Source organism: Nostoc linckia z4 (assembly GCF_002608075.1).
GTDB lineage: Bacteria > Cyanobacteriota > Cyanobacteriia > Cyanobacteriales > Nostocaceae > Nostoc > Nostoc linckia.
The window spans coordinates 1-50,287 of record NZ_LAHA01000060.1 but is presented as its reverse complement, the minus strand read 5'-3'; the positions used below and the strand labels follow the sequence as shown (position 1 = coordinate 50,287).

Here is a 50,287-nt window from a genome sequence, read left to right as displayed (position 1 = left end):
ATGGGGAGATGGGGAGATGGGGGGATGGGGGGAATAACTTCTAACTCCTAACTGTTCACTCCTAACTCCTAACTCCTAACTCCTCAATCAACACTTTTCTTATCACCGATTCATGATTTGGATGTCGTGACTGGAACGCAGATTTGTATCAGCCCAAGAACATATCAAGCCTTCTGGGCCTGGGTCAATTAATTGTTCTGGTGATGATTGTCGTCTCCAAGTGTCTCCTTGTTTGCGGATGGGAAATAGTAGGACGGGGCCTAGATGACGGACGCCTGGGGTTTGTTGCAGTAAGGCGACAATATCTGATGTATAAACTGGTCGCCCAAATGGCCATCCTTGACCGTCGAGTCCTCCGGTTAAGGGATTTAAATATTTATACAGCAATACTCTTAAGTTGCGGCGAATTTCTTCTCTGGCGTAAGGGTTGTCGTAACTAGGTTCTAGGGCAATTTCTGTTTGTATAGAAACACCTACGTAATTGGGTTCTTGGAGTTCTATTTGTACTCCTAATAACCGTCTTTCATCTAAGTAATTCAAAATTTGGTCTTGCAGGGCGCGACTGAGACCAAATTCTTCTGGTGTCATGCCATCTCCTTGAGCGATCGCATCTGTATTGGCAAATGGCACGACTACTAAACTAACTATACCTGCTTGCCTACGTGAATTTGCTGGTAAACACCGGACGCGAGCGATCGCTCCTCTACCGGCTTGTTGGGTTAAAACTTCAAAATCTTCGGCGGTAACGGCGCGATCGCGGGTACGAAGAATTCGCGGTGCTTTCATCACGGCTTGTTCCAGTGACTCGGCATCAGCACCATTCATTGCTGGTATTAAGTTGATTACGCTGTCAATGTATGGATATGCAGACTTTAAAAACTGAATTGCCCCGGCTTGTACGTTGCCTTCTCTACCGCCGCCTGTGCGATATGCTACTATTCTAATTTCAGCGCCACGGGGAGGAATGGCTCCATATTGATGTTGAGATTGTCTGTTTTCTAGAGTACTGAGTTGGACGTATGTATCATCTAGTGATGGTTGCTGAATCTTGCTTCGTACTTTTGTTTGCTGTTTGAGTTGGTTGGGTTCCCGAATCAAGGGGCCAAATTGCACTTCACCGGTGAGGGAATCAATGGTGTAATGAAAGTGATGTGGTGCAGAATCAGCAAAATCTCTCACTTCAGTCCATTTCTGAGGTAAACCATTGGCTGGTGTTACTAAAATATACTCGTTTTCTTTGCGGTCTAAAATTGGTGAGCTTTGTAACTGAAAAGTCTGACCGGGTGTACCATCGCTAATTCCCAAGCGTTCATCAAGAATCAGCGTACTGTGACTAGCCCTGACTGTACCGCCAATTGACCGCACGGCTAAACCAGTAATTCGTGGCGGACGATTGTAACCAGATTGATTGGTTTGTGTGATGCTAAAAGAACAACGCAGCCAGCGACCACGGTAAGAGGTAAAGTTAGTTACAGGCCAAACTTGCGGTAGATGCAAACGCACCTCTCCTCCTTGAGCCGGGTTTTCCCCTTGTTGAGCCATTTCATAAAAACTGAAGCCGCGAGTTTTATCATCTGATTCTTGTAATAAAACTGGTTCCCAATTTTCTCCATCCCAAGCTTCCCATTTGCGGGGTGGCTGATTAGGATTAATCCCAGCAGGGGTAGCCGCAGCTCCTTGGAAAATAATTTCTAAAACATTAGCATCTAAAGGATCGTCAGAATTAATCACTAAATAAAAACAGTTACCAGGCTGGGGTTCCTCTTCAAAAATTGATTGTTCGTTACCCGTCCAGTAACCATCAGGTTGACGAGTCCAGGAAGTTGTGACTCTCTCTCGCAGAGATTGGGGAATATCTTCTGTGGTTTGGGCAGTTAAAAAGTGCTGTATTCTGGGTTTACCAATGACTAGCGGTTTATCTGTGCTAAAAGTAATAGATTCTGTAGTTTCAGTTTGAATAGTTGCAGCTTCTAAGCCGGCGGGAATAGTATAAGCTTCAGGTAATTCAGCGCTTAAATAAAAAGTTAATTCTGTGTGTGCTGGGGCTGGAGGCTGGAGACGAATACCGAGTAATTCCAGAAAAGCCACATAATTTTTTCGGGGTACTTGGTTAAATCTCAGCAACATTTGGTCAGTTAACCAAGCAAATAATTCAATCAGCGTAATTCCTGGGTCGCTAAGATTGTGGTCTGTCCATTCCGGACAATACCGGGGAATACGCATTATACATTCATCAACTAAGTCATCGAAAGCGCGATCGTCTAAGTTGGAAGAAGGTAATTTTGGTAAAAAATCAAAGTTCATACCAATTTAAAAAAAGAATGTGACAAATAAACCATTTTCTAGAGACGCGATTCATCGCGTTTTTTTTCTAAAATTTTGAATTTTGAATTTTAAATTTTGAATTGATATCACAATTCCTCCCCAGCTGAAATTAAATAAAAAGGATAAACAAAGCTGTAAATATCGTGACCCTCTTTGAGTCGATAATTGATGGTAATATCTACTCTGCCGCGTATAGGATCGGGTTCCGTGAGAACTTCATCAACAATAATGCGTGGTTCCCAAACTTCCAAAGCTTCCAAAACATAAATCCGAATTCGCAGCAGAGTATCAGTATTTAAAGGTGCAAAGGCCAATTCTGACAAGCGCGAACCAAAAGTAGGCCGATAAACCCGCTCGCCGACTCCAGTACGGAGGATAATCCAAATAGATTCTTTAACTTTTTGTTCTTCACGGCTCAGCTGTATCCCACCTTGCACATTCAAGCGCAACGGATAAGCCCAACCCGTTCCTAAATAGTCTCGCTCGCGACCATAAACCATATCTGGCACTTAGACAGCGATGATAATGTATATCTTCAAAGATATCGGCACAAAAGGGTAAAGCCTATTCGCCAAAGGTCGAGGATGAGGGATGAGTGTTGAGTGTTGACGGTTGACTGTTGACCAATGACTAATGGCATTTGTTTTGGGTTACGCTGTAGCTTAACTCAATTTCCGAAATCCGCGCATTAACAATCTCCATGAAAAATTTAGCTCTATTATCTGTCACAGCTATTGCTGCTACATCTGGATTTGTTTTTGGAACAATGCAAGCCGCCTCTGCTTTAAATTGGAACTGGAATTATTCTGGTATTGGTATAACCGCTAGCGGTACTTTCACTACTAATGACACTCCCGACGATTTGGGATTTTACCAGATTTTGGGAATTACTGGTACGCGAAATGGTGAAACAATTACCGGTCTGCAACCTACTGGAACTCCCATACCAGGAAACGAACCTTTTGAGGTTGACAATTTAATTAGTCTGAATGCTCAGCAATTAACGGGTGACGGTTTTGGATATTCTACTTCTGGAGGAAATTATTCTAGTCCCTTTTTCGCTAGTTTTTTACCGATACCAAGTTATTTAGAGGTTTTTTCCGCGCCGCCATTTGTACCAGGTTTTGAAAATTTTGGGCCCGAAGACAGTGAATTAGCCATTAGTTTTTCTGCAACTATAGTTACCGTCCCTGAAACCACCTCTATTATTAGCTTGTTAGCCTTCGGTACTTTGGGGATTGTTTCAGTATTAAAAGGTAATAAGTCATCGAAATTTACTAACAAAATAGAATAAGCGATACAAATCTGTAAACTGTTGACTGTTAACTGTTAACTGTTAACCGTCAACACTCTTCTATGGAATATTTCATTACCAATAGGACTTACGCACAGCCAATGGAAAACGTAGACGCGGAGCGGCTTGTCGTAGGCTACCACAGAGGACACAGAGTTCACGGAGGAATGAGAGTTTAAGAGAGTTTTTGCGTAAGTCCTAACCAAAATAAAACCCCTCTCAGTGTGTTACTAGAGGGGCTTTTTATCAACATTACTTCAGCTATTACTGTCTAAATTGGGCTGCTGTAATTGTCTGTGGCTGTCCACTTTTAATTTGTCTAAATAAGAAATTTTGGTAATTTCCATCTTTTTCGGCATATTGATATACTTCATATCGTAAGCCGTCTAATTTTCCTTCTTTTACGAATTTGTTCCAGTCATTACCATTGACTCTGATAACAGCACTTGGCGTACAGACATCATATTTCACATCTGTGGTGATAGCTCCTTTATACCAACCAATCGTTGGAGCTTGTTGTGTAAACCAGCCTGATTCAACGGTAGCAGATCCCTGATTCAGAACGTTTTCGCAACTTTCTGCTGCTTGTGCTTGTCCCTGTCCTATGGAGAAAGTCAAGCAAAGTACGAGTAGTAAAACGGCAATGAGTTTTTTCATGAGTTTTAGACTTTTACTAATCTAGATAGCGAATAACATCACATCCGCAGCTTAACAAGAATCAGATATTATTCCAAGTAAGAAAAGTAAGAAAAGTAAGCAATTTTTGATTCAATAAAAATCTAAAACTCGAAAGTTAAATTGGATGAGTTTATCTAATTAGCTAGAGTAAAATCTTGACAAAAGAAGCAGAATAAGCTTTTAAATTGTTACCAAATAGTTCAATAAATTTACTAAATTTTACTAAATTTTATGACTATCGTGTAAATTCAGTCCAGAGGTAGTTATATCTTTTTCAAGAAGTTTTAATTCAGGCGAATTATCGCACCTTTAACTGTAATATTGCCATTAGCACTAATGTCTATATTGCCAACAGCATCTAATGACAGATTTCCTGTTGATTTTACAGAAACAGATTTACCGGCGTCGTTCATTTGGATTTGATGACCGCCTGTGGTTTCGATGGAAATAGATTTACTTCTATCGTCCATTTTGATTGTATGACCGCCTGCGGTTTTAATTTCGATGTGGCGATCGCTATCATTTAAATACATTTTGTGACCAGCTTTAGTTTCTACCCGAATACCTGTTTTACTGGTACTTTTATCTTCTTCGATGAACTGTAAAACATGTCCAACACGAGTTTTAATAGTACGTAATCTCACACCCTTGCTACCAACTGAGTCATCTACTTTTTCTGGTGGTGCGTCTTTACCATTCCATACCCCGCCAATTACGTAGGGACGGTGGATGTCGCCATGTTCAAAACCGACTAATACTTCATCGTTTATTTCTGGTAAACAATCAAAACCTCTGTTTTGTCCTGCTCCCAAAGCTACAACTCTCGCCCAGTCACTTGTATGTTCTTCTGTGAGAGTGGGAAACTTGACTTTGACTCTACCCCATTTCTGTGGATCTTTGTTATCAGTGACAATTCCCACTAATAAAGTCTCAGATGGCTGTAAATGTTTTTTCGTAGATAGAGTTGTAAATAAGTTACCAGCACGTAAGCCACGGACACTGAAATCAGTTTCATAAACTCGCCCATTGTAGAAATGACGTGTTTCTGTGACATAATATTGACCACTATAGCGATCGCCTAATTCTTGCAGACGAATCACCCGCCTCGGTCGAATTTCAGGATTTCCAAATGCTTTCCCATCTGCATAAATAAATTCTCCTCCCAATTCATCACACAAAGCCTGAGCCATGACATCTGCTTGTTTTTGAGTCACAACAGGTTTATCTACAACAATCATTTTGGGAGTTGCAAGATTGCGAAATGCACTACTGGTACTACTTCCTAACTGATTACCTGTTTTAGTAATTTGCTTTTCTTTATTAGCTTTTGAGCTAATCAATCGTTTTTGGCTATAGTCCCAACCGCGTACTTCCACAGAATTTACTTGTTCAGCACTAGTGACACGAGTACTAAATTTACTAATATCAACTAGCCATTTTAAATCTAAAGACGCCTGACTTTCTGGCTTGCAAAAATTTATCTTATCTTCTGTAATAAATAAATCAAAACCAATACGCGCAGCCCTTTCTTGTAAAAACTCCATATTAGTTTGATTTTCTTGAAATACATACTTATGGACTTCGCCACTGTCATCTATTTTTCCAGTATTTATGCCTACTTCTTGAGCAATTCTTTTGACGATATTGCTATCAGTCATATTTAAAAAAGAGCGATTATAACGGCCTCTATGAAGACGATGAGAAAAATCATAGCCACGAACAATTATATTAGCTTCCGATTTTTCATTGAAGTGAACTTCCAGACCTGTTACCTCACCTTCAACAAGGATTTTTGTTTTTTCATTTCTAAAATTCAAATCTTGAGTAGTACTAGATTTGAAACCTAAGGTTACTTTCTTGCCAATTTTAAAAATTTGTTCGTGTCGCCAAGGTTGATTTTGGGCACGGTCAGATGTAGGAATATAGCTATTATGAATTACCAAAGTAAACATTGCTGGCAAATGTAGACTTTCTTCCACAGTCATTTGCAGCAAATCTTTGAGTAATTCAGGAGAAGCGGGTTGTCCTTCTATCTTAATTAAAGGATCGCTTAAATAAAGATTAGCATTAGGCATAAGCTTCAATTTTTGAATATTAAATCTTTTACTGAAACGGGGGAAAAGTTTTATAGAGAATTCAGAATTCAGAATTCAGAATTCAGAATAAATTTAGGTGATTAGTATAATCATGTCTCAAACCATTATCGTGTTTTTTATTTCGACTCCAAACTCCAAACTCCTGAATTCTGACTCCTGAATTCTGAATTCTGACTCCTGAATTCTGACTCCTGAATTCTGACTCCTGAATTCTGAATTCTGACTCCTGAATTCTGACTCCTGAATTCTGACTCCTGAATTCTGAATTCTAACTACGTTTTTGCAACTTTCGGATCTGCTTTGCGGTCTTTACCTTTAGATTGAGATTCTTTTCCTCCAGGAAGGTTATTTTTATCTACTTCTTGTAATTCAATATCTACCATTGCTCTCACTGGTGTACCATCAGTTAAAAACATATTTAATGTGTAAGTTAGTTTTGTAATTACACAATAAAAATACTCATTTCCCCATGTTAATATGTAGACAGGTGGACGTTTGTCACGCGCGCCTTTAACTGTTTCTACGCCTTTCTTAATTTTATCCACATACTTTTTCATTACCGATTCTTTAGTTTCATAAGTATCAAACAACAACTGCTTGAGGCTAAAGGTGTAAGGTTTAACTCCAGAAAAATTTACCTTTGGCAAAAGTTCTGTACCTCTGTTACCATCATTGCTTTTCCACTCAACAGAACGACTAAAACTAATTTCGGTGGGATTAAACATCAATTCAATATCGTCAGATTCACCGTTATAAGCTACAAGTTTGGCTTTTTCAAGTTGTGGTTTCCGTTTTTGGGTAACAATAATTGCTGGGGTTGCCATTTGACGATTTCTCCTAATTTTTTTGAATAAAATTTACCAAGATAAACGACCTATAAAATCGCCATGACGTTCTCGTTCAATTTCTAAACGTTGGCGTAATCTACTATAAATTTCACGTGCTAAAGCTTCAAGATCGGCTGTATCATCTTTGTTCTCTTCTTCACCTTTTGCAGAAGTATTTTCTACTGTTTCGCTGACTGATTCTGTATTTGCAGATGCGGGTGCAGTGACTTCTCCACCTTCAGCGAAACCTCTAGGTGCAGCTTGGTGTTTTGCAAAAAATTGTGATGATTCTGATTCTGAATTTGGGTTATTAAATTCTCCACTGCTAAAGAAGTTTGTAAATTCATCTTCGTTATTATTACCATTAAATAATTCTTGCAAATTTGACCATTGAGAAGGTGTATCTGACCGTTGATAAGGGGTGTTGGTGGTGGAATTTGTTTTTCTAAAAATTAGGGGAGGTGATGAATATTGTGGTGAAATAATCGGTGCATCAGTGGTTTTGCTTTCAATAGTATTCATTTGTGGAGACTTAACTATTGAAAGTTGATGTTTTTCAGCATTTAATCCCAAGGAAGAAGGAATTAAAGAATTAGATTCCTGAGATTTGAGTTGTAATGAAGTGTCTGTAAAAGAATCGACTTTAGTCGAATGTGGAGAAGTTATTTTTTCCGATTCTTTAGCGTTGGGTATCTGTAAACTTGGAATAATATTGTCCGGTGTCCCGCCACTGTTGATGTGTTGTAGTAGAGGGAGATTTTTCTGTGCATCTCTGGTATTAATAACAAACTCTCCTGGTGTCAGCATTGCAGGTACGGTATCTGACGGTGCTATATGCTGATTATTTTCAAGGTGAGAATTTGTTACTTGACCACCAGTAGCATAACCTTTAGGTGCTGGTAAATTTTCGATGGTGGTATTTTGTGTAAATTGAGGTGGTGTGTTTAGCTGATTTTGTGAAGTCTCAATTTCAGAGTTTTCAGAATTAGCGATCGCACTTAACAATTCTGACTCTACTATTTGTTCATTATCAACTATTTTTCTAAAAATAGTCGATGTCTCCCCAAGATTTGATGACATATCCCTGACTTTTGCAACTTCATCAATCTCAGGCGATGTATTATTAATTTTAGGCGCTTCAACAATTTCAGGCGATATGTTGCTAACTACTGATGGTTCATCAATTTCAGGCGATATCTTACTAACCTTTTCTATGTCACGAATCTCAGGTAAGATATTGCTCACTACTGATGCTTCATCAATTTCATGTAGTGGTAAATGCAGCTGATTTTCTCTAGACTCGCTGTTAGTATTCTCAAGAGTGTTATCGCGTTGCAGTGAAATTTTATTTTTTGGAACATCTGAGACATTAACCACTAAAGGAGATTGTGATTCTGAATTTGTTAATTGTTCATTGCTATCAGAATCGCTGAAAAAACTAAATTTATTTTCAATGTAGGCGGAAGTAGGTGTTAATTGAACAGGTACAGAGGCTAAAGATTTACTCGTAACACTAGATTCAACTTCTCGTTCTAGCACAATAGGATTTTTTTGGACATCTAAGACAGGCGGTAGGATAACACTACTGTGGTTTTCTGCGGAATTTTCAACATTAGGTGAAGTAATTTCAGAATCATCAATGAAAAAATTACCTGTGTCAAAATTAGTAATAGAATTATCTGAAATTAAATCTGGCTCAATTGCTTTTATTTCATCAAAATTATTACTTTGATTTTTTGATGCTTGTTTAGTTGATGGAGGAGTTGGAATTGGTAATATTTCTTGTTTGTGGATGACATTTTCCAAAGAAGTAATACTTTGATTGTCAACTTCTAAAGAAAGTTCATCTGTTTGAATAACGTGTTGTCTTGGCGTGGGAATTACTGTGATATCTGGAATTTCAGTTTTTTGTGATGATTGAATAATTTCACTATCTTGTTGTCTTGGCGTGGGAATTACTGTGATATCTGGAATTTCAGCTTTTTGTGATGATTGAATAATTTCAACATCTTGTTGTCGTGGCGTGGGAATTACTGAAATATCTGGAATCTGAGTTTTTTGTGATGGTTGAATAATTTCACTATCTTGTTGTCGTGGCGTGGGAATTACTGAAATATCTGGAATTTCAGTTTTTTGTGATGGTTGAATAATTTCAACATCTTGTTGTCGTGGCGTGGGAATTACTGAAATATCTGGAATTTCAGTTTTTTGTGATGATTGAATAATTTCAACATCTTGTTGTCGTGGCGTTGGACTTGCTTCTGATGTTTCTGTGACTATTGGTTGATTATCGATAAAATTATTAGGCTGGGTAAATATGTTTTCAACATTGTTAGACAAAGGAAATTCTCTAGGGGAATTCTCTGGTAATTGATTTATGTTTTCACCTAATTTATTCTTTTGCTGTAAAGGTGGTGTAATTCTTTCGGAAGTAGGCGCTTCTACACTGGATAAGGTAGATGGTAACTCAGAAAACACTTGCGATTCTTCGTTAGCTATGTTCTTAAATAAAGTTGGTTGTTCTTGAACATTAGACAAAGTAGACGGCGTGATTTTATTAATAAAATTATTATGAGTTGTATTATCTAAAGTAATATCCTGTTGTGATGTAGGTGAATTATTTTCTTCTAAATGTGCAGGTGATAAAAGAGGATCGGGAATTAAAGATTTGATATGAAATTCATTCTGTGTTTGAGGAATACTCGAATTAACTTCATCAGAAAGATAATTGTTTGATGCAATAAAGATATCTTGATGAGGATGAATAGTAATATTACTGTCATCGGCAGTTTGTACAACATTTTTAGGTGTAGATGATTTAGTTGATTTTTTATTGGTGGATTTGTTTTTAGGCTTTTGTGTAGATTTTTTGGTTTGTTTTGATTGAGATTTACTTTGATTTTTATTTGTGTTTTTACTTTGTTTTTGAATATTTATTTCTGGCGAAGTATCATAAATTATACTATTCTCAATAAAACTAGATTGTATTTCTGGAATATTGTTTGTTACTATTTCAGGAGAATCGAAATTATTATTTTCTTGTGAATCGATTGGTTGAAAAGGGTCAAAATCAATAAATGGAAATTTCATATCGATATCTGGATTATCCCAGCTATCCCAGCCGATTACCGGTTGTATCGATGGTTCTGCTTCGCGAGATAATAAAAATTGCGAAGATGTGACTAATGGTGATTTTGTTTGTATGGGAGTGAGAAAATTACGGCGTGAATGTAGAAAATCAGACTCTTTTTTGAATATGAGTCTGTCAGTTTTAGATAAAGATGATATGACACCAAGTGGTTGAGTGTTGTTTGTTAACAGAGGTTTGATGATTTGCATAGTTATAATTTAAAAGTTGCGAATTAACTAGAAACGAAATATCCTGTTTTTTCATTTCGTTCTACAGAATTACCTCCTCCCGAAGTTCTCGCAACTTTTAAGCCTTCATAAGCTAAAGTTAATTCTTCAATAGCAACGGCTTTACCATCAGCTTGGAGTGTAGGTGTTTTCCAAGTTACTGGAATAGCACCAATCAAAGTCCAACTCATCATCGTTTCACCAGATTGATTAAAAATTAGAATATTGACATTCCGTCGGGATGTTCTCTTTTGTTCATCAAAAACTGCGTTTATCCAATTCCAAAAACCTGGATGGTCGGTAACTCCACGTTTAAGAGTGATATCTGCAAATTCTGTATGACCTAAATAAATTCTTTGCTGGTCGTTGACGCCGCCTTCTTGAAAAACGTTTTTCTTAATTTGAACGCTTAAACCAGTACATTCAGTAAAAGATGCAGCAATAGAACTATCTATTTCCACATAAAAACGATTACTAGTAACATAATTTAATTCGTGAGTAACTTTGCCGTTATTACCATTTCCAGCCATTAAAACCACCTTTGAGAACTATAATTACCAATTCTTTCGCGCTGCGATCGCAAATCCTCTTGCAAAAGTTTATACACTTGTTCTGTGAGTTCATGCAACAGCAGCGAATCGTTGAGGTATTTACTCGCAGTTTGAGCCACTTTACTAGCATCAGAAGTTACTGAGACTCCTGCGTATCCAGCAGCACCACCAACGTCTCCATTCAATGTGAAAAAAGTTTGTTTCTGATATGAATCCATAAATAAAAAAACTCTCCTAGAATCAAGGCTAAAGGTACTGCATCAGAATCAAAAGTAGCCAAAAGTCGAATTAGTCATTAGTCATTAGCGTTGTTACCAATGCCCTATGCCCTATGCCCAATAAATATATAGTTGGTCAGTTGTGTTACAAGTGCGATCGCTGTAGTCTAGATGTTGGTATCAAGCAAAATCTCATGTAGCTACTGGTTGGGCATTGAAAAATTATGAAAGAACGCATCATTCAGCCCAAAAAAACTATCGCAGATTCCTTCTCAATACCTGCACTCAAGCAACCAACGCGGGGTTTTGGTTCCCAGTCCTCTGGCGCTTCATTCCAACCACTACCAGATAACTCTCTTGCACACGACATTAGTCGAATACCACTGCGCCGTCCCCAAGCCAAACTCACAATTAATCAGCCAGGAGATATTTACGAGCAACAAGCTGATACAGTGGCGCAGGAGGTGGTGGGAAAATTGGGACAACTAGAAAATCATGCGTCTATCCATCGCCAACAAGTGCCACAAGAGGAACAATTGCAAATGCAACCTCTGGCAAATTCCATCACGCCTCTGGTGCAACGGGAAGAAATACCAGAGGAAGAGGAAGAAGAATTACAAATGAAATCTCTGGATAATAGCACCCTGCAACGAGAGTCAGCACCAGAGGAAGAGGAAGAGGAAGAAGAATTACAGATGAAGCCGATGGTGCAGCATCAGGGTAAAGCTGGGATGGCTGCTAACCCAAACTTGGAAACCTCTATCAACCAAGCAAAGGGTAATGGACAACCGATGGCTGACAATATCCGCGAACCGATGGAACAGGCCTTTGGTGCTGATTTCAGTGGCGTGAAGGTTCACACGGATAGTCAATCAAACAAGTTGAATCAATCAATTCAGGCGCGTGCTTTCACCACAGGACAGGATGTGTTCTTTAAACAAGGGGAATATAATCCACAGAGTGCGGACGGACAGGAATTGTTAGCGCATGAATTGACTCACGTTCTCCAGCAGAGTGGGGGGATGGTGCAGCGATCGCACTATTCCTCTATACTGCACAATTCACCTCCCATGCAACAAACCAACTCACGACACATAGGGGAAATCCAGAGAAAGCCAGTAAAAGTAGAAGGGAAAAATGATGCAACCCATATAGACGATGTAACGGGTGTGGAGTTGCGACAGGTTGGTGGTGGGGCGTTTATGGTTCTCAATGGTCGGCTGAAGGGAGCGGAAGTGCGATATGACTTCGATGAGGGACATTACTACACTGAAGATGAGGACTATAACCCAACACCAGTAGAATTGGGAGAAGGAAGAGGAGGGAAGGAAGACAACAAGGAAGAGAAAGTCGAGCTAGTCGATCCGAACATTTTCGCACTGAGAGCCGATCTCCAAGAGTATAGGACAGTCAGTTCAATGGAGAGCCTAAAAGAGATACTAACGGAAAAGGCAAATAATCCAGAGTTGAAACGTTTCGAGAGGGAGCGGGCGGAAGATACGTTGGAAAGGGTTACTAACCTTAGCAAATCAAGTGCTGATTCATGGCCCGCACTGGAGGTATCTGGACAAGACGTTATTCAAGGAAACCACCGAATTTTGGTAGCTATAATTCGCAAAGAGAAGATAAAGGTCAAGAGATAAAGGTTTACAGAAACGTCTGCATAGAACACAATTTAATGCGATCGTCCGATGTTTTAGTGCGATCGCTTTAGAGAAGACATCATTCTACACTAGATGTTGATATTAGTAAAATACTCATCTAGCTACTGGTTGGGCATTAGAAAAATATGAAAGAACACAAAATTCAGCCCAAGAAAATCACCACAGATTACTTCTCAATACCTAGACCCTCTTGCACACGACATTAGTCCAATACCACTGCTTCGTCCCCAAGTCAAACTCACAATTAATCAGCCAGGAGATATATACGAATAACAAACTTTTAATTATCTGAACGAATAAAAATTATAATCAATAAATCTAAGCACTGCTATCAGCTATTTAAACCAAGGAAGATGTTTATCTGCCTGACTACTCTCACTGCTTGTCAACCAATTGTCATCAAATTTTGACTCTCATAAAGTTTCCAACATCCTCTCAGGTTAGTTGTATATCCAGGATGGAGTTTGAGTTATGAAACAAAAAAATAAAGTCGTTTTAGGGCTGTTAATACTATTAGTATTCGCTACTATCTTTTATCTGCTGAATGCATATCAAGCAACATTTGGCGAAAGAGATAGCTACCGGATGATCGTAGGTATGAATGACTTGATACTATTTGACAAACCATTAGGAGCTAGAAGGCTTTATGGCAGTGATATCTCTTTTGCCTATTATGCATTAGTAGACTTTTTTAGACCTATTTTTAAAAAGAATTTGCTTTTAATTGTTCCTTTGATGAACTATATAAATGCAGTTTTTGGCATTTTGATGGTCATACCTTTTTTCTTGTTAGTTAAAAGATATTGGGGAGTAAGTATAGCGTTATTAGCAAATGTTTTACTAATTTTACTTCCAGTGTGGAGGATAACTGCACAATACGCACATCCTATGGTTGGATCTGTAGTATTCATGTTTATAGGATTAACCTTGATTAGTTATCGTTCTTCCCTAAACTCATTGAGATTATTTTCAAATAAATTAATCTTAATTTTATGGGATATATTAATTGTTGCGGCTTTTGCTTTGTGTTTAATGTTCAGGCTGGATGCAATACTAATGTTTACTTTGATTCCAGCGTGTCTATTTCTTGAAGGCTATACTTTAAAAAAGATTGTTTTCCCTACGATTTTATATAGTTTTTTACCACTGGTCATTTTTAAGGTAATACAATTTCAACTGCCATATATTCATCTCGAAAAGAATGGTGGAATATTTGAGCAAATTTTATTATGGAATAATCCTGTGAGATACGTCGATCAATTTTTGCGTGGTAATCTACTATTTATTTGGGGGTTGAATCCTTTATTTTTTGTCATCTTTTTGATATCTTGCGTCTATTTATGGCGTAAACGTAGTTATCAAGATTTGTATTTTATTTTACCAACGGTATTAATAAATTACATATTTTGGCTGCCAAATCCCGCTCCAGCCCGTCATTTTATTTATTTATCTCCTGTTGTAGCAATTAGTATTGCCATTTTCTTTGCAGATATATTCCCCAAAGTAAGAGCCTTTGTACAAAATCATCAAAAAACAGGAGTAGCCATCGCTGCACTTTTCATATTTGCTGTTGTGATTAGCAATCACTATTCTTATTCTGCGCCGTTATCAAAGAAATACTCTTACGCAGTTACAGAACTGGGAACAAAACTACACGAATTAGAGCCAAAAGGTAAGCCAATTTTTGTAATTGGCGATACTATTCCCGCAGCTGCTCAAATGCAATTAATATCAGCACAGACAAAGGTGAAGGGTCAAAAATCGAATATCCTTACAGATGATTCTGTGGTGGCTCAGAAAAAATCTTCCTTGAAGCCTAAACTCGAATACATACCTCTATTATCTGTAGATAATGGAAAGAATAAGTTTATATTTTACGCCCAAGGTTGGAAATCAAGAACAAACGAAATCAAGAGATTTTTCTCAGAAACCAACAAATACGACCAGTCTTATATTGTAGTGAATATGCTAGATAAAACTGGTAAAAAGGTTGATTTTGATACATCTAGCTTGCCTAAAAATTCGCAAGTTTTAAAACTGTAACCATAACAGTGTTTTTCAGGTACATAAAACAGATGTATAGGGCCCCTAGTGTTGCAGATTGAAGTTGCTCTCACTAGGGCGAGCTTTCTGGTTTACCGGAAAAGGGTTTGATTGCCAAATCCTAAACTCTTCCCTGTTCAGAGTTCGCCGTTCTCTTTTGAAAAACTTCAGTTTTGAACTTGAACGAACTTTAAATGATATATAATGAGGGATTGTGTCGAATTAAAGCTAGACAATGCCTAAACTCAAGACTCGTAAAGCAGCAGCGAAGCGATTCCGTGCCACCGGCAGCGGCAAAATCGTCCGTCGCAAAGCTTTCAAAAACCACCTTTTAGAGCATAAAACCTCCAACAAAAAGCGTGACCTGTCCAAGACTACACTTGTACACGAACGCGATGAAGATAACGTGCGGTTAATGCTGCCATACTTGTAAGCCCATTAGGAAATTAAGTATATGACACGGGTAAAACGCGGTAACGTAGCTCGCAAACGCCGCAATAAAATTCTCAAATTAGCTAAAGGTTTTCGCGGTTCCCACTCGACTTTGTTTAGAACTGCTAACCAACAAGTAATGAAGGCGCTGCGGAGTGCCTACCGCGATCGCAAAAAGAAAAAGCGCGATTTTCGTCGCCTCTGGATTACTCGCATCAACGCTGCTGCAAGACTACACGGCTTGAGTTACAGCCAGTTGATCGGAAACTTGAAAAAAGCTGAAGTCCAACTAAATCGCAAAATGTTGGCACAACTAGCAGTACTCGATCCTGCAAGTTTCGGCAAAGTTGCTGAATTAGCCAATCAAGTTAAAAGATAAAGGTGGTAACGGATGAATAACCGATGTAACAGTAGGCAAGTAATTACTCGGTTACATCTGGTATTATCCGCTACTATTATTTGGATTTGCTGCTTTTGCTTTGTCGGCACAGGATTAACGGCATCTGCCGCCGAACTGCCAGAAATACAGCGACGGGGTTATTTAACTGTTGCAGTTAAAGATAACTTGCGTCCTTTGGGATTCAAAGATGATAGCGGCAACTTGCAAGGCTTAGAAATTGACTTGGCACAGCAGTTAGCAGTTGACTTGCTAGGTAAAAAAGATGCTGTCAAATTTCAACCCGTAGCGAATCGCGATCGCTTGTCTGTAGTTTTAGACAAAAAAGTTGATTTAGCGATCGCTAGGGTAACAGCAACTCCCTCACGGGCCCGCGTAGTTGATTTGAGCGTTCCTTACTACTTAGATAGCACTGTATTAATTACAAAAGATGCTTCTGTGCAGCAGTTAAAGGATTTGGGCAAACAAAAAATTGCCCTACTCAATAACTCCACTACAATTGCCAAAGTCCGGTACTATTTGCCAAACGCCGAGTTAGTGGGAGTGGATTCCTACCAACAAGCGCGAGAGCAAATAGAAAATAATGCCGTTGTCGCCTTTGCCGCAGATGCTAGCGTTCTGAGCGGTTGGGTGCAACAATATCCGCAATATCGATTACTAGCCACCAAGCTATCAACTGAACCATTGTCTGTGGTAATGCCCAAGGGATTGCAGTACGATGAATTCAGACGACGAGTCAACGGAGCGATCGCTCGTTACATAGCACAAGGTTGGCTCGATGAACGCGTTAAATATTGGGGTTTACCGTAAGTGAGTGCTGAGTTAGGAGTTTGGAGTTGGGAGTTAAGAATTATTCTCTTATCTGCTGGTTGGTGAACGAAGTCGAAGCGCATCTCCCCAATAGGCTGATAATAGATACAGAAGCAACTTTTAATATTTGTATTTGCAGGCAATGGATAATAATCTAGCCGTAATTTATCTGTCAATTTTGGTAGGTTTGCTCACGTTTACTGTTGTGGGTGTTTTTCGTCAAATTCTCAAAACTCGCAAGATAGAAAGTTCTTTCGCTAAGTTAAGGAAGAAACTAGAGAAAGAAAAGGGTACGACTCAAGAATATTATGAGTTAGGGAGTATTTATTCCGAAAAAAAATTGTATTCGCAGGCGATCGCCTTATTTCAAAAAGCTCTGAAAGCTGCCCAAGAAGAGGAAGAAGAAAATATTGCCCCCATTTACAATGGACTAGGTTATGCTTACTTTACTCAAGAGCAATATGACCTAGCAATTCGTCAGTACAAAGAAGCCCTCAAATTTAAACCAGATTATGTGACAGCGTTGAATAATCTCGGTCACGCCTATGAGAAGAAAAAATTAAATACTCAAGCATTACAAACTTACGAGGAAGCACTTAAGTTTGCTCCCAATAACTCTATTGCTAAACGCCGCGCTGAATCTTTACGTCGTTTAGTTTCTGTATAAATTGGGAATTGGGCATTGGGCATTGGTTGGTTATGAATTACTCTCCTTGTCTCCCTTGTCTCCCTTGTCTCCCTTGTCTCCCCTACTCCCCTCCATTCCCCAACTAAATTAATTTACCCTTAGCCCCTAAATTTATCGGTTTTCATGCTTACGCTTGGAAATAGATAACTACATGTCTTCTATCATGAAAAAGATGATTAAGCGGCTAAGGTATTTTTTTGGGCTAGCTTTTGCCATTATTGTTGTCATTTCTATTTCATTTGGATTAATGGGAAAATTATCTGCTGAGCAGACTTTAATTTCCCATCCTTTAAGTGCGTTAACTGAAGTAGAAATTAATACGGCTGTGGCGGTTGTTAAAAGAGAAAAAACTTTGAGCGAAATGGCAGTTTTTCCACTGATTGCTTTACAAGAACCAGATAAAGAAGAAGTGCTAAATTTTATGCCTGGTAAAGCTTTCAAGCGCCAAGTTTTTTTGGTCATCTATGAGCGTTCCCAAAACAAAACTTTTGAGGGAGTGATTGATTTAACAACCAAAACCTTAAATTCTTGGAAAGAAATACCCTCCGTCCAACCTGCACTCGTTAATTCAGAATATGAACTGGCGACTCAGGTCGTTAAAGCTGATTCCCGATGGCAAGCAGCTATGCGAAGGCGGGGAATTAATGATTTTGACCAAGTTAAAATTAGTTGGTGGGCACCAGGAATTCTCAGCAAACAGGAAGAAAAAACAGGCGATCGCCTTTGTCGGGGATTATCTTATTATACAGGCAAAGGCTGGAATTATTACGGTAGTCCCATTGAAGGAGTGGTAGCAACAGTAAATTTAAATACAGGTAAAATTGCAAGTATTGTTGATAGCAAAAAAGTACCTTTTTCTCAAGAAAATTGGAACTACGATGTGAAATCTTTGGGAAAATTATTTTCACCTCCCAAAGCATTAAAAATTCTCCAACCCAATGGTCAAACTTTCCAAATACGTGACAATGAAATTACCTGGCAAGGTTGGAATTTTCGTTATTTAATGCATCCTCGTAGTGGATTAGTTCTATACCAAGTTACACACAAAGATTCAGAAAATGTCCGGCCAGTTTTATATCGCGCTAGCCTATCGGAAATGGTAGTTCCTTATGGAGATACTGAGCCTACTTGGTCATTTAGAAATGCCTTTGATGTTGGGGAATACAACCTTGGTTTATTAGCAAATAAGATGGAGTTGGGTAAGGAAATTCCTGAAAATGGTGTTTTGTTAGATGCGATATTTGCTGATGAACAGGGAGAACCTTATAAAATGCCAGGGGTTATTGGTGTCTACGAACGCGATAACGGCATCCTCTGGAAACATTATGAATATAATACTCAACGTAACGATGTCCGTCGGAATCGAGAATTAGTGATGAAAATGACGGTGGCAATTGACAATTATGATTACACCCTCAATTGGATTTTTCGCCAAGATGGAACTTTAGAAGTACAAAACGAATTAACAGGTATTGTATTGGTACAGGGAACAGCCGCCGAAAAACAATCCCCAGAAAATTCCTACGGTCAACTAATTGCAAAAAATATTATCGGAGTCAATCACCAGCACTTTTTCAACTATCGCCTAGATTTGGATGTCGATGGTAAAACTAATTCGGTGATGGAAATGAATGTTCACGCTTTACCGATGGATGAAAAAAATCCTTTGGGAAATGCAATGGTAGTCATAGAAAATCCGTTAACCAAAGAAACGGCTGCTGTACGGGATTTGGATTTAAAACACAGTCGAGAATGGATGATTATTAGTGCAGATAAAAAGAATGCCCTTGGTGCTGCGCCTGGATATATGCTGATGCCAGAAGCAAATGCTATGCTTTTTCCTGTGGAAGGGTCAAAAATCCGCGAACGTGCAGAATTCGCCACACACCATATTTGGGTAACAAAATATAAACCAGGCGAACTTTATGCTGGCGGCGATTATCCGAATCAAACTCAGCCACGAGAGGGTTTGCCTAGATATATTGCAGATGACGAATCGTTGCTGGGCGAAGATATCGTGTTATGGTACACAATGGGCGTGACTCATATTCCGCGATCGGAAGATTGGCCTGTCATGCCTGTCCACCGAGTTGGATTTAAGCTAGCACCCAGAGGTTTCTTTAGCCGCAATCCAGCCATTAATTTACCAGAGTAAAATATTCTTTTTCTTAATTTTTTTTGGTTGAGTTTTTTGGTAATGTGTAAACCTGTAACTTAAAGGAATTCGTAATTTATAATTCGTAATTCGTAATTTGCAATTTATAGCAGGCAACAGCCAATAGACAACAGTATTCAAAGTCTCTTGATGCTGATGTTTAGCAATCAGTTGATGTCCTAATCTCACTAGCTGCTGCTATACCTGTTGGAGATTTAGACACTAATTAATTCCCAAGCATAAAATTACAGGTTTTTGTGTGCTATTTCACTAATAATTACGAATTACTAATTATTAATTGGTTGAATCCTGATAAGCTACTTATAGTTCAAAAACTGGCAATTTTCATTCAGAGGATAATTCATGAATTTTCCAGAAATTAATATTCCCGGTAGTGGCAAACTTCACGCTCGTTTAATTACTTCTTTAGGCGAAATTGTAGTGAGTTTAGAGGAAGAAAAAACCCCCAACACTGTTAAAAATTTTGTTGGTCTAGCAACTGGAACAATCGATTGGAAAGACCCAAAAACAGGTCAATCTCTCAAGGGTACTCCTGCCTATGATGGGGTTCGCTTTCATCGAGTCATTCCTAGTTTTATGATTCAGTGCGGCGATCCTCTGACTCGTTATCTCGATATGGCTAACCGTTGGGGTACTGGTGGGCCTGGATATAGATTTGAAGATGAGTTTCATCCAGAATTGAAACACTCTAGTGCAGGGATTCTCTCAATGGCAAATGCGGGGCCCGGTACTAATGGTTCGCAGTGGTTTATTACAGAAGTACCAACACCTTATCTTGATGGCAAACACAGTGTTTTTGGTAAAGTTGTGCAAGGTATAGATGTAGTCAACCGCATTGCCAATGTACCTACAACTAGAGACCGTCCCAATCAAGAAGTAGTGTTAGAAAAAGTAGAAATTTTTCGACAGTAACTAATTTCATGTCTGTTTAATTGCTAATCAAACAACTATCCGTTTGTGGTCTGTAAGAGCCTCGGATCTAATAATAAGTGTTAAACGGACTCTCAAAAAACCTTGACACTGTTGACTGTTGATGGTTGACGGTTAACAGTCATCAGTCAACACTCAACAGTAGAAGAATAAATTATGACTCAAGCTTTACGCAAACTAGTTTCATTGATCGCAGCGAATTGATAACAAATTTGCCGAAAAATTAAGATTTATTTTAAATAAGCAATAGTAATGTTGTGAAATTCAGACGCTAGATTTCAATCAGGAACCCAGTTTGGGCGACGCTTATGCCTACAGACTCCAGGCAAAATCCTTACAAGTCTTCACTTCATTGGAATACAAGTTTTGCGACAATCAAAAACGATTGAATAAATAATCATGCACTTATAGTCCATCGCTAATCGGACTTCGTGTTATTTAAGTTGGACAGGGAGAAGACACAAATGAAATTAGCTTACTGGATGTATGCAGGCCCGGCCCATATCGGCACTCTCAGAATCGCTAGTTCTTTCAAAAACGTTCATGCAATCATGCACGCACCACTAGGCGATGACTACTTCAACGTTATGCGTTCCATGCTAGAACGGGAGAGGAATTTTACCCCAGTCACAACCAGCGTAGTCGATCGCAATGTTTTGGCACGGGGTTCTCAAGAAAAGGTGGTAGATAACATCACCCGCAAAGATGCTGAAGAACGCCCAGATTTAATTGTGTTAACTCCCACCTGCACTTCTAGCATTTTGCAAGAAGACTTACACAACTTTGTAGAACGGGCGCAGTTGGAAGCAAAAGGTGACGTAATGCTGGCGGATGTGAACCACTATCGCTACAACGAACTGCAAGCAGCCGATCGCACTCTGCATCAAATTGTGCAATTCTACATTGAAAAAGCCCGCAAAAAAGGCGAATTGCCACAAGGCAAAACCGAAAAACCATCCGTTAACATCATCGGTATTTCTACCCTTGGTTTCCACAACCAGCACGACTCCACCGAACTCAAGCGGTTAATGGCTGACTTGGGAATTGAAGTTAATACCGTAATTCCGGAAGGCGCTTCTGTTAACGAATTAAAGAAAATGCCCCAAGCCTGGTTTAACTTAGTACCTTACCGCGAACTCGGCTTGGCTGCGGCTCGTTATTTAGAAGCAGAATTCGGAACACCTTACATAGACATTACACCGATGGGTGTAGTGGAAACTGCTCGTTGTATCCGTAAAATACAGCAGGTAATTAACGCCCAAGGCGCTAATGTAGATTACGAAGACTTCATCAACGAACAAACTTTGCATGTATCCCAGGCTGCTTGGTTTTCTCGTTCCATTGACTGTCAAAACTTAACTGGTAAAAAAGCAGTGGTATTTGGCGACAACACCCACGCCGCCGCCATTACCAAAATTTTGTCACGGGAAATGGGGATTCATGTAGTTTGGGCTGGAACCTACTGCAAATATGATGCAGACTGGTTCCGGGAACAAGTGAGCGAATATTGCGATGAAGTGCTGATTACAGACGATCATGGCGCAATTGGCGATGCGATCGCCCGCGTTGAACCCTCAGCGATTTTCGGCACTCAAATGGAACGCCACGTAGGTAAGCGCTTAGATATTCCCTGCGGTGTAATTGCTGCACCCATCCACATCCAGAATTTCCCCATTGGTTACAAACCATTTATGGGCTACGAAGGTACAAATCAAATTACAGATTTAATCTACAATTCCTTCACCTTAGGAATGGAAGATCATCTGTTAGAAATCTTTGGAGGTCACGATACTAAGGAAGTAATTACTAAAGGAATTTCTGCTGATTCTGATTTGACTTGGACAAAAGATGGTCAAGCAGAATTGAATAAAATTCCGGGATTTGTGCGCGGAAAAGTGAAGCGTAATACTGAGAAATTTGCCCGCGAAAGAGGTTTCAAAGAAATCAACGCTGAGGTATTGTACGCTGCGAAGGAAGCTGTCGGGGCTTAGTTTAGCACTTCATCGATAAGATAAAGGGGTAAGGAGTTATGTATACTCTTTGCCCCTATTTTTTTTGTTTAATTGTTAAATATAGTGGCACAACTTCAATTATGAGATATGATAAAATTATTATAATTTTTTATATATTTATTTTCACTAACTATTTAAAATAACTAAATTAAATATGAACGATGACAAAGCGGCATTGTTAGCTGAACTGTGTCAAGCTGGGATTAAGCACAGTCCAGAAAAAATTGTGCGAATTGCTAAGCAAAGTGATGGCAAAATTGTATTTTTAGAAGAGGGAAATACTGAAGCAGGACTCCAGCACATATTGGAACAACATTCTCTGGAGTTCCTAAATCAGGGTATTGAAATAGAGCAAATACCAGATGTGATAATTGCAGCACTTACTCAAGGTAGAGTGATAGGTTATCAAGGAAGACGAAAAACTCGTACCATTTATGAAGTGACGTTCAATGACAAAATCCAGTATATTGCTGTGAGTGTAAGCAATAATGGTTATATAGTCGGTGCTAACCTCAGAACTTCCCCATAATTTGGTAGAGAGACTATGGCAGCAACAATCAAACTCATGGCTGATTATGGATGCTACCCACTATGGTGGGCTACTTCCGATCGAGCTGGTGATATCGATCCAGAAACACTGCTACTAAGTAAAGAAACTATTAGCCGTTTGGAAAAATGGGCAGAAGTTTACGATGCAAAATTGAACTGGGAAAATCCTGGAGATTCGGTGGGTTTTTCCAGTCCAGAGGCTGAAGCAGCTTTTGAAGATGAAGGAATTAGCCTGTGGAAGCAACTACAAAAAGAACTTGCGCCTAACTATCAAGTAATTTATTTCAGTAATAGATTACGTAAAGTTCTTACTCATCCTATTGAATTAGAAATTTTACCTGTTATTCAGTAAGAATTTCTGCTAGCTAAATATCTATCTCCAGATGATTGATAAATTTAAAATAAACCCTGCTAAAACATCTTCTCCAGATAATTCTTGTGGAGATGTTAATATTTCCACTGCTCGACCAAGGCGATAGATTTCTACTTGCCGCATTTTAGGATTAATTAACCAACCTAATTTCACTCCATTATCGATATATTCTTGCATTTTCTCTTGCGTTTCTCGCAAACTATCGCTGGGGGACATTAACTCTAAAACAAAATCTGGTGCAATTGGGGGAAACTTTTCTTTTTGTTCGGGTGTGAGTGCATCCCATCGTTCTTTCTTAATCCAAGCAACATCAGGAGAACGGTTAGCACCATTAGGGAGTTTAAAGCAGGTGGAAGAATCGAAGCAAATTCCTAATTGAGTTTGACGATTCCAAAACACAAAATCTGCGCCAATTTCAATATTACGATTTCCAGTTTCTCCGCCTGTGGGTGACATAATGAGCAGTTCTCCGGCTGCGTTGCGTTCAAATTTGATTTCCGGATTTTCCCGACAGAGTTCATAAAATTGGTTGTCGGTGAGTTGGATGATGGAGTTTAATTTAATAGCGATCGCTGTCATAAATCAATCTTTACCTCCAGATAATTGACAAATTTAAATAAATCCTGATAACACATCTTCTCCTGATAATTCTTTTGGAGATGTTAATATTTCCACTGGTTGACCAAAAAATATCAACCTGGGCATTCTAAGCGGCTTAGGAAGCTGTCAAGGCAAATTTTCAGCGAAGCAAGGGACTGGGGAGATGGTGATTGGGTGAAAAGTCTTGTTGTGTCTAAATTTTATCGTCTGTTAATGTCTTAATCGCCTTTGTTGTTGCTAAGTAGATAGTCATGATTAAATCTAAGATGTCATTACGTTCGCGTAGCGTCTCGTAGAGAGCGAAGCGAAGCAATCGCAAAGTCTCTGGGATTGCTTCGCTTCGCTCGCAATGACAGAACATATTATATTTATTTATGTCCATCTACTTATAAATAAAATTGATTAGGGAGCCAAGAAACTAGAAAACTGTTGACATTCAACAGTCAACAGTCAACAGTTAACACACACGACTATTTCGGTGATTCTTGAAGTTCAACTTCTGTATCGGAAAGTAAACTCAGATTGGCTAAGTTATGCAACACCATCGTAGTGCTAGTGTTGGGCTGGAAACCAATTTTTTTGTAAAATTCCTGTTGATGAGTAGTCATTAGATAAACGCGTTCAACCCATCTCATGCGGGGATGACTCAAAACAGTTTCCACTAAATTACTTCCCAAACCGCTATTTCGATAGTCTGGATGAATCACAACATCCCAAATCGTAGCGCGATATATGCCATCAGATGTTGCTCTAGCAAAGCCAATGAGTCGCTGATTATCCCAGACGGAAATCACTGGCTCGCTGTTGGTAATGGCTATACTTAAATCCTCAATACTGCGGCCTTTTGCCCAGAAAGCTGAAATGTTTAACAGTTCTTGGAGTTGGTAAAGGTCAATCTCAGATTTGCGATCGCTAAATTGAATTTGAGGATTGTTCATGTATTCCACTCACTTTGGCTGTATCTTAAGCTATTGCTAAGTCATATTTTGCTAGAAATTGTTGAATGTGTATATCTCTACGCAACAAGAGAGAAAATTTCTTTGGATATGGTAGTATTCAGTTACAAACCCACTTCCATAAAGGATGAGTAGGCCCCTGCTGACGTATGCGATGAACTTGTTTTTCTAAACGTTGTTTTTCTTGCTCTGGTAATCCCAGTAAAATATTGCGACTTTGCCAAACTAATACAGCAGCAGTCATCCCTATACAAAAGGATAAACCGAAGGTAGGCAGTGGATGATAAACCAGCCCATATCGCACTGCGACCCAAGTAAAATATTGTTGCCACAGAGAAATTTCTGCACGTAAACCCCACAAGCAAATAGGCGCAACGGTGAGCCATAAACAGCCCACAAATAACCATCGGCCATATACAGTTAGCTGGTATAGCCTCTCTACTTGTTGAGCAAATTCCTGGTCAGTTGTAATTTGTTCTTTGTCATTAGTCATTAGTCATTAGTCATTAGTCATTAGTCATTAGTTATTTAGGAGTGCTGAGTTAGGAATTAAGAATTGAATTATTCTCCTTGTCCCTTTCCCCGTCTCCCTTGTCTCCCTTGTTCTCTTCTCATACCCAATGACTAATTACCCGAAGATGTATCAATTGACTCAGCATTAACCAGCGGCGGAGATTTATCCGTGCGTTCTCGCCACAAAGTTAACAAAGTACTGGCGATGAAAATACTGGAATAAGCCCCTGCAATAAAGCCAATAATTAAAGCTAGGGCAAAGTTTTTCAGTGTTTCTCCACCAAATAAAAAGATTGCAAATAATGTTAGCAATGTTGTAAAAGTCGTGTTGATAGACCTTGTTAGGGTTTGGTTGACAGCATCATCTACAATGTCACCGATCGCTTCGTTGGGATTAATTTTGAGGGTTTCGCGAATGCGATCGTAAATCACCACTGTATCGTTGACTGAAAAACCTGTAATCGTTAGTAGAGCAACGATAAATAAACTATCGACTTCAGTACCGAATACTAAACCGAAAATCGAAAAAATCCCAACCGTAATCAAGATATCATGAAATAGGGCGACAACGGCAAATACGGCATAATCCAGTTGAAATCGGAAGCTCAAGTAAATAATAATACCTGCAAAGGAAACTATTAGAGCTATAACTCCAGATCTAAACAGTTCTCCTCCCAGAGTCGGGCCAACGGTGTCAAATTGATTTTTTTGACCGTCAAAAGCACCGATTTTTTCGCTTAAGGCATTTTGCAAGTTGGTACGCTGTTCGCGATCCAAAGTTTTTGTGCGGATTAATATACCATTTTCTGCACCAGTGTTTTTGTCAGCGACAATTTGGATACTGCTATCGCCCAATCCCTGAGCTTTAGCGACTTCTCGAACAACGTTAATATCAATTGGTCGATCGCAGTTACCGGGTTTGGCGCAATCCCGTTCAAACTGCAATCGCGTACCACCGACAAAATCCAAACTGGGACGTAGGGGTGCTTTGATGTCGGGGTTTTGCCAAGAAACCACCATTGAGATGATACCAGCCAAGATGATGGCACCAGAAATAGCCCACCATAGCGATCGCGATTTGTTAATACTCAGTTTCATTGAGACACCTCTGCCTTATTAGATGTTGGCAGGTTGGGAGAGAAATATTCTGGTTTTTTGAGTGCGGGAATTGTAATTGCCAAAAACATAAAAGTACGACTACAGGTAATTGCTGTAAACATACTCACCGCTACCCCCAAAGCCAAGGTTAAAGCAAAACCCTTCACCAAGCCAGCCCCTAACCAGAATAGTGCAGCGCAGGCGATGACTGTAGTCACGTTGCCGTCTAGAATACTCGAAAAGGCGCGGTAAAAACCAGATTCTACAGAACGATAAAGGGATTTGCCTGCTTGCAATTCTTCCCGCGTCCGCTCAAAAATCAGTACATTTGCGTCTACCGCCATACCAATACTGAGAATAAAACCAGCAATTCCTGGCAAAGTCAAGGTGACACCAAACAAAGCAAAGGTAGCCCAGGTCAACAAAGCGTAGATCAATAGTGCTATATCCGCAATTACTCCTGGTAGTCTATAGTACACCACCATGAATATTAATACTAAAACCAGACCACCAATACCAGCATAGATACTGCTAGTAATACTGTCTTTACCTAAAGTTGCTCCAACAGTACGAATTTCAGCTATTTCCACTGGTACTGGTAAAGCACCACCGCGTAGCTGTACGCCCAAGTCATTTGCTTGTTGTGCGGTAAACCGACCGGTAATCACCGCTGAGCCTCCAGTAATCCCAGTGGCGGCAAATTCTAAACCAACAGTAGGAGCGCTGATTAATTCATTATCGAGAAAAACACCAATACTCCGCCCAGTACCAGCAAGGTTTTTCGTCAGTTGAGCGAAAAGTTCGCCACCCTTTTGGTCGAAGCGAATGGCAACATTCCAATTGTTACCTTGAGTGGGTTCGCCATAGGCATCTTTGAGGTATTTACCAATTAGTGGCGGGTTGGTACTTTCAAACAATTCAGCGATCGCTTGATTATTTTTCTTTAAATCTTCTTGATTTTTGGTTATTGCTGCTTTATCATTACCTTTTCTTAACTCTTCTTGCTTTACCTTCAATTCAGCTCGCGATGTTTGGAAAGCTAAAAGTTGAGTTTCTGTATTCGGCTTTTGCGTGCGGAATTCTAATTGCGCCGTACCCCCTAGCACCCGTTCGGCTTGCTCTGGGTCGTTAACCCCTGGTAATTGCACCAGTACCTTATCTGTACCCACTGTTTGGATTATTGGCTCAGAAACTCCCAAACCATTAATCCGTCCTTCAACAACTTTCTTCACACCTTCCAATTCTCGTTCGGTGATTTGCGGAATTTCCGCTGATGGTTTCACCTGAATTGTGAGTTGTGAACCTCCCTGCAAATCAAGTCCAAGAGGTATCGGAATAGTAGCAATCACAGCTATTGCAGCGATTACCAGAACTAAAATCAAGATTAATAGCGATTGCTGTCTTTGCATACCATAACTCGCAACTGACAAAGGCTATAATAGCGCTCTTTTAGGCAGTTAGGAGTTAGGAGTTGGGAGTTAGGAGTTAGGAGTTAGGAGTTAGGAGTTATGAGTTAGGAGTTAGGAGTTAGGAGTTATGAGTTGGGAGTTGGGAGTTGGGAGTTGGGAGTTGGGAGTTGGGAGTTGGGAGTTGGGAGTTATCAGTTGGGAGTTATSAGTTGGGAGTTAGGAGTTATCAGTTGGGAGTTGGGAGTTATCAGTTGGGAGTTGGGAGTTATCAGTTGGGAGTTGGGAGTTATCAGTTGGGAGTTGGGAGTTATCAGTTGGGAGTCGAAAGTTCGACTTTGAAGTTAAAACTCAACTTTCAAATTTTTAACTCCTCACTCCTAACTTTTAACTCCTCACTCCTAACTTTTAACTCCTAACTTTTAATTCCTCACTCCCAACTTTTAGACTCGCAACGCTACCATTTTTTCCACAGCTTCTACTATTTGCTCTGGTTGGACAATTGTTAGTCTTTCCAAATTGCCGTTGTAAGGTGTGGGGATATCTTGAGAAGAAAGCCGCAGTACTGGTGCATCCAATTCATCAAATAAGCGATCGTTTATTGAAGCGATGACTTCTGCTCCTATACCCGCAGTTCGCATGGATTCTTCCACAACAATCACTTTATGGGTTTTTCTTACTGATGCACCTATGGTATCAAAATCTAATGGTTTGAGAGATATTAAATCAATAACTTCTGGATCGTATCCTTGTTTTTCAAGAGTTTTTACCGCTTGCAGCACATGATGGCGCATTCTGGAATAAGTAATAATTGTGACATCTTTTCCTTGACGCACAAGTTCTGCCTTATCCAGGGGCAGCAAATATTCTTCTTCTGGTAAGTCTTCTTTCAAGTTGTAAAGTAAAACGTGTTCAAAGAACAATACTGGATTATCATCGCGGATAGCGGATTTGAGCAGTCCTTTAGCGTTTCTAGGTGTGGAACAGGCTACAATCTTCAACCCCGGTACTGCTTGGAAGTAGGTTTCTAGACGCTGGGAGTGTTCAGCCCCTAGCTGTCGTCCCACACCTCCGGGGCCGCGAATTACCATCGGAATTTTGAAGTTACCGCCAGAAGTGTAGCGCAGCATTCCAGCGTTATTGGATATTTGATTAAACGCTAGGAGTAAGAAGCCCATATTCATACCTTCGATGATGGGGCGCAATCCAGTCATAGCTGCTCCCACGGCCAAGCCTGTGAAGCTGTTTTCAGCGATGGGAGTGTCTAGAATTCGGAGTTCGCCATACTTTTGGTACAGGTCTTTGGTAACTTTGTAGGAACCGCCGTAGTGTCCTACGTCTTCACCCAGAACAAATACGCTGGAGTCACGCGCCATTTCTTCATCAATGGCTTCACGCAAGGCGTTGAAGAATAGTGTTTCTGCCATTTAGACCTTTAGTACGATTATGGTTTTAGAATTTTATCGTGTGGTTGTGGCAAATACCGTGAGCGATCGCACTGGTTAGAGTTTGGTTTTTCTAAAGGAACCGCCCCTGGCATAAACCCTAAGAATTGCGAAAAAGTTTCTTTGTTGATTGTTTCTGATTTCCAATCTCCTACGCTGTCTGTTTAATTGCTATTTTCCTTCCAAGCAGGAAGTCATCGCCCAGACAACTATATCAAAATTGTTACCCAACTCTACATCTTAAGTAAATATACGGTAGCAAATGTCTCATAAACCAACTATTTAACAGACCAAGGAAGTGCTGATTTTTTGCTCATCAGGTGTGAGAACGTTTATCAATCAAGATCGAAACTTTATCTTTCCAGTAGTGGTAGAAGCGGAATCTTCTCTGGAGCAAAATCAAACATCAAATTTTAACTCCAAAACAGAGGCAAAATTAGTCCCTGATAATCAAATGCCTGACTTATGCTGCGTTCCCATTAGCTTAAGATGCCAATACCTGAGAAACATCAAGTTACCAAGACAGCTAACGCACCTTAGACTAGGAGTTGTAAATCAAAAAATCTACATTCCTAAGTTAGATTTTATCAACAATAATCTAGAATTCAGGACTCAGAATTGGTGAATTCAGTATTACTGGGCGATAAGTAGAAGGCAAGAGGCAGAAACCAGAAGAGAAAAGTCAGTTGCTATCAAGCTTTTAAACTTTTGTATTTTACATTTCAATTTTACATTTAATTATGTCTACCTATTTAGCGCAGTGCTAGTGAGCCTGCGACCCTCTGAACCTTGCTTTAAAACCGAACTTTTTCTAGTTATGCATTCTGAATTCTGAATTCTGGATTCTGGATTCTGACTCCTGACTCCTGACTCCTGACTCCTGAATTCTCAGCTACAAACTGGTGAATCAGTTACTTGAGCTACTTGAGTATCCGGAAAGCGTCTCGGTCTACCTGGTTTGCGTTTATGCCGCTGATTAATTGATTTTTCGCTTGCAGCTGCCAATTCTTCGGGTGTACATTTGAACAGGCGCAAAGCATCTAAATATTTTTTTGGTGTCATCGTGGGTTCAGTACGCCCAGCTTCCCAGTTGCGAACACTAGTTTCACTGATTGCAAGCCTGAAGGCCACCTCCGCACGGCTAAGACCAGCACGCTCTCTCAGGACTTGCATATCCATATTTCATGCTCCCCTCGAAAATATTGAAACCTTTTATTAAATCAATTGACATTTGATGGCAATTGAGCAAAATTTATTAACTATCTTCTTTTATAAGCGATCGCGTCTCCCTCTTGCAAACACGAGAATCCCGTGTTTATGTATTATCACGGAGGCAATATGCATAAAATATGTTTAAACACTTCACAGTTGAAAGATGCCAATTTGACTCAGATCGGGTCAGAGTAAAAAATCTGTTGTAGTAATAATTTAAATATGCCTACTGTAGAACAATTGAAAACATTGTTTATCTTAAGTTTTTAGGCTACTAAAATGTATTTACTTGTGTTTTTATTACGAATAGATTAACGAACAAAAAATATTGTAATTCTCGCTGGTGAAGAAAATGAAATTCTAATTTACATAGACCGAAAGTGGAGATATCTATGAGCAAACAAGATTTTTTCACAATGTCCCGTGCCCAGTTACGCCAATATATCCTTGACCACAGAGAAGATGATGAAGCCTTTCAAATTTATTTAGATAGATTCAGTTCTGAAGATTCTGTAATCTTCCCTGCACCGCAGTCAATAGATGATTTAGAAAATTTCCCAGAGTTACATCAACAGAACTTAGAAAGACTACGAAACCAAGCTTAAGCCTTCTCCAACATGCTTAAAAGGCTTTTTCCAATAATATCAATAAATCATAGCCAAAATACAAAAATCTCATACCCAGACACCAAAACACAGGTCTGTGCCTTTGCGCCTGGGCGTGAGATTTTTAAATTCTGACTCAATCCCTCACCCTACTTTAACCATCGCGCCGCATCTTTAGCATGATAAGTCAAAATCAAATCTGCTCCAGCGCGTTTAAACCCAGTTAAAGTTTCCAAAACTACACGCTCCTCATCAACCCAACCATTTAGAGCCGCAGCTTTAATCATCGAATACTCACCAGAAACATTGTAAGCTGCAACTGGTAAATTACTTGCTTCCTTCACCCGCCAGATAATATCCATGTATGCCAGGGCTGGCTTAACCATCAGCATATCAGCACCTTCGGCAATATCCAATTCAATTTCTTTAATTGCTTCACGACTGTTACCTGGATCCATTTGATAAGTTCTTCTGTCTCCAAATTGCGGCGTCGAGTCTGCTGCATCCCTAAAGGGGCCATAATAAGCCGAAGCGTATTTAGCAGCATAAGACAAAATCGGTGTGTCTTGGAAGCCCGCTTCATCCAAACCTTGACGAATTGCTTGCACAAAACCATCCATCATCCCAGAAGGCGCAATGATATCCGCACCAGCATTTACTTGAGAAACTGCTGTTTTTTTCAACAATTCCAAAGTTGGGTCATTTAAAACCCTTCCTGTCAAATCACCAACTTGCAAATAACCGCAATGTCCATGACTGGTATACTCACACAAGCAAGTATCAACAACTACAATCAAATCTGGTACTGCTGCTTTGACAGCAGTTGCAGCTTTTTGGACAATACCGCAATCATGCCAAGCGCCAGTAGCATCTACATCCTTGTCAGCGGGAATACCAAATAGAATGATGGCAGGAATTCCTAAGTCATAAACCTCTTTCGCTTCTTCGACAATTTTATCTACCGAAAGCTGGTAGACTCCGGGCATCGATTTTACCTCGTTAGCAATTCCTTCACCCGGTACTGCAAATAGTGGGTAAATGAAATCACTTGTTGTCAAAACTGTTTCACGAACCATCCGGCGCAGTTGTGGATGGGTACGCAGGCGGCGGGGGCGATGTATAGGAAACATAAAGTTTGATGAAGAAAAACAACGCAATGGACACAAAACAAAGCGTCACAAAAGCAGGGGAAAAGTTTCCTGCCATCAGACAAACTACAAAAAGTGCTTAACTGACATTTGCCCTACTTGGATCAATTTGTAGGGCAATTTTGTATTTTACAGCTTACTTGACATCTATCCGACAAGTTAGAAAAACGATATAAAAATTGAGAATGGGCATTGGGCATTGGGCATTGGGCATTGTATTTATAAACAATAAACAATTCACACTTGAAAATTGTCAGACTTTCTGTTGGCCAAATTCTAACTATCAGCTGTGTATAAAATAGTAGACCAACAGCAATATAAAAATAACCGACAAAATTACCAATGCCCTATCCCCTATGCCCCATACCCATACACATAATTGATGCTAAAAAACTCGTAAAATAAAGGGATACCGAAAGGGTGTATCAGGATTGCTAAAAACTTTAGTAATTGCCCAAATCGTTAGTCCCCAATGCAACAAATAGCCAAGAGCTGCTAGCGGCCCCAGTAATAATAGTGGTAACACCAGCCAACCAAATAGAAAAAACAACGCTCCGAGAATCGCTCCGTAGAACCAGACATTAAAGTGGAAATTGATGGATTCTTTGGCGTTTTCTTTAACAACAGGATCGTCGGATACGAACAGTACGGCAATAGGTATACCGACAGATACAACAGCAGTGCTGAAAAAAATGGCTCCATGAGACAAGGCAGATAAAAGCTTTCGCTTGTCTGTGTCGTACATTCCTTTCTCCTAAATTTAGTCAGATTATTGGTTATATTACGACCCGATCGCGACCATCGTTGTCTTAAGATTAAAAGACTTGCCAAAGTCGAAAAAAATTAAGTTAACTTACAAACAAATACAGCTATGTCAATTGAACTTGAGTCTGAACTCGATCGCGCAGTCGAACTTCGTCGCAACTTTGCAATTATATCTCACCCTGATGCAGGTAAAACGACCCTCACAGAAAAGCTACTCCTTTATGGGGGTGCAATTCACGAAGCTGGGGCTGTGAAGGCGCGGCGGGCACAACGCAAGGCCACGTCAGACTGGATGGCTATGGAACAACAACGCGGTATTTCCATTACTTCCACAGTGTTGCAATTTTCCTACCAAAACTGCCAAATAAATTTATTAGATACACCAGGACACCAAGATTTCAGTGAAGATACTTACCGCACCCTTGCTGCGGCTGATAACGCAGTGATGCTGATTGATGTGGCAAAAGGTTTGGAACCGCAAACCCGCAAATTATTTGAAGTGTGCAAGCTGCGCGGTATCCCAATTTTTACATTTGTCAACAAGCTCGATCGCCCAGGAAGAGAACCTCTAGAACTTTTGGATGAAATTGAGCAAGAATTAAAGTTACAAACCTACGCGGTAAACTGGCCCATTGGCATGGGCGATCGCTTTAAAGGTGTTTTTGACCGACACAAGCAACAAATTCACTTATTTGAGCGCAGCGCCCACGGTAGCCGAGAAGCCCGTGATACGATAGTTGAATTAGGCGATCGGAGAATAGAAGAGCTACTAGAACAGGATTTGTACTATCAACTGAAAAACGATCTAGAACTGTTAGAAGGAGTTGGCCCAGAGCTAGATTTACAGTTGGTACATGATGGCAAAATGACGCCAGTGTTCTTTGGTAGCGCCATGACAAACTTTGGGGTAGAGTTATTCCTCAAGTACTTCCTAGACTATGCCCTCAAACCCGGTTCCCACAACAGCACTGTTGGCGAAGTTCCCCCTACATATCCAGAATTTTCTGGGTTTGTGTTCAAACTGCAAGCAAACATGGATCCGAAACACCGCGATCGCGTCGCCTTTGTCCGGGTCTGCACTGGTAAGTTTGAAAAAGATATGATGGTGAATCACGCTCGTACCGGTAAACTCGTCCGTCTCTCCCGTCCGCAAAAACTCTTTGCTCAGGAGAGAGAATCCATTGATGAAGCTTATCCTGGCGATGTGATTGGTTTAAACAATCCCGGTGTTTTTGCCATCGGGGATACAATTTACACGGGGCAAAAGCTCGAATATGAAGGAATTCCGTATTTTTCGCCGGAACTGTTTGCAACTCTGAGGAACCCCAACCCCTCGAAGTTTAAGCAATTCCAAAAAGGCGTTGCGGAATTGCGCGAAGAAGGTGCAGTGCAAATTATGTATTCAACTGATGAAGCCAAGCGCGATCCAATTTTAGCGGCGGTGGGTCAGTTGCAATTTGAAGTGGTGCAGTTTCGTTTACAAAACGAGTATGGTGTAGAAACCATACTAGATTTATTACCCTACAGTGTTGCCCGTTGGGTTGAAGGTGGTTGGGAAGCATTAAATAAAGTGGGACGTTTATTCAACACCACTACAGTCAAAGATAGTATGGGACGCCCAGTGTTACTATTTCGCAATGAATGGAATTGCCAACAGTTACAGGGTGACCATCCAGAGTTGAAATTAAGCGCGATCGCCCCAGTATTTTCTAGTCAACAACCAGTGGAGGAATGAAGAAGAATTCAGAATTCAGGAGTCAGAATTCAGGAGTCAGAATTCAAGATTCAGAATGAATCAGCGAAAAATCACAACGGAGGCTTCCTGCAATCTGAACTTTTCAACAAAGTTGGAGTTCTATTCCTGTGCTGATTGAAGACAGTCAAATTGAAAATTTGATGGGGGGTCTTAAACTCACTTAATGCATCCACCAGTAGTACAGAATTGAATTCTGAATTCTCAGCTCAGAATCCTGAATTCTGAATTCTGAGTTCTGAATTCTGAATTCTGAGTTCTGAATGTTTGACTTACAAGAGATTGGAGTGCCAGAATCTGTATGCCTTCACATGCCAAATCGTCTTTGGAGGCTGGTTTAGTTGCCCTCAAGCAGGGAAATTACCAAACAGCGATCGCTCACTTAGAACCTCTTGCTAGCAGTGACAGTAATGCCACAGCTAACTTACAAGCAAGGGTGGGTTTAGTGATGGCTTATGCCCGCACTGGCGAAGTCTCTAAAGCGATCGCCTTTTCCGAAAACCTCATTGAGAGTAACAATCCGCAAGTTCAAGAGTGGGCAAAACGCGCTCTCGAACATTTGACAAAACGTCAAAAACCTGAGCCAGAATCAAAAAATGTCGAAACTGGATTTGTTGCTTTTGAAAATTCAACCCCCTCTACTCCGAAATCAGAGGAGAAGCCAAAAGAAGAAGTAACAGCAACCAAAAACCAGGACATTCCCCAAATGGTGCCATTAGCTAAACCGAAAGCTAGTGTCATACCACCACCTCCACCGCCGCCTGTTAATCACGGTTTCATGGGTTCCGTCACCCGCACCCAAGCCAAACTATTCGGGGTTATTTATTGGCGACAAGCACAACGCGCTAAGGCATGGCAACCTTTACGCAAGCCGAAATTAATTCCCTTGCGGCTGCTGGGTGCGGGAACATTTATCGCTTTGTTTTGGGTGATGCGGGAAATTTTAAAGTTAATGTTGGCATCCATCAACCATACTTTAGTAAAGCTCCCCTATGTAGAACCTTTGCAGGTTTTATACAATGACCCTACACGGTTTTTGCTAGTCACCTTGGTGGTTTTAATGGGGGCATCCCCTTGGTTGCTGGATTTGCTACTGGCAAACTTCTACGGTCAACGAGAACTTACCAAAGATGTATTGAATGCCCATAGTCGTGAAGCGGTTCGGGTGTTACAACGTTGTTGCCAACAAAGGCATTGGCCTTTTCCCAAACTGCGAATTTTGCCAATGGCTGCGCCGATTATTCTTACTTACGGTAGCTTACCACGAAACGCGAGAATAGTAGTCAGTAAAGGACTGTTAGAACAACTAACAGATGACGAAATTGCCGTTGTTTGCGCCACCCAGCTAGGGCACATTGCTCACTGGGATTTTGTTGTTATGTCTTTGGTGTTGCTGGTGACGCTACCGATTTATCAGGTATACGAACAAATATCAAAGTTGGGTGACAAAATATCAGGAAAAATTTGGCGCACTCCTGTGACAATTGCGGCTAGTTTGATTTATGGAGTTTGGTGTTTGCTGACTGGGACTGCATTGTGGTTGTCGCGATTGCGGCTTTATTATAGCGATCGCACCGCAGCCGAAATTACTGGAAATCCCAATGCTTTGATTCGTGGCTTGTTGAAAATTGCCATTGGAATTGCAACTGATATCGAAAAACAAGAACACACTAGTTACCAGTTGCAAAGCTTAAATCTCGTCGCACCGATGGGCTATCAACAAAGTCTTGCTTTAGGCACAATTGCTAGTCATCTTTCTTTTGAATCTTTTTTGAGATGGGATATTGTCAATCCCTATCGGCGATGGTTTACGATTAATAATAGCCATCCTTTGGTGGGCGATCGCATCGAACGCCTTTGCCAAATAGCCCGTCACTGGCATTTAGACACCGAATTACATTTTCCCAGCGAACCACAATTAAAAGTTAAACGTCAGTCTTTTTTATTGCAAGTCGCTCCTTGGTTGGGAATCCCCCTCGGATTTCTGTTTGCAGGTTTGGTATGGCTAGCATGGCAATTAGCATTCGCACTTAAGTTTTTAAATCTCAAGTGGATTTATGAGGATTGGTCTTTCATTACAGGCTGTGTTTTGATTGGTTTTAGCATCGGGACAGTGATTAGAATTAATTCTTTTTTTCCCGATATTAAGCCCCACACTGTACAAACTGATGACTGTCTGCCCAATTTGTTAGCTGATGCCTCTACTTTACCCATTGACAGCATCAGCGTGCGTCTTGTAGGCAAATTGTTAGGTCGTCAAGGCACTGACAACTCCTTAGCCCAAGATTTAATATTACAATCAAGCGCGGGTCTAGTGAAATTACATCATGTTTCCTGGCTAGGACAGTCACTCAATCACCAGGATTTGATTGGTCGGCAAATTATCGTCACAGGTTGGTTCCGGCGAGGAGCAACACCTTGGATCGATATCCAAACCCTAGAAACTCAAAGTGGTAAAACCATTCATAGCCCTCATCCCATTTGGTCTACTGCTTTAGCAGTTGCAGCCCAAGCTTGGGGTGCGTATGTTTTTCTCACTGGTTAGTCATTGGTCATTTGCTTTGGACAACTGGCAAAGGACAAAGGACAAGCGATCGAGCAAAATGTAAACAATTGTTGCAGGTTTTCTAGAAAAGTGTTACATTTATTTACACAAACAATAGCAACCGAAATAACTCAGTTTCATCGCTTTGTGATGAATTCGGATGCTTTTTCCCCCTCTATATCAGATTTATCCTCCCAACACAGCAGCAAATCAACCAGCCACTGGCTGGTTTTTGTTTCCAAAAATCTCGCCTTGAATAAAAAATGTGTTTTATGCTACGATGCGGTAATACTAAAGTCGAAAATGTGTGCGCTAAACTAGCTAGGTAGAAAATACCGTGGTAATGTAAAGGATGGTATTTTGTTCTGCGAAAAACACCATTGAAGAAAGCGTGTACTTTGGCAGACAGTAGGCTATTAAATTTACAATTCTTAGAATTAAGGTGTTATTAGCTCATCGTAGGTGTGGGCCTTTGGATTAAATAAGCTTGATCCCAACGAAAAACTGTATTGTATAGGTTGATAGTTTGGAGCAAAAAATTGGTTGGTGGCAGTCTTTCTTAATAGCATCTATTTTAAAAGCCAAAGCCAAGTGATGGTTTTCTCACCTTGCCATGTTCATTCATTTCTGGAGGTATAGTTCATGTCCGTTCGCCTATATATAGGTAATTTGCCCAAAGAAGAAATCGATCGTCAAGATCTACAAGCGGTGTTCGCAGCTGAAGGTGATGCTGTAACTACTAAATTAATCAAAGACCGGAAAACCGGCAAATGCCGTGGTTTTGGTTTTCTGACGGTCAACAATGACGAACAAGCTGACCAAATAATAGAAAAATATAACGGTCAGATGTTTAAAGACACTCCCATCAAGTTAGAGAAGGCATTACCTCGTACAAAGGGTGAGGAAGGCGAGGAGCAAGCTCCCAAAGCAGCTAGCGTTGCTAGTAGCAACCCGACTCCTAGTGTTAACAAAGAAGGTAGTCGTCGCGATAAAGGTTCTAAGAAATCTCGTCGTGGCGGTGGTGGTAGTAGTTCCCGTGAAACCACCACAAGCACGGAATCAGACGCTATTCGTCCAGATCCCCGTTGGGCTTCCGAATTAGAAAAGCTCAAGCAGATGCTAGCTGCACAAACTACGAATTAATCCTAAAGGGAGAAGAATTAAAAATTAAAAATCAGAATTACTTTCTTGATTTTTAATTTTTAATTGTTGATAGCTAGTTGCAGGTATTTTTCTAACTTTTATGTGCAAGGCCTACTTTCAGCTTGCCTTTTGAATTTTACTCAAACCACTAATTACAGTTTTGATTTGTACCAAAGCAAGCAAAACAAAACACGGCCACTGTTTTGTGAATTTTGAAGTTGGATCGAGAATTAAGTGGGTCAATCTTAAAAAAGGTAAGTAAGATAGACTCTTTGCGATTACTCCGCTACACTACATCCCCTTCGTAATCACATTTAATGTTTAATTGGCTTAAACTACTTAGAAATTAACGCATATAAGCATTTTTAATTGGGCTTATGCCAAGCCTAACCCAAAAATTTTTGTTTTCCAGAACTCCAAAAAATAAACAACTACTTCAAGTGGTTGAGTTATCAATGTCAACCGTCAGCCATCGACAGTAGCAATTGCCTTATATCTTAAGATATCTTGCTACAAGCCAAAGGTGTAATATTTTAGCATATATTCCCCATCTCAATCTTTCACACAACAAAAGGCATAGATAAAAACTCCTTCAGTGGGTAAAACTGGAGGAGTTAAATTTTTAGCAGTCTTTTCCTACATCACTACTCAGCGTTGGGGCTAAAACAAGGCTAGCAAAGGTGTATGATTCCTAATTTTTGGGTATTTTTGCTTAAAATTTTGAGATATTTGCGAATTTAGAATCAAGTTTTATTTGTGGTTAAGAGCAAAGATTACTGATTATAAAAAATACATAATTTAAACTTATCTTAATTTGTAGTTAAAGTTAAATGTATTCAAATCAAAGGAATTAGGTATCAAAACTGGATAGTTAGATAGCTTATAAATTTAAAAATTTTGAAATTGAAATAGATGATATGAAAATTAATTTTAGTATATAAAAATACTCATTAAATACAAGTATAAAATTTATATATATAATTTTATATTGTAAAAACAACCATACTCTTATTTCAAGCTTCTGAAATAAGAGTATGAATTTTAACTATTTTTTATTTAATACTAGTATAAACAATGATTTCTCTCATTAATAATGAGATCTATAAAATTAGCTTTACGCAAACAAGACAAAGAATAAAATTTCATCTATCAGAGGTATTAAATATAAATATAGCCATTTATATATAAAAGAATTAAATACATATACTTAATCTGAAAGTATACTTCTAGCAGAAGATGTAAAAAAATATTAGAGATATTAAATTAAAATCAATAATAATCAAAGTTCTTAAATAACTCAGGCAAGCGTGCTGCTGTTAGCTGCTTACTTGAAATCGGCTAAAACTTTGTTACAATCCGCAACACACAAACTATGAACTCTACCACCGAAAAACGCATCGCCTTGATTTCCGTCCACGGAGACCCGGCGATTGAAATAGGGAAAGAAGAAGCCGGGGGACAAAATGTTTACGTGCGCTATGTGGGTGAAGCCTTAGCCCAGCTTGGATGGGAAGTTGATATGTTCACCCGCAAGGTAAGTCTAGAGCAAGACTCGATTGTTCAACATAGTGAGAATTGTCGAACTATTCGTTTAAAAGCAGGCCCCCTGGAGTTTGTGCCACGAGATGATATTTTTGGGTATCTCCCAGAATTTGTCGAAAATTTCCTTAAATTTCAAGGAAAAAATGGTATTACCTACCAATTAGTTCACACTAATTACTGGCTTTCTAGCTGGGTAGGGATGGAATTGAAGAAAATCCAAGGAGTTAAACAGGTTCACACGTACCACTCTTTGGGAGCAGTAAAATATAACACCATAGATAATATTCCGTTGATTGCCAGTCAGCGATTGGCTGTAGAAAAAGAAGTGCTGGAGACAGCAGAACGAATTGTAGCGACGAGTCCGCAGGAACATCAACATATGCGATCGCTCGTTTCTAGTGAAGGCAATATCGATATCATTCCCTGCGGTACAGATATTCAGCGATTTGGTTCCATCAAACGAGATGCAGCCAGATTAGAATTGGGAATCGATGGAGAAGCCAAAATTGTATTATACGTGGGTCGTTTCGATCCACGTAAAGGTATAGAAACCCTAGTGCGTGCAGTCAATGAGTCTCAATTACGGGAGTCCAACAACCTCAAGCTAATAATTGGTGGTGGTAGCACTCCAGGTAATAGCGATGGAATCGAGCGCGATCGCATTGAGCAAATTGTCAACGAATTAGGGATGAGTGATTTAACTGTGCTTCCTGGTCGTTTGAGTCAAGATATCTTACCAACTTATTACGCAGCAGCTGATGTTTGCGTTGTTCCCAGTCACTATGAACCCTTTGGACTCGTAGCCATTGAAGCTATGGCCAGTGGTACACCAGTGGTAGCAAGCGATGTGGGAGGACTTCAGTTTACTGTGGTTAACGAACAAACTGGTTTATTAGCACCAGCCCAAGATGTAGGTGCTTTTGCCAATGCCATCGATAGAATTCTCTTGAATCCACAATGGCGAGATGAATTAGGTAAAGCTGGTAGAAAGCGCGTTGAAACTAAGTTTAGTTGGGATGGCGTTGCCAATCAACTGGGCGAACTCTACAAAGAGATTTTGGGAGAAACACCCAAAGAACTAGAACCAGCATTACTCACAAAATAACCTTTTTTGGTTATAGATAAATCATCGTCAGTATAGTACATAAATACTACTTATTTCTGAAAGTTTCGTAGTCAAGACTTTAGTGCTGAAAAATCAAGGACTAAAGTTCTTACTACGAACATTTTTTTCCTACAAAATTAATGCGATGAACCAGTGGGTAAGTTTTATATTGATAGCAGAACAAATGCGGTTAAGTTGATTAATGCTGACCGCCTTTTCATGTGATGCCGGTGTGAACTAGACGCGATAGCATATACTGGGCATCGATATTTGCAGGTTAATAATTAATTTTTGTGCAACCAGTTGACTTTACCACCCTAAAAGCTGCTTGTAGCGAACTACGCACAAACTGGCTACCCTCAAGAGCAGAGCAAGTTTACCAGCGCGATCGCTATACAATTGTCATAGCATTACGCACCTTGAAACAGCGGGGTTGGCTAGAGATTTCTTGGCATCCTCAAGCTGCACATATTTGTATCGGCGATCCACCACCGCGAATTCCCGATACCTTCACCTTCAGCCAGCAACTAATACACCAATTGGGTGGTTTGGCTTTGGTGGCAATTGAAGCGATCGCTCCTTGGGAACGTGTTATTGATTTACAATTTGCTCGGCGTCCTGGAGAAAGTGCCCTATATCATGTGTATGTAGAAATTATGGGCAAATACAGCAACGTCATTCTCACCGACGCCAGCAATATAACCATCGCTCCTGCTCATCAAGTCAGTCAGCAACAATCTAGTGTCCGTCCCATCCTCACCGGACAACCTTACGAAACACCACCCAAACTCACTGGCACTGTCCCCAATTTACAAGAATCTCAACAACGCTGGCAAGAACGAGTCAGCTTAGTACCAGGAGCAATCAAGCGGCAATTACTCAAAAGTTATAGTGGTTTAAGTGCTGCTTTGCTAGAGTCAATGTTGTTAGTAGCTAATATCCCACCAGAAACATCTACTGATAGCCTTAAACCTGACGATTGGCAAAGATTGTTTGAGCGTTGGCAAGAATGGCTGCAAGCTTTAGATTCAGATCGATTTCAACCAGCTTGGACAGAACACGGCTACACAGTGATGGGTTGGGGTGGTGTGAAAAGTGCCAAAGACACCCAAGAATTACTCAAACTTTACTACACTGACCAACTCAATCAACAGTTATTTTCCCAATTGCGCCATCAGTTGAGTCAGAAATTAAATAATATTTTGGAGAAATTACACAACAAAGCTCAAACCTTTAAGACACGCTTGCAGCAATCAGATCGGGCTGATGAATATCGACAAAAAGCTGATTTATTAATGGCTCACCTACAAAACTGGGAACCAGGAATGAAGGAGATAATTATCCCAGATTTTGAGAGTAATGAGCCAGTAGCTATTGCTCTACAACCGGATAAAAACGCCGTTCAAAATGCCCAAAGTCTTTATAAACAGCATCAAAAACTTAAACGCGCTCGTTCTGCTGTGGAACCATTACTGTTAGAAGTACAGACAGAAATTGATTACTTAGAGCAAGTGCAGGCTGCCATCGAACAGATAGACAGCTACCAAACAGCAGAAGATTTGCAAGCTTTAGAAGAAATTCGCGAAGAACTCATTGGACAAAAGTATTTACAAGATCCAGAGTACCGCGATCGCCCTAGCAATGAAAACTCCATCAGCGACTTTTATCATTACCGTACTCCCAGCGGCTTTGAAGTATTAATCGGTCGTAACAATCGCCAAAATGACCAATTAACTTTTCGTGTAGCTGGGGATTATGACCTCTGGTTCCACGCTCAAGAAATTCCCGGTAGCCATGTACTACTACGCCTTGAACCCGGTGCTGTTGCAGAAGAAACTGATTTGCAATTTGTTGCTAATCTTACCGCTTACTACAGTCGCGCCCGTCAGAGTGACCAAGTACCAGTAGTATACACTCAGCTAAAACACGTCTACAAACCCAAAGGAGCAAAACCCGGAATTGCCATTTACAAGCAAGAGAGCATTCTTTGGGGGAAACCACAATTGGTTATTGGGTATGGGGCATAGGGCATGGGGCATAGGGCATAGGGCATGGGGCATAGGGGAAAAACTCATCTCCCCTCCTCCCCCAATACGGTTTGGATAAGCAGTATGAACTTCCCTTGTGGTCTGGGAAAAGGTTAAGGGGATTTGGATGTATTTGAAACCTTTGCCCTTTGCCCTTTGCCCTTTGCCCTTTGCCCTTTCCCCTTTGCCCTTTGCCCTTTCCCCTTTCCCCGAACCGTATCGCCTCCCCATCTCCTCCCTCCGTTAGAGCCAATTCTCCTTATAGATAGACGCTTTTAAATTTTGGTTATATCTTTTTTTGATGAAATTTTCTGAAAAATCTGTGTTGGCTGTTACAATATTGTTAAGAAAAGTTGCCCGTTGCATTTTGGGAACGCGCAATTGGGTTTTAACTCTCTTGAGAAGACAACGCGAAAAAACATTTTTTAGACCAGCTGTGGGAGGCTGGTCTTTTTGTAGTTATTAGCAAACTTTTTCTTGGGTTTTGGTGAGATGAATTACTGAATCGTTTGTCAAATATAGCAATGGACATATTTGTCTTTGATCTCAAGGGAACAGGGAACAGATAACAGGGAATAGAGAAACATCTTCGCAATTGTGGCGACTGCTATATTAATTCAAAGACGGTTTAAAATTAACCGTTAACGTCATCAATTCCTCACATTTCAATTGCATAATGGGGATAGACAAGATGCCCAATCTGCAAGACTTTCATCAAATTTGGATATGCAAACTAGATGGGGAAAAGGGGATGGCTACAAAAAATATTTGTGACACCATAAATTGACTGTAAAAGTATATAACTGTATGCTTATGTCAATGTATTAGGCGTTTCATAAAATATTATTAAGTATTCATGAAATCAAAATATTAAATTTTTTACTTTATTTCTGCCATAAAATTACTTAATTTATTTGTTTCGGTTCTTTACTATTACTGAAAAAATTAAGTACTCTTACAGTGATAAGGAAGTAATTGAAAATCGCATACAAAATCAAGACGCAAACTTATATTTTGCGTCTTGATTTTGAGATTTGCAAAATTAGAAACTGAATGTGGTTCTCAGGGCACCAATCACAACATCATCATTATCATTGTTATGATCTGGAGATGTTAGCCAAATGACTCCTGGGGTAATGGTGATATTATCACTGAGTTTATATTGATAGAATGCTTCCAAATGGTAGGATGTATCCTCATCTCTAGCTAATCCCACGAGGCTAGAACTTGTAACTCTGGGTTCTATACCGGCAATAATACCTGCTAAGCTACCTTTTGTACCGAGGTCAGGGAAGCCAAGGGTAACAGCATAGTTCCAAATATCAACGTCTCCACGGTTTCCTCTTAAGCTGCGGCTGTTGGTGTATCCCACCCAACCGCCTAAAACTATGTTGTCAGTAATACCAATGGATGCTTGCACACCGTAAGAATTACTGGAAAATCCCACTTCTTCTTCTGGTAAACCCTGGATAGCTGCAATATCTTGGAAGGTTGCTGCATTGCTACCTGTGGCTAGCGGTTGGTTGTAAGAATTGATGTAAGTTAAACCAATAGAAATGCGATCGCTTGGTTGAACTGTCAACTGTGCTAAAGCACCATAAGAACCGTTGAACAAACCATTATTTGGTGTAGGGTCATTAGCTGTACCACTCAAATACCCCAAACTCAATGCTAATTTCTCGCTAAATTCGTATGTTAATCCTAATCCCGCGCCACCTATCTGGTTATAAATTGGGTTGCGTGTACCGAAGGTGGACAAAGCACCAAAAGCGCCATCGCCGTCAAAGATGTTGACAGTACTTGTCAAGTCATCGGCTGCACCTGCGTTGGCTATGGCGATGACTTGTGTCTTTTTGCCCAGAGGAAATTTGTAATACAGTGCATCTATGGCAGCACTAGTGGTACCATCCTCGCCAGCAAAGAATAAATTGCCCTCTGGTGTACCAATATTAGGGCTGAGAATATTATTCGCCTGGATTCTAGTGAACAGTGTATCTTGCCCTGTAAAACTAGTAACAAATTCTACCCGCGCCCGTACCCCTAAAGTTGTATTTTCGTCTGTAATTTCTGCACCGTTGACTGTATTTCCTGACAACACATCGCTAACAACGGCAACAACTTGTCCTTGCAGTTTCGTTGTGGTGGAAAACTGATTGGCTTCCAATTCAGCTGTACGTGCTTCTACGGCATCTACACGACCCCTGAGTGTTGCTAGTTCGGCAGAAAACTGTTCTTGCAGTTTTTGTAATGTGGCTAAATCTTCTTTGTTAACTAAATCACCTGTGGCTGTGGCAATTAATTCATTCACGCGATCTAAACAAGCATTCAAACCAGCAGCAAACTCATATCGCGTCAGTGCCCGATTCCCACGATAAGTGCTATTTGGATAACCTGCAATACAACCATAGCGTTCCACCAGCGATTGCAACGCTTGGAAAGCCCAATCTGTAGTTTGCACATCTGACAACTGAGACACTGAAGTAACTTGTGCCATTGTTTTATTGTCAGCGATGTTCTCAACTTTGGTGCTTGGACTTGTTAAAACTGGCACTTGATTGATGGGGGAAGTGTCCGATGTTTCACCTGCAAATGTAGCAGTACTAAGAAATAACATTGCACTGCATACTGCTGGACTAAATAGCAGATATTGACAAACTTTTTGCATTTTTCTCCTCACATTGAATCTATAATTTGCGCTCACACCGCGCTTTTTTCAAAGCACTTTTATTAAAAACTCGTCAGTAATCTTATCAGAAGTATGCAAGCTTTTTAACAAAATATGTCAATAAATCCTAATTATTTTAGGGAAACTTGATTGCAGAGATTTAATTTCAACTAGTAATATTGTATTTTTTTATACTTAAATATGGTATTGCATGAGAATGATAATTATTATAATATGAAGATGTAGAATAAGTATCATTGTCAAAAATAATTGTGGCAAAACCACAGTCAGCATTGGTTTTGGGGAGGAAACAGCGTAATGGGAAATTGGAGAATATTCAGAACACACAGACAGCGAAATGGTATCGTATCATTAATTGCTCTGCTATTATTGTCAACAACTGCTGGCTGTGGGGAATCAAATCAGAATCAAGGAACAACTGCCCAACAGTCACCACAAGCAAAGGAAGCTGCATCTATCCCCACAGCACAGTCGGGAAAAACTCAAGTAGTAACTACATTTTTGCCGATATATTTATTTACTAAGGCAGTGGCCGGAAATGCGGCAGATGTCAAAATTTTAGTACCACCTGGTACGGAGGTACATGAATACCAAGCGACACCAGAAAACGTGAAAGCGATCGCAACTGCCAATGTATTAGTAAAAAATGGTTTAGGGTTGGAGGAATTTTTGCAAGGCACTATCAAAAATGCTCAAAACTCTAAATTAATAGAAGTTGATGCGAGTAAAGATATTAAACCCTTAAATGAAATTTCACCTGTTGAGAAAACAACCGCAAATAAAGAAGACCACGCACACGAACACAGTCAAGGTAATCCCCACGTTTGGTTAGATCCAGTTTTGGCAAAACAGCAAGTAACTAACATTCGTGATGGCTTAATAGTAGCCGACCCAGCAAATAAATCAACTTATGAGGCTAATGCTGCGGCTTACATTAAAGAATTAGAAGTATTAAACAGCGAATTTCAGCAGACATTACAAAAAACTCCAAGTTGCACCTTTGTCACCTTTCATGATGCGTTTCCGTACTTAGCCAAACGCTATAATCTCCAACAAGTTGCAGTGGTGGAAATTCCCGAAGATCAACTTTCGCCAACAGATGTGCAAAATACAATCAACGCTGTGAAAAAGTATAAAGTTAAAGCCTTATTTAGCGAACCAGGAGTAGATAATAAATTGCTCACTAGTTTATCAAAAGACTTGAAGTTAAATTTGCGGACTTTAGATTCTGTGGAAACTGGTGAAACAGATCCACAGTATTATTTCAAAGTAATGAAAGCTAACTTACAAACTTTAGAAACTGCATGTAAATAGGTTTGTCATTTGTTCTTTGTCCTTTATCTATTACAAATGCCCAATGCCCTGTTTGGCCAATGCCCAATGCCCAATAACCAATGACTAATAACATTGCTATCTTAAAAGTAGAAGGATTAACAGTCTATCAAGGCAGTCATCTAGCTGTACGAGATGTTTCCTTTGAATTGTCACCAGGAACAGATACAGCTATAGTTGGCCCCAATGGTGCTGGTAAAAGTACTCTGATTAAAGCCGTTTTAGATTTGATACCTCGAAGCGCTGGTACCATTGAAGTATTCGATCGCCCAATTGCAAAGCTGGGGCATTTACGTCACTTGTTGGGGTACATGCCGCAAAATTTCTTCTTTGACCGCAGCTTTCCCATTTCTGTCAGAGAATTGGTAGGACTAGGATGGACAAGTGAAGGTAAAAGGCAAAAAGCAAAAGGCAAAAAAGAAGATTCGTTTTTTTTCAGGTTGTGGCCACAAGACCAAGAAAAATCCTTAGCAGTAACAGCAGCTTTACGGCGAACAGATGCTTATCATTTACAGCATCAACCTATTGGGACTCTTAGCGGCGGTCAGCTTAAGCGCGTATTGTTAGCTTATTGTCTAGTGAAGCCACGGAAATTACTAGTACTAGATGAAGCCTTTGCTGGAGTTGATATACAAGGCGCAGCAGATTTTTATGCATTGCTAAATGAATTAAAACAGCAAGAAGGTTGGACAGTATTGCAGGTTTCCCATGATATTGATATGGTAAGCCGTCATTGCGATCGCGTGCTTTGTCTCAATCAAACCATTGTTTGCACAGGAAAGCCAGAAATTGCCCTTTCACCACAAAATCTTTTAGCAACCTACGGCCCTCTTTTCAGTCGCTACCAGCACAATCATAATTGAGGTTGATTGTTGAGTGTTGAGTGTTGACTGTTGACTGGGGGGTTAAGAATTATTCTCCTTGTCCCCCTTGTCCCCCTTGTCCCCCTTCTCCCCCTTGTCCCCCTTGTCCCTACTTTTCTTGAATTCAAAACTTGACTCGGCTTGACAATATACAATACATTACGAACCTACTTGTGCTAACTTATCAAGGGCATTGCCCAGAAGTATGGATTTCTCTATTAATTGTCAGATAGCTTGGCTAGCGATCGCCAACGGTAATAACTTAGTCAGCTTATTACAATACCCCTTTATGCAACGGGCGATGGCGGAAGCTGTACTGATGGGAATACTTGGTGGGATGTTGGGTAGTTTTGTTACCTTGCGCCAACTGTCTTTTTTCAGTCATGCTGTTGGCCATGCGGCATTGGTAGGTGTGGCGTTGGGTGTGCTGCTACAGCTCAATCCTACTTGGATGCTGTTACCTTTTACCTTAATTTTTGGTGTTGTTGTCCTTTACTTTATCGACAAAACCGACTTAGCTAGCGATAGCGTACTTAGTATAGTGCTATCTGGGGCATTAGCGATCGGATTAATTCTCACCAGTTTCATCAAAGGATATCGTGGCAACTTGATGGCAGTACTATTTGGCGATATTCTAGGGCTGGATGCCACAGATTTAATTTTGACGCTGCTGATACTTGTGGGTGGTTCCATATTTTTACTATCAACTTTGCAACAGCAAATTTTATTGACACTTAACCCAGATGTGGCTCAGGTTCAAGGTATTCCTGTACAATTTTACCGCTACGCTTTTGTGGTGTTGCTTTCACTGGCTGTTGCTGTAGCAATTAAAGCTGTTGGCGTTTTATTAGTAAATGCCTTTTTGGTTATTCCCGCCTCCACTGCCAAACTTATGAGTCACCACTTTAGTGGCTTTTTAGTCACTTCAGTAATAGTTGGTTCCACCACCAGCATCACTGGCATCATTTTCTCAGGTCTTTTCAGCATCGCTTCTGGGCCGAGTATCGTTCTTGTCCAGTTTCTAGTGTTTTTAGCTGTTGTCATCTGGTTTAAGGTGAACTTCAAAGCTACATAAATATTTTTCTCCAACCTCTTGCAAATTCGTTTTATGTTTGCTAAATTTATTAATCGTGGCTCAAATAAATGCCTCCGCCGGGATAGCTCAGTCGGTAGAGCAGAGGACTGAAAATCCTCGTGTCACCAGTTCAAGTCTGGTTCCTGGCACTTACGCTACCTCGACCCTGTAGTTCGCACCTACAGGGTTGAATTGTTTTTAGTGACCAAAACGTGACCATAAGAAGCGCGAATAGCCTGCCAAATATAAGTTTTACTGATTTTCTTCGATCCACTTTTGAAATCGCCTCAACTCATCCCAGGTACGCGATCGCGTATCAAGCCCCTTGCTCCTAGAATACTGATTTGGGTGAAGGTTAGCTCGCCGCATTTCGACATATTCAGCGATCGCGCTTTCGACTATATCCGCTCTATTGCCGTGTAACACGGCAATGCCGCTATCAATCTCTCTAGCGCAGCGCATCACTTCATCCGCGATCGCCTGCGGTACACGAATCAATTTCGTCTTTCCACTTCGCCAGGTGCTACCGCTTTCCCAGGTCGTTGAAGTCCTACCGCCTTTATTCATAATCCCTCTATTGCCGTGTTACACGGCATTATAACCGAAGGGCGATAGAGTCAAAGGGAGAATTGTTAGAGTGAATCCCCAGTGAGTTAAATCTCCTCAATTCTGACTTTCTTAGGTGGAGGTGGTACTTCTTTCGGTTTGGTACGGACAATAAAACCATCTTTTTGTAAGAAAGATTGAATTTCCTTTATCTCATCCCAAGCTCGGTAGAATTTATGATGGATTTGATAATACAAATCATTGATGTAGTATTCTGCCATTTCTTTCTTCCCTTCATACCGAGCCTGGGAAACTTTAATATCAGTTTTTAAATCTTGCAAGTTTGCAGTTAAGTGGTCTTTAACATCATCAATTGATTTCTCAATATCAGATTTGGTTTTAGCTATATGAAAAATGATGCCGACGAGTGCGGCTACAGCCAAAATAATATCTAATGTGTCTTTAAAAGAGTTAAGCATAAGCATTGTAATTAAAGAAGTTT

General features: G+C 40.1%; 42 protein-coding genes, 1 tRNA gene and 1 pseudogene. 23 read left to right on the top strand and 21 right to left on the bottom strand.

Annotated features, from left to right (window positions below):
- Positions 1-102: 102 nt before the first annotated feature.
- Both VF06_RS31615 and VF06_RS31610 read right to left on the bottom strand, forming a co-directional pair.
- Positions 103-2,304: a putative baseplate assembly protein gene (locus VF06_RS31615; RefSeq protein ID WP_099071378.1), complete on the bottom strand. Its 2,202-nt coding sequence runs from the start codon at positions 2,302-2,304 to the stop codon at positions 103-105.
- Between the two features lie 107 nt (positions 2,305-2,411).
- Positions 2,412-2,825 carry a GPW/gp25 family protein gene (locus tag VF06_RS31610; protein WP_099071379.1) on the bottom strand — a complete coding sequence of 138 codons (414 nt, stop codon included), beginning with the start codon at positions 2,823-2,825 and terminating at the stop codon, positions 2,412-2,414.
- Positions 2,826-3,025: 200 nt separating this feature from the next.
- On the opposite strand from VF06_RS31610, the gene VF06_RS31605 reads away from it, so the two are divergent.
- A complete protein-coding gene (locus VF06_RS31605) occupies positions 3,026-3,619 on the top strand; it encodes a PEP-CTERM sorting domain-containing protein (RefSeq protein ID WP_099071380.1) in 594 nt (197 codons plus the stop codon).
- Positions 3,620-3,883: 264 nt separating this feature from the next.
- On the opposite strand, the gene VF06_RS31600 is transcribed toward VF06_RS31605, so the two are convergent.
- The 6 genes from VF06_RS31600 to VF06_RS31575 all read right to left on the bottom strand — a co-directional run bounded on the left by VF06_RS31600 (position 3,884) and on the right by VF06_RS31575 (position 11,346).
- Entirely contained in the window at positions 3,884-4,276 is a 393-nt protein-coding gene (locus VF06_RS31600) for a hypothetical protein (protein WP_099071381.1), read from the bottom strand.
- Positions 4,277-4,581: 305 nt separating this feature from the next.
- On the bottom strand, positions 4,582-6,372 hold the full coding sequence (locus VF06_RS31595; RefSeq protein WP_099071382.1) for a VgrG-related protein: 1,791 nt from the start codon (positions 6,370-6,372) through the stop codon (positions 4,582-4,584).
- Positions 6,373-6,665: 293 nt separating this feature from the next.
- On the bottom strand, positions 6,666-7,217 hold the full coding sequence (locus tag VF06_RS31590; RefSeq protein WP_099071383.1) for a CIS tube protein: 552 nt from the start codon (positions 7,215-7,217) through the stop codon (positions 6,666-6,668).
- Between the two features lie 33 nt (positions 7,218-7,250).
- Positions 7,251-10,559, bottom strand: a complete 3,309-nt coding sequence (locus tag VF06_RS31585) for a hypothetical protein (RefSeq protein WP_099071384.1) — start codon at positions 10,557-10,559, stop codon at positions 7,251-7,253.
- Between the two features lie 23 nt (positions 10,560-10,582).
- Positions 10,583-11,107 (bottom strand): phage tail protein, encoded by a 525-nt coding sequence (locus VF06_RS31580; protein WP_099071385.1) that lies wholly within the window; start codon positions 11,105-11,107, stop codon positions 10,583-10,585.
- The gene (locus VF06_RS31575) at positions 11,107-11,346 is read right to left on the bottom strand and encodes a hypothetical protein (protein WP_099071386.1); all 240 of its coding nucleotides are present in this window, start codon (positions 11,344-11,346) and stop codon (positions 11,107-11,109) included. Before VF06_RS31575 ends, VF06_RS31580 begins: the two co-directional genes overlap by 1 nt.
- Before the next feature lie 224 nt (positions 11,347-11,570).
- On the opposite strand from VF06_RS31575, the gene VF06_RS31570 reads away from it, so the two are divergent.
- The 11 genes from VF06_RS31570 (at position 11,571) to VF06_RS31520 (ending at position 23,399) form a co-directional block, all read left to right on the top strand.
- Positions 11,571-12,989 (top strand): eCIS core domain-containing protein, encoded by a 1,419-nt coding sequence (locus VF06_RS31570; RefSeq protein ID WP_218963856.1) that lies wholly within the window; start codon positions 11,571-11,573, stop codon positions 12,987-12,989.
- Positions 12,990-13,481: 492 nt separating this feature from the next.
- Positions 13,482-15,053 (top strand): hypothetical protein, encoded by a 1,572-nt coding sequence (locus VF06_RS31565; protein ID WP_099071387.1) that lies wholly within the window; start codon positions 13,482-13,484, stop codon positions 15,051-15,053.
- Between the two features lie 235 nt (positions 15,054-15,288).
- Positions 15,289-15,486: a 50S ribosomal protein L35 gene (rpmI, locus tag VF06_RS31560; RefSeq protein ID WP_099071388.1), complete on the top strand. Its 198-nt coding sequence runs from the start codon at positions 15,289-15,291 to the stop codon at positions 15,484-15,486.
- 21 nt (positions 15,487-15,507) lie between these two features.
- Positions 15,508-15,864: a 50S ribosomal protein L20 gene (gene rplT / locus VF06_RS31555; protein WP_099071389.1), complete on the top strand. Its 357-nt coding sequence runs from the start codon at positions 15,508-15,510 to the stop codon at positions 15,862-15,864.
- A 12-nt stretch (positions 15,865-15,876) separates the two neighbouring features.
- The gene (locus tag VF06_RS31550) at positions 15,877-16,692 is read left to right on the top strand and encodes a transporter substrate-binding domain-containing protein (protein WP_099071390.1); all 816 of its coding nucleotides are present in this window, start codon (positions 15,877-15,879) and stop codon (positions 16,690-16,692) included.
- Positions 16,693-16,834: 142 nt separating this feature from the next.
- Positions 16,835-17,359, top strand: a complete 525-nt coding sequence (locus VF06_RS31545) for a tetratricopeptide repeat protein (protein ID WP_099071391.1) — start codon at positions 16,835-16,837, stop codon at positions 17,357-17,359.
- 193 nt (positions 17,360-17,552) lie between these two features.
- On the top strand, positions 17,553-19,535 hold the full coding sequence (locus VF06_RS31540) for a primary-amine oxidase (protein ID WP_099071392.1): 1,983 nt from the start codon (positions 17,553-17,555) through the stop codon (positions 19,533-19,535).
- Between the two features lie 363 nt (positions 19,536-19,898).
- Positions 19,899-20,468 carry a peptidylprolyl isomerase gene (locus VF06_RS31535; RefSeq protein WP_099071393.1) on the top strand — a complete coding sequence of 190 codons (570 nt, stop codon included), beginning with the start codon at positions 19,899-19,901 and terminating at the stop codon, positions 20,466-20,468.
- 482 nt (positions 20,469-20,950) lie between these two features.
- The gene (gene bchB, locus VF06_RS31530; RefSeq protein ID WP_099071394.1) at positions 20,951-22,477 is read left to right on the top strand and encodes a ferredoxin:protochlorophyllide reductase (ATP-dependent) subunit B; all 1,527 of its coding nucleotides are present in this window, start codon (positions 20,951-20,953) and stop codon (positions 22,475-22,477) included.
- A 175-nt stretch (positions 22,478-22,652) separates the two neighbouring features.
- Positions 22,653-23,027 (top strand): hypothetical protein, encoded by a 375-nt coding sequence (locus tag VF06_RS31525; RefSeq protein ID WP_099071395.1) that lies wholly within the window; start codon positions 22,653-22,655, stop codon positions 23,025-23,027.
- A gap of 15 nt (positions 23,028-23,042) precedes the next feature.
- Entirely contained in the window at positions 23,043-23,399 is a 357-nt protein-coding gene (locus tag VF06_RS31520) for an immunity protein CdiI family protein (protein ID WP_099071396.1), read from the top strand.
- A gap of 21 nt (positions 23,400-23,420) precedes the next feature.
- On the opposite strand, the gene VF06_RS31515 is transcribed toward VF06_RS31520, so the two are convergent.
- From VF06_RS31515 to VF06_RS31480, 8 genes are all read right to left on the bottom strand, one after another.
- The gene (locus VF06_RS31515; RefSeq protein WP_099071397.1) at positions 23,421-23,999 is read right to left on the bottom strand and encodes a Uma2 family endonuclease; all 579 of its coding nucleotides are present in this window, start codon (positions 23,997-23,999) and stop codon (positions 23,421-23,423) included.
- Between the two features lie 214 nt (positions 24,000-24,213).
- Positions 24,214-24,381 (bottom strand): hypothetical protein, encoded by a 168-nt coding sequence (locus VF06_RS41560; RefSeq protein ID WP_180267464.1) that lies wholly within the window; start codon positions 24,379-24,381, stop codon positions 24,214-24,216.
- A 109-nt stretch (positions 24,382-24,490) separates the two neighbouring features.
- The gene (locus VF06_RS31510; protein WP_099071398.1) at positions 24,491-24,958 is read right to left on the bottom strand and encodes a GNAT family N-acetyltransferase; all 468 of its coding nucleotides are present in this window, start codon (positions 24,956-24,958) and stop codon (positions 24,491-24,493) included.
- 118 nt (positions 24,959-25,076) lie between these two features.
- Positions 25,077-25,469, bottom strand: a complete 393-nt coding sequence (locus VF06_RS31505; protein ID WP_099071399.1) for a hypothetical protein — start codon at positions 25,467-25,469, stop codon at positions 25,077-25,079.
- A 131-nt stretch (positions 25,470-25,600) separates the two neighbouring features.
- Entirely contained in the window at positions 25,601-26,587 is a 987-nt protein-coding gene (secF, locus tag VF06_RS31500) for a protein translocase subunit SecF (RefSeq protein ID WP_099071400.1), read from the bottom strand.
- Complete coding sequence (gene secD / locus VF06_RS31495) at positions 26,584-27,996, bottom strand: protein translocase subunit SecD (protein WP_099071401.1); 1,413 nt, start codon at positions 27,994-27,996, stop codon at positions 26,584-26,586. The genes secF and secD overlap by 4 nt, the downstream gene beginning before the upstream one ends.
- Before the next feature lie 440 nt (positions 27,997-28,436).
- A complete protein-coding gene (locus tag VF06_RS31485) occupies positions 28,437-29,420 on the bottom strand; it encodes an alpha-ketoacid dehydrogenase subunit beta (RefSeq protein ID WP_099071402.1) in 984 nt (327 codons plus the stop codon).
- Positions 29,421-30,326: 906 nt separating this feature from the next.
- A complete protein-coding gene (locus VF06_RS31480) occupies positions 30,327-30,617 on the bottom strand; it encodes a helix-turn-helix domain-containing protein (RefSeq protein ID WP_099071403.1) in 291 nt (96 codons plus the stop codon).
- 357 nt (positions 30,618-30,974) lie between these two features.
- Between VF06_RS31480 and VF06_RS43535 the strand changes: the two are divergent.
- Both VF06_RS43535 and VF06_RS31475 read left to right on the top strand, forming a co-directional pair.
- Positions 30,975-31,046, top strand: a pseudogene (locus VF06_RS43535) (hypothetical protein); the annotation flags it as partial.
- Positions 31,043-31,255 (top strand): DUF6887 family protein, encoded by a 213-nt coding sequence (locus tag VF06_RS31475; protein WP_099071404.1) that lies wholly within the window; start codon positions 31,043-31,045, stop codon positions 31,253-31,255. The pseudogene VF06_RS43535 and the gene VF06_RS31475, both read left to right, overlap by 4 nt.
- 149 nt (positions 31,256-31,404) lie before the next feature.
- On the opposite strand, the gene hemB is transcribed toward VF06_RS31475, so the two are convergent.
- Positions 31,405-32,385 (bottom strand): porphobilinogen synthase, encoded by a 981-nt coding sequence (gene hemB, locus VF06_RS31470; protein WP_099071405.1) that lies wholly within the window; start codon positions 32,383-32,385, stop codon positions 31,405-31,407.
- A 403-nt stretch (positions 32,386-32,788) separates the two neighbouring features.
- Positions 32,789-33,148: a DUF4870 domain-containing protein gene (locus VF06_RS31465; RefSeq protein ID WP_099071406.1), complete on the bottom strand. Its 360-nt coding sequence runs from the start codon at positions 33,146-33,148 to the stop codon at positions 32,789-32,791.
- A gap of 126 nt (positions 33,149-33,274) precedes the next feature.
- On the opposite strand from VF06_RS31465, the gene VF06_RS31460 reads away from it, so the two are divergent.
- The 5 genes from VF06_RS31460 (at position 33,275) to VF06_RS31440 (ending at position 43,283) form a co-directional block, all read left to right on the top strand.
- Positions 33,275-34,903, top strand: coding sequence for a peptide chain release factor 3 (locus tag VF06_RS31460; RefSeq protein WP_099071407.1), 1,629 nt, complete (start codon positions 33,275-33,277; stop codon positions 34,901-34,903).
- Between the two features lie 319 nt (positions 34,904-35,222).
- The gene (locus VF06_RS31455) at positions 35,223-37,466 is read left to right on the top strand and encodes a zinc metalloprotease HtpX (protein WP_099071408.1); all 2,244 of its coding nucleotides are present in this window, start codon (positions 35,223-35,225) and stop codon (positions 37,464-37,466) included.
- Positions 37,467-38,108: 642 nt separating this feature from the next.
- A complete protein-coding gene (locus tag VF06_RS31450) occupies positions 38,109-38,609 on the top strand; it encodes an RNA recognition motif domain-containing protein (RefSeq protein WP_099071409.1) in 501 nt (166 codons plus the stop codon).
- Positions 38,610-39,981: 1,372 nt separating this feature from the next.
- A complete protein-coding gene (locus tag VF06_RS31445) occupies positions 39,982-41,256 on the top strand; it encodes a glycosyltransferase family 4 protein (protein ID WP_099072752.1) in 1,275 nt (424 codons plus the stop codon).
- Positions 41,257-41,549: 293 nt separating this feature from the next.
- On the top strand, positions 41,550-43,283 hold the full coding sequence (locus VF06_RS31440) for an Rqc2 family fibronectin-binding protein (RefSeq protein ID WP_099072751.1): 1,734 nt from the start codon (positions 41,550-41,552) through the stop codon (positions 43,281-43,283).
- A 1,042-nt stretch (positions 43,284-44,325) separates the two neighbouring features.
- Here the strand turns inward: VF06_RS31440 and VF06_RS31430 are convergent.
- On the bottom strand, positions 44,326-45,948 hold the full coding sequence (locus VF06_RS31430) for an iron uptake porin (protein ID WP_099072749.1): 1,623 nt from the start codon (positions 45,946-45,948) through the stop codon (positions 44,326-44,328).
- A 318-nt stretch (positions 45,949-46,266) separates the two neighbouring features.
- Here VF06_RS31430 and VF06_RS31425 point away from each other — a divergent pair, with 318 nt between their 5' ends.
- The 4 genes from VF06_RS31425 to VF06_RS31410 all read left to right on the top strand — a co-directional run bounded on the left by VF06_RS31425 (position 46,267) and on the right by VF06_RS31410 (position 49,388).
- Positions 46,267-47,283, top strand: a complete 1,017-nt coding sequence (locus tag VF06_RS31425; RefSeq protein ID WP_099072748.1) for a metal ABC transporter substrate-binding protein — start codon at positions 46,267-46,269, stop codon at positions 47,281-47,283.
- 80 nt (positions 47,284-47,363) lie between these two features.
- Positions 47,364-48,164: a metal ABC transporter ATP-binding protein gene (locus tag VF06_RS31420; RefSeq protein ID WP_099072747.1), complete on the top strand. Its 801-nt coding sequence runs from the start codon at positions 47,364-47,366 to the stop codon at positions 48,162-48,164.
- Between the two features lie 205 nt (positions 48,165-48,369).
- Positions 48,370-49,239 (top strand): metal ABC transporter permease, encoded by an 870-nt coding sequence (locus VF06_RS31415; protein WP_099073235.1) that lies wholly within the window; start codon positions 48,370-48,372, stop codon positions 49,237-49,239.
- Between the two features lie 76 nt (positions 49,240-49,315).
- A tRNA-Phe gene (locus tag VF06_RS31410) sits at positions 49,316-49,388 on the top strand.
- Between the two features lie 103 nt (positions 49,389-49,491).
- On the opposite strand, the gene VF06_RS31405 is transcribed toward VF06_RS31410, so the two are convergent.
- Both VF06_RS31405 and VF06_RS31400 read right to left on the bottom strand, forming a co-directional pair.
- A complete protein-coding gene (locus VF06_RS31405; protein ID WP_099076474.1) occupies positions 49,492-49,806 on the bottom strand; it encodes a hypothetical protein in 315 nt (104 codons plus the stop codon).
- A gap of 86 nt (positions 49,807-49,892) precedes the next feature.
- A partial coding sequence (locus VF06_RS31400) for a hypothetical protein (RefSeq protein ID WP_099084293.1) occupies positions 49,893-50,287 on the bottom strand: 395 nt, incomplete at its 5' end.

What these genes read in the sequence shown, in the direction of transcription:
- VF06_RS31615 (WP_099071378.1), bottom strand. Translation starts at nt 2,304, where the DNA reads ATGAACTTTGATTTTTTACCAAAATTACCTTCTTCCAACTTAGACGAT.
- VF06_RS31610 (WP_099071379.1), bottom strand. Translation starts at nt 2,825, where the DNA reads ATGGTTTATGGTCGCGAGCGAGACTATTTAGGAACGGGTTGGGCTTAT.
- VF06_RS31605 (WP_099071380.1), top strand. Translation starts at nt 3,026, where the DNA reads ATGAAAAATTTAGCTCTATTATCTGTCACAGCTATTGCTGCTACATCT.
- VF06_RS31600 (WP_099071381.1), bottom strand. Translation starts at nt 4,276, where the DNA reads ATGAAAAAACTCATTGCCGTTTTACTACTCGTACTTTGCTTGACTTTC.
- VF06_RS31595 (WP_099071382.1), bottom strand. Translation starts at nt 6,372, where the DNA reads ATGCCTAATGCTAATCTTTATTTAAGCGATCCTTTAATTAAGATAGAA.
- VF06_RS31590 (WP_099071383.1), bottom strand. Translation starts at nt 7,217, where the DNA reads ATGGCAACCCCAGCAATTATTGTTACCCAAAAACGGAAACCACAACTT.
- VF06_RS31585 (WP_099071384.1), bottom strand. Translation starts at nt 10,559, where the DNA reads ATGCAAATCATCAAACCTCTGTTAACAAACAACACTCAACCACTTGGT.
- VF06_RS31580 (WP_099071385.1), bottom strand. Translation starts at nt 11,107, where the DNA reads ATGGCTGGAAATGGTAATAACGGCAAAGTTACTCACGAATTAAATTAT.
- VF06_RS31575 (WP_099071386.1), bottom strand. Translation starts at nt 11,346, where the DNA reads ATGGATTCATATCAGAAACAAACTTTTTTCACATTGAATGGAGACGTT.
- VF06_RS31570 (WP_218963856.1), top strand. Translation starts at nt 11,571, where the DNA reads ATGAAAGAACGCATCATTCAGCCCAAAAAAACTATCGCAGATTCCTTC.
- VF06_RS31565 (WP_099071387.1), top strand. Translation starts at nt 13,482, where the DNA reads ATGAAACAAAAAAATAAAGTCGTTTTAGGGCTGTTAATACTATTAGTA.
- rpmI (WP_099071388.1), top strand. Translation starts at nt 15,289, where the DNA reads ATGCCTAAACTCAAGACTCGTAAAGCAGCAGCGAAGCGATTCCGTGCC.
- rplT (WP_099071389.1), top strand. Translation starts at nt 15,508, where the DNA reads ATGACACGGGTAAAACGCGGTAACGTAGCTCGCAAACGCCGCAATAAA.
- VF06_RS31550 (WP_099071390.1), top strand. Translation starts at nt 15,877, where the DNA reads ATGAATAACCGATGTAACAGTAGGCAAGTAATTACTCGGTTACATCTG.
- VF06_RS31545 (WP_099071391.1), top strand. Translation starts at nt 16,835, where the DNA reads ATGGATAATAATCTAGCCGTAATTTATCTGTCAATTTTGGTAGGTTTG.
- VF06_RS31540 (WP_099071392.1), top strand. Translation starts at nt 17,553, where the DNA reads ATGATTAAGCGGCTAAGGTATTTTTTTGGGCTAGCTTTTGCCATTATT.
- VF06_RS31535 (WP_099071393.1), top strand. Translation starts at nt 19,899, where the DNA reads ATGAATTTTCCAGAAATTAATATTCCCGGTAGTGGCAAACTTCACGCT.
- bchB (WP_099071394.1), top strand. Translation starts at nt 20,951, where the DNA reads ATGAAATTAGCTTACTGGATGTATGCAGGCCCGGCCCATATCGGCACT.
- VF06_RS31525 (WP_099071395.1), top strand. Translation starts at nt 22,653, where the DNA reads ATGAACGATGACAAAGCGGCATTGTTAGCTGAACTGTGTCAAGCTGGG.
- VF06_RS31520 (WP_099071396.1), top strand. Translation starts at nt 23,043, where the DNA reads ATGGCAGCAACAATCAAACTCATGGCTGATTATGGATGCTACCCACTA.
- VF06_RS31515 (WP_099071397.1), bottom strand. Translation starts at nt 23,999, where the DNA reads ATGACAGCGATCGCTATTAAATTAAACTCCATCATCCAACTCACCGAC.
- VF06_RS41560 (WP_180267464.1), bottom strand. Translation starts at nt 24,381, where the DNA reads ATGTTCTGTCATTGCGAGCGAAGCGAAGCAATCCCAGAGACTTTGCGA.
- VF06_RS31510 (WP_099071398.1), bottom strand. Translation starts at nt 24,958, where the DNA reads ATGAACAATCCTCAAATTCAATTTAGCGATCGCAAATCTGAGATTGAC.
- VF06_RS31505 (WP_099071399.1), bottom strand. Translation starts at nt 25,469, where the DNA reads ATGACTAATGACAAAGAACAAATTACAACTGACCAGGAATTTGCTCAA.
- secF (WP_099071400.1), bottom strand. Translation starts at nt 26,587, where the DNA reads ATGAAACTGAGTATTAACAAATCGCGATCGCTATGGTGGGCTATTTCT.
- secD (WP_099071401.1), bottom strand. Translation starts at nt 27,996, where the DNA reads ATGCAAAGACAGCAATCGCTATTAATCTTGATTTTAGTTCTGGTAATC.
- VF06_RS31485 (WP_099071402.1), bottom strand. Translation starts at nt 29,420, where the DNA reads ATGGCAGAAACACTATTCTTCAACGCCTTGCGTGAAGCCATTGATGAA.
- VF06_RS31480 (WP_099071403.1), bottom strand. Translation starts at nt 30,617, where the DNA reads ATGGATATGCAAGTCCTGAGAGAGCGTGCTGGTCTTAGCCGTGCGGAG.
- VF06_RS31475 (WP_099071404.1), top strand. Translation starts at nt 31,043, where the DNA reads ATGAGCAAACAAGATTTTTTCACAATGTCCCGTGCCCAGTTACGCCAA.
- hemB (WP_099071405.1), bottom strand. Translation starts at nt 32,385, where the DNA reads ATGTTTCCTATACATCGCCCCCGCCGCCTGCGTACCCATCCACAACTG.
- VF06_RS31465 (WP_099071406.1), bottom strand. Translation starts at nt 33,148, where the DNA reads ATGTACGACACAGACAAGCGAAAGCTTTTATCTGCCTTGTCTCATGGA.
- VF06_RS31460 (WP_099071407.1), top strand. Translation starts at nt 33,275, where the DNA reads ATGTCAATTGAACTTGAGTCTGAACTCGATCGCGCAGTCGAACTTCGT.
- VF06_RS31455 (WP_099071408.1), top strand. Translation starts at nt 35,223, where the DNA reads ATGCCTTCACATGCCAAATCGTCTTTGGAGGCTGGTTTAGTTGCCCTC.
- VF06_RS31450 (WP_099071409.1), top strand. Translation starts at nt 38,109, where the DNA reads ATGTCCGTTCGCCTATATATAGGTAATTTGCCCAAAGAAGAAATCGAT.
- VF06_RS31445 (WP_099072752.1), top strand. Translation starts at nt 39,982, where the DNA reads ATGAACTCTACCACCGAAAAACGCATCGCCTTGATTTCCGTCCACGGA.
- VF06_RS31430 (WP_099072749.1), bottom strand. Translation starts at nt 45,948, where the DNA reads ATGCAAAAAGTTTGTCAATATCTGCTATTTAGTCCAGCAGTATGCAGT.
- VF06_RS31425 (WP_099072748.1), top strand. Translation starts at nt 46,267, where the DNA reads ATGGGAAATTGGAGAATATTCAGAACACACAGACAGCGAAATGGTATC.
- VF06_RS31420 (WP_099072747.1), top strand. Translation starts at nt 47,364, where the DNA reads ATGACTAATAACATTGCTATCTTAAAAGTAGAAGGATTAACAGTCTAT.
- VF06_RS31415 (WP_099073235.1), top strand. Translation starts at nt 48,370, where the DNA reads ATGGATTTCTCTATTAATTGTCAGATAGCTTGGCTAGCGATCGCCAAC.
- VF06_RS31405 (WP_099076474.1), bottom strand. Translation starts at nt 49,806, where the DNA reads ATGAATAAAGGCGGTAGGACTTCAACGACCTGGGAAAGCGGTAGCACC.